Source organism: Pseudoalteromonas sp. MMG010, from assembly GCF_018100905.1.
Taxonomy (GTDB): domain Bacteria; phylum Pseudomonadota; class Gammaproteobacteria; order Enterobacterales; family Alteromonadaceae; genus Pseudoalteromonas.
In genome coordinates this window covers 57,672-113,685 of the sequence record NZ_JAGJEG010000010.1, presented here as the reverse complement: position 1 = coordinate 113,685, position 56,014 = coordinate 57,672, and the positions used below count along the sequence as shown (strand labels likewise).

General features: G+C 38.7%; 46 protein-coding genes (1 of these 46 running past the window's edge). 14 read left to right on the top strand and 32 right to left on the bottom strand.

The features are described from left to right. Positions 1–117 precede the first annotated feature (117 nt). Entirely contained in the window at positions 118–975 is an 858-nt protein-coding gene (locus tag J8L70_RS11830; protein WP_211055793.1) for a tetratricopeptide repeat protein, read from the bottom strand. Positions 976–1,100: 125 nt separating this feature from the next. Here J8L70_RS11830 and J8L70_RS11825 point away from each other — a divergent pair, with 125 nt between their 5' ends. The 4 genes from J8L70_RS11825 (at position 1,101) to J8L70_RS11810 (ending at position 6,579) form a co-directional block, all read left to right on the top strand. Further along, a complete protein-coding gene (locus tag J8L70_RS11825; protein WP_247664803.1) occupies positions 1,101–2,381 on the top strand; it encodes an amidohydrolase in 1,281 nt (426 codons plus the stop codon). Between the two features lie 349 nt (positions 2,382–2,730). Then, entirely contained in the window at positions 2,731–3,225 is a 495-nt protein-coding gene (locus tag J8L70_RS11820) for a (2Fe-2S)-binding protein (RefSeq protein WP_211055791.1), read from the top strand. Beyond that, the gene (locus J8L70_RS11815) at positions 3,222–5,477 is read left to right on the top strand and encodes a molybdopterin cofactor-binding domain-containing protein (RefSeq protein WP_211055790.1); all 2,256 of its coding nucleotides are present in this window, start codon (positions 3,222–3,224) and stop codon (positions 5,475–5,477) included. The genes J8L70_RS11820 and J8L70_RS11815 overlap by 4 nt, the downstream gene beginning before the upstream one ends. 154 nt (positions 5,478–5,631) lie before the next feature. Beyond that, entirely contained in the window at positions 5,632–6,579 is a 948-nt protein-coding gene (locus J8L70_RS11810; RefSeq protein WP_211055789.1) for an XdhC/CoxI family protein, read from the top strand. On the opposite strand, the gene J8L70_RS11805 is transcribed toward J8L70_RS11810, so the two are convergent. The 4 genes from J8L70_RS11805 to pomA form a co-directional block, all read right to left on the bottom strand. After that, complete coding sequence (locus tag J8L70_RS11805; RefSeq protein WP_211055788.1) at positions 6,563–7,177, bottom strand: nucleotidyltransferase family protein; 615 nt, start codon at positions 7,175–7,177, stop codon at positions 6,563–6,565. The two genes, J8L70_RS11810 and J8L70_RS11805, sit on opposite strands and share 17 nt — an antisense overlap. 58 nt (positions 7,178–7,235) lie before the next feature. After that, a complete protein-coding gene (locus J8L70_RS11800) occupies positions 7,236–9,152 on the bottom strand; it encodes a DNA topoisomerase III (RefSeq protein WP_211055787.1) in 1,917 nt (638 codons plus the stop codon). An 83-nt stretch (positions 9,153–9,235) separates the two neighbouring features. After that, positions 9,236–10,156, bottom strand: coding sequence for a flagellar motor protein MotB (locus J8L70_RS11795; RefSeq protein ID WP_211055797.1), 921 nt, complete (start codon positions 10,154–10,156; stop codon positions 9,236–9,238). Beyond that, positions 10,156–10,923, bottom strand: a complete 768-nt coding sequence (gene pomA, locus J8L70_RS11790) for a flagellar motor protein PomA (protein ID WP_211055786.1) — start codon at positions 10,921–10,923, stop codon at positions 10,156–10,158. Before pomA ends, J8L70_RS11795 begins: the two co-directional genes overlap by 1 nt. 322 nt (positions 10,924–11,245) lie before the next feature. On the opposite strand from pomA, the gene xseB reads away from it, so the two are divergent. From xseB to dxs, 3 genes are all read left to right on the top strand, one after another. Continuing rightward, positions 11,246–11,488 carry an exodeoxyribonuclease VII small subunit gene (xseB, locus tag J8L70_RS11785; RefSeq protein ID WP_211055785.1) on the top strand — a complete coding sequence of 81 codons (243 nt, stop codon included), beginning with the start codon at positions 11,246–11,248 and terminating at the stop codon, positions 11,486–11,488. 2 nt (positions 11,489–11,490) lie between these two features. Then, positions 11,491–12,378 (top strand): (2E,6E)-farnesyl diphosphate synthase, encoded by an 888-nt coding sequence (gene ispA / locus J8L70_RS11780; protein ID WP_211055784.1) that lies wholly within the window; start codon positions 11,491–11,493, stop codon positions 12,376–12,378. Between the two features lie 96 nt (positions 12,379–12,474). After that, on the top strand, positions 12,475–14,340 hold the full coding sequence (dxs, locus tag J8L70_RS11775; protein WP_211055783.1) for a 1-deoxy-D-xylulose-5-phosphate synthase: 1,866 nt from the start codon (positions 12,475–12,477) through the stop codon (positions 14,338–14,340). 67 nt (positions 14,341–14,407) lie between these two features. On the opposite strand, the gene J8L70_RS11770 is transcribed toward dxs, so the two are convergent. The 13 genes from J8L70_RS11770 to thrA all read right to left on the bottom strand — a co-directional run bounded on the left by J8L70_RS11770 (position 14,408) and on the right by thrA (position 29,700). Beyond that, complete coding sequence (locus J8L70_RS11770) at positions 14,408–17,494, bottom strand: ligand-binding sensor domain-containing diguanylate cyclase (RefSeq protein WP_211055782.1); 3,087 nt, start codon at positions 17,492–17,494, stop codon at positions 14,408–14,410. A 27-nt stretch (positions 17,495–17,521) separates the two neighbouring features. After that, positions 17,522–18,007: a phosphatidylglycerophosphatase A gene (locus tag J8L70_RS11765; protein WP_211055781.1), complete on the bottom strand. Its 486-nt coding sequence runs from the start codon at positions 18,005–18,007 to the stop codon at positions 17,522–17,524. Continuing rightward, complete coding sequence (thiL, locus tag J8L70_RS11760; RefSeq protein WP_211055780.1) at positions 18,004–18,978, bottom strand: thiamine-phosphate kinase; 975 nt, start codon at positions 18,976–18,978, stop codon at positions 18,004–18,006. The genes J8L70_RS11765 and thiL overlap by 4 nt, the downstream gene beginning before the upstream one ends. 45 nt (positions 18,979–19,023) lie before the next feature. Next, positions 19,024–19,434, bottom strand: coding sequence for a transcription antitermination factor NusB (gene nusB, locus J8L70_RS11755; RefSeq protein ID WP_211055779.1), 411 nt, complete (start codon positions 19,432–19,434; stop codon positions 19,024–19,026). A gap of 15 nt (positions 19,435–19,449) precedes the next feature. Beyond that, positions 19,450–19,914, bottom strand: a complete 465-nt coding sequence (ribE, locus tag J8L70_RS11750) for a 6,7-dimethyl-8-ribityllumazine synthase (protein ID WP_058548010.1) — start codon at positions 19,912–19,914, stop codon at positions 19,450–19,452. Positions 19,915–19,998: 84 nt separating this feature from the next. Further along, on the bottom strand, positions 19,999–21,111 hold the full coding sequence (ribBA, locus tag J8L70_RS11745; RefSeq protein ID WP_211055778.1) for a bifunctional 3,4-dihydroxy-2-butanone-4-phosphate synthase/GTP cyclohydrolase II: 1,113 nt from the start codon (positions 21,109–21,111) through the stop codon (positions 19,999–20,001). A 28-nt stretch (positions 21,112–21,139) separates the two neighbouring features. After that, positions 21,140–21,796 carry a riboflavin synthase gene (locus J8L70_RS11740; protein ID WP_211055777.1) on the bottom strand — a complete coding sequence of 219 codons (657 nt, stop codon included), beginning with the start codon at positions 21,794–21,796 and terminating at the stop codon, positions 21,140–21,142. Between the two features lie 30 nt (positions 21,797–21,826). Continuing rightward, positions 21,827–22,945 carry a bifunctional diaminohydroxyphosphoribosylaminopyrimidine deaminase/5-amino-6-(5-phosphoribosylamino)uracil reductase RibD gene (gene ribD, locus J8L70_RS11735; RefSeq protein WP_211055776.1) on the bottom strand — a complete coding sequence of 373 codons (1,119 nt, stop codon included), beginning with the start codon at positions 22,943–22,945 and terminating at the stop codon, positions 21,827–21,829. Positions 22,946–22,952: 7 nt separating this feature from the next. Continuing rightward, on the bottom strand, positions 22,953–23,402 hold the full coding sequence (nrdR, locus tag J8L70_RS11730) for a transcriptional regulator NrdR (RefSeq protein WP_211055775.1): 450 nt from the start codon (positions 23,400–23,402) through the stop codon (positions 22,953–22,955). 102 nt (positions 23,403–23,504) lie between these two features. Beyond that, the gene (glyA, locus tag J8L70_RS11725; protein ID WP_211055774.1) at positions 23,505–24,761 is read right to left on the bottom strand and encodes a serine hydroxymethyltransferase; all 1,257 of its coding nucleotides are present in this window, start codon (positions 24,759–24,761) and stop codon (positions 23,505–23,507) included. A gap of 281 nt (positions 24,762–25,042) precedes the next feature. Continuing rightward, positions 25,043–26,326 (bottom strand): threonine synthase, encoded by a 1,284-nt coding sequence (gene thrC, locus J8L70_RS11720; RefSeq protein WP_211055773.1) that lies wholly within the window; start codon positions 26,324–26,326, stop codon positions 25,043–25,045. Between the two features lie 14 nt (positions 26,327–26,340). Next, positions 26,341–27,273 carry a homoserine kinase gene (thrB, locus tag J8L70_RS11715; protein ID WP_211055772.1) on the bottom strand — a complete coding sequence of 311 codons (933 nt, stop codon included), beginning with the start codon at positions 27,271–27,273 and terminating at the stop codon, positions 26,341–26,343. 9 nt (positions 27,274–27,282) lie between these two features. Then, positions 27,283–29,700 (bottom strand): bifunctional aspartate kinase/homoserine dehydrogenase I, encoded by a 2,418-nt coding sequence (gene thrA / locus J8L70_RS11710; protein ID WP_211055771.1) that lies wholly within the window; start codon positions 29,698–29,700, stop codon positions 27,283–27,285. Positions 29,701–30,148: 448 nt separating this feature from the next. On the opposite strand from thrA, the gene J8L70_RS11705 reads away from it, so the two are divergent. Both J8L70_RS11705 and rdgC read left to right on the top strand, forming a co-directional pair. Further along, the gene (locus J8L70_RS11705) at positions 30,149–31,906 is read left to right on the top strand and encodes a HAMP domain-containing sensor histidine kinase (protein ID WP_211055770.1); all 1,758 of its coding nucleotides are present in this window, start codon (positions 30,149–30,151) and stop codon (positions 31,904–31,906) included. A gap of 114 nt (positions 31,907–32,020) precedes the next feature. After that, entirely contained in the window at positions 32,021–32,932 is a 912-nt protein-coding gene (rdgC, locus tag J8L70_RS11700) for a recombination-associated protein RdgC (RefSeq protein ID WP_211055769.1), read from the top strand. Positions 32,933–32,994: 62 nt separating this feature from the next. Here the strand turns inward: rdgC and J8L70_RS11695 are convergent, their stop codons facing one another. Beyond that, positions 32,995–33,834, bottom strand: coding sequence for an HDOD domain-containing protein (locus tag J8L70_RS11695; protein WP_211055768.1), 840 nt, complete (start codon positions 33,832–33,834; stop codon positions 32,995–32,997). A gap of 336 nt (positions 33,835–34,170) precedes the next feature. Here J8L70_RS11695 and J8L70_RS11690 point away from each other — a divergent pair, with 336 nt between their 5' ends. Next, positions 34,171–35,862 carry a Zn-dependent hydrolase gene (locus tag J8L70_RS11690; RefSeq protein WP_211055767.1) on the top strand — a complete coding sequence of 564 codons (1,692 nt, stop codon included), beginning with the start codon at positions 34,171–34,173 and terminating at the stop codon, positions 35,860–35,862. A gap of 80 nt (positions 35,863–35,942) precedes the next feature. Here J8L70_RS11690 and J8L70_RS11685 read toward each other — a convergent pair whose 3' ends face one another. Beyond that, positions 35,943–36,341, bottom strand: a complete 399-nt coding sequence (locus J8L70_RS11685) for an HIT domain-containing protein (RefSeq protein ID WP_211055766.1) — start codon at positions 36,339–36,341, stop codon at positions 35,943–35,945. A gap of 110 nt (positions 36,342–36,451) precedes the next feature. Between J8L70_RS11685 and J8L70_RS11680 the strand changes: the two genes are divergently transcribed. After that, the gene (locus J8L70_RS11680; protein WP_211055765.1) at positions 36,452–38,677 is read left to right on the top strand and encodes a S9 family peptidase; all 2,226 of its coding nucleotides are present in this window, start codon (positions 36,452–36,454) and stop codon (positions 38,675–38,677) included. A 270-nt stretch (positions 38,678–38,947) separates the two neighbouring features. Next, positions 38,948–40,585, top strand: coding sequence for a methyl-accepting chemotaxis protein (locus J8L70_RS11675; protein ID WP_211055764.1), 1,638 nt, complete (start codon positions 38,948–38,950; stop codon positions 40,583–40,585). Positions 40,586–40,632: 47 nt separating this feature from the next. On the opposite strand, the gene J8L70_RS11670 is transcribed toward J8L70_RS11675, so the two are convergent. From J8L70_RS11670 to tyrS, 3 genes are all read right to left on the bottom strand, one after another. Further along, a complete protein-coding gene (locus tag J8L70_RS11670) occupies positions 40,633–42,168 on the bottom strand; it encodes a leucyl aminopeptidase family protein (protein WP_211055763.1) in 1,536 nt (511 codons plus the stop codon). A gap of 79 nt (positions 42,169–42,247) precedes the next feature. Further along, a complete protein-coding gene (gene dinB / locus J8L70_RS11665) occupies positions 42,248–43,300 on the bottom strand; it encodes a DNA polymerase IV (protein ID WP_211055762.1) in 1,053 nt (350 codons plus the stop codon). 111 nt (positions 43,301–43,411) lie between these two features. Next, positions 43,412–44,611: a tyrosine--tRNA ligase gene (gene tyrS / locus J8L70_RS11660; protein WP_211055761.1), complete on the bottom strand. Its 1,200-nt coding sequence runs from the start codon at positions 44,609–44,611 to the stop codon at positions 43,412–43,414. 312 nt (positions 44,612–44,923) lie between these two features. Between tyrS and J8L70_RS11655 the strand changes: the two genes are divergently transcribed. Next, positions 44,924–46,243 carry a peptidoglycan DD-metalloendopeptidase family protein gene (locus tag J8L70_RS11655; RefSeq protein ID WP_211055760.1) on the top strand — a complete coding sequence of 440 codons (1,320 nt, stop codon included), beginning with the start codon at positions 44,924–44,926 and terminating at the stop codon, positions 46,241–46,243. A gap of 81 nt (positions 46,244–46,324) precedes the next feature. On the opposite strand, the gene J8L70_RS11650 is transcribed toward J8L70_RS11655, so the two are convergent. The 5 genes from J8L70_RS11650 to J8L70_RS11630 all read right to left on the bottom strand — a co-directional run bounded on the left by J8L70_RS11650 (position 46,325) and on the right by J8L70_RS11630 (position 50,824). Next, positions 46,325–46,501, bottom strand: coding sequence for a hypothetical protein (locus J8L70_RS11650; protein ID WP_211055759.1), 177 nt, complete (start codon positions 46,499–46,501; stop codon positions 46,325–46,327). A 47-nt stretch (positions 46,502–46,548) separates the two neighbouring features. Beyond that, entirely contained in the window at positions 46,549–47,520 is a 972-nt protein-coding gene (locus J8L70_RS11645) for an aldo/keto reductase (protein WP_211055796.1), read from the bottom strand. Positions 47,521–47,647: 127 nt separating this feature from the next. Further along, the gene (locus tag J8L70_RS11640) at positions 47,648–48,778 is read right to left on the bottom strand and encodes a sodium ion-translocating decarboxylase subunit beta (protein WP_211055758.1); all 1,131 of its coding nucleotides are present in this window, start codon (positions 48,776–48,778) and stop codon (positions 47,648–47,650) included. Positions 48,779–48,788: 10 nt separating this feature from the next. Continuing rightward, the gene (gene oadA / locus J8L70_RS11635) at positions 48,789–50,567 is read right to left on the bottom strand and encodes a sodium-extruding oxaloacetate decarboxylase subunit alpha (RefSeq protein ID WP_211055757.1); all 1,779 of its coding nucleotides are present in this window, start codon (positions 50,565–50,567) and stop codon (positions 48,789–48,791) included. 11 nt (positions 50,568–50,578) lie between these two features. Next, complete coding sequence (locus J8L70_RS11630) at positions 50,579–50,824, bottom strand: OadG family transporter subunit (RefSeq protein ID WP_211055756.1); 246 nt, start codon at positions 50,822–50,824, stop codon at positions 50,579–50,581. Positions 50,825–51,305: 481 nt separating this feature from the next. Here J8L70_RS11630 and J8L70_RS11625 point away from each other — a divergent pair, with 481 nt between their 5' ends. After that, the gene (locus J8L70_RS11625) at positions 51,306–51,773 is read left to right on the top strand and encodes a YcxB family protein (RefSeq protein WP_211055755.1); all 468 of its coding nucleotides are present in this window, start codon (positions 51,306–51,308) and stop codon (positions 51,771–51,773) included. A gap of 40 nt (positions 51,774–51,813) precedes the next feature. Here J8L70_RS11625 and csrA read toward each other — a convergent pair whose 3' ends face one another. The 4 genes from csrA to J8L70_RS11605 all read right to left on the bottom strand — a co-directional run. Beyond that, the gene (gene csrA, locus J8L70_RS11620) at positions 51,814–52,005 is read right to left on the bottom strand and encodes a carbon storage regulator CsrA (protein WP_211055754.1); all 192 of its coding nucleotides are present in this window, start codon (positions 52,003–52,005) and stop codon (positions 51,814–51,816) included. Positions 52,006–52,704: 699 nt separating this feature from the next. Next, positions 52,705–55,305, bottom strand: coding sequence for an alanine--tRNA ligase (alaS, locus tag J8L70_RS11615; protein ID WP_211055753.1), 2,601 nt, complete (start codon positions 55,303–55,305; stop codon positions 52,705–52,707). 19 nt (positions 55,306–55,324) lie between these two features. Continuing rightward, positions 55,325–55,777 (bottom strand): regulatory protein RecX, encoded by a 453-nt coding sequence (locus J8L70_RS11610; protein WP_211055752.1) that lies wholly within the window; start codon positions 55,775–55,777, stop codon positions 55,325–55,327. Next, on the bottom strand, positions 55,777–56,014 hold the end of the coding sequence (locus J8L70_RS11605; RefSeq protein WP_211055751.1) for a BPSS1780 family membrane protein. It continues 551 nt past the right edge of the window; 238 of the gene's 789 nt are visible here — the last part of the coding sequence; the start codon falls outside the window, past its right edge — the gene reads right to left on this strand; its stop codon occupies positions 55,777–55,779. Before J8L70_RS11605 ends, J8L70_RS11610 begins: the two co-directional genes overlap by 1 nt.

The following is a 56,014-nucleotide window of genomic DNA, read 5'->3' as shown; positions in this document are numbered from 1 at the left end:
CTGTTGATAACTTAGTTATTTGGCTTTTAAACCAGGTGTAATATATGTTTATTAAGCCTAAAAACAAAAAGCACCTTATATAAGGTGCTTTATGAGGTCTCGAACTATTAGCTTCGATTAGTACAATATACTATATAGCTTACGGCGATACTTAGCCGCTAGTGCATCTCCATCTGGTAGCGATGCAATCACGGCTAAAAAGCGTGCTTTACTATCACTAAAGTTCAAATCGTTTTTAAGGATAGTAAAAAGCACTTCTAATGCTTCTTCTTTTCGTCCTGCTTCATCTAGCAATTCACTTAACTGCTCTTTAAGTGATAAGTCATTAGGGTTTTGCTCCACCAGCAGTTGCTTCTCTTTTATTTCTGGAGAATCTTTTGCTTCAAGTGCTGCATCGCATTTTGCTTTTATATTGTTAAAGTAAGCATCTTGTGCTGTTTCTTCTATGGTATTTAATAATGCCTGCGCTTCATCGACTTTATGTATTTGAATACAGATATCAGCTAAGACTAATTTTATACGTGCATTCGTATTATCGATCTCGTATGCCTGCTTTGCATAATTAAAGGCTGCATTTAGATCTGTTTTTAATAATGCTTGTTTGGCTTGTTCTAAAAGTATGTCTTGCTGTGCAGGTAAATGCTTTGCTAGTGCTTCATTTATTTGTGACTCTGTTTGTACCCCTGCTAATAAGTCAACTGGTGCAGAGTCTTTTAATAACACTAAGGTTGGTAATGTTTGTAACCCGACTTGTTGTGCTAGCTGACCTGCAAGTGCTTGTTCAGCATCACAGTCTAAGTTGGCAATAACGATATGGTCACTATATTGCGCTGCTAACTTATCTAAAATTGCTGTCTGACCAATACATTCAGGGCTTTGCGGTGAAAAAAAGTTAAGCAGTACTAACTTTTGTTGTGATGTTTCTCCAAGCACTTGTTGTAAGTTTTGCGCGTTCAGATTAACTATATTGCTCATTGAATTGATTGCCATCTTAAATTATTTAGGGTTTTATATGGTGGTAAACTAAATAATAACAAGTCATTACTTAAAACTACAAAATATAAAGGTATAAAATGAAATATAATTTATTCGCGACTGCGATGCTATTTACCAGCTCTTTTTCTAATGCCCAGTCATTACCTTTAGATTTAACAAGCACCATGCCTGAAATTGAAAAGTTCTACCTTGATTTACACCAATCTCCTGAGCTTTCATTACATGAGCAGGTAACAGGAAGGAAAATTGCAGATAGATTAGCTCAGTTAGGCTTTAGTGTTACAAGCAATGTTGGCGGTTATGGTGTGATAGGCATTTACAAAAATGGTGATGGCCCGACTGTAATGATTCGTACAGATACCGATGGTTTACCTATTACTGAACAAACAGGTAAACCCTACGCATCTAAAGTCAGTGTCATAAATGAGCATGGTACTAAGGTAGGCGTAATGCATGGTTGTGGACATGATATTCATATGAGCTCTTTTATTGGCACCGCTGAACAGTTAATTACTCATAAAGATAAATGGCAAGGTACGTTAATGATGGTTGCTCAACCAGCTGAAGAAGTGGGAGCGGGTGCCAAAGCAATGTTAAAAGAGGGATTATTTAGTAAATACGCAAAACCTGATCATATCGTAGCACTTCATGTGAGCGCCAATGTACCTGCTGGTAAAGTGGCCCTAAAAAATGAATACACTATGGCAAGTGTTGATTCAGTTGATATTGCTATAAAAGGAAAAGGTGGTCATGGCGCGTACCCTCATACGACTATTGATCCCGTGGTGCTTGCAGCGCGCTCTGTTTTAGCTATTCAAACAATTACCAGCCGAGAACTTTCTCCTTTAGAGCCTTCTGTTATTACTGTTGGCTCTATACACGGCGGCTCTAAACATAATGTAATTTCTGATGAAGTAAAATTACAATTAACATTACGTAGTTATAACCCGGCAGTACGCACAGCACAAATATCAGCCCTTAAACGTATTACAGCCGGCATTGCACAAAGCGCCGGATTAGAAGAGTCGCTTTACCCAACAGTACACGTACACGAAGAGGAGTCTATCCCCTCTACATATAATGACCCAGCACAAACAAATTTAGTAAGAAATGCCATTGAAGGTGCTATTGGTAAAAACAACGTACTCGATACTCAAGCTGTTATGGCGGGTGAAGATTTTGGTTTATACGGTAGAACCGAAGATAATATTCCTATCACTTTATTTTGGCTTGGTGGCGTTAATCCATCACAATATGCCGACGCAAAGAAAAACAATAGAGTGTTACCTTCATTACATTCAAGTCAGTTTGCTCCTGATTATAAAATAGCGATTCCAACGGGCATAAATGCAATGACTCATGCTGCGGTGGCACTATTTAACTAACCTATTTGAGCCCTGGGCTATTAAGTATCAGGGCTTTTATGTAAAGTACTCTAAACACCCTACATTTTATTATGTTGTAAAACCTATTTTTTATAGTGAATTATTCAGTGTTAGTTAATCTTATCTAGTTTAACAATAAGCTAATTTTGTCATATTTTTCAATAACACATACTTACTTTATTACTCTTTGGCATTTAAAGCTCACTTACAAAATTTGTGGGATAAGCGGCCTATAAATAAAATGTGAGCTTTAGTAGTATATAAATATTAAATTAAATAAATGAGTATGTATTAGGCCGTGTAAGCAAACCTAACCGCAATCATAAACTTTTAACATGGAGATAGAATCATGATTACATTTACCGTCAATGGTCAAGTTCGTGAGTTTTCAGGAGATCCTACAACGCCTGTACTTTGGTATTTACGGGATGAATTACAGTTAACAGGTCCAAAGTTTGGTTGTGGTATGGCGCAATGTGGTGCATGCACTATTCACCTTGATGGCGTGGCACAGCGCTCATGTATATTACCCATTGCAGCAATTGCAGGTCTTAAAATAACAACGATTGAAGGCTTAAGTGATGATGGCGATCATCCTGTGCAAAAAGCATGGCTTGAACATAAAGTACCGCAATGTGGATTTTGCCAATGTGGACAAATGATGCAAGCAGCGAGTTTACTTGCGAGTAATCCAACACCAAGCGATGACGAAATAGTGCAAAATATGTCGGGCAATATTTGTCGATGCGGCACCTACCCTCGAATCCATAAAGCAATTAAATCGGCCTCAAAAGCAATGGCGGGTGTTGAGTATTATGTGCCTGAAGAAGGTGAAACAGTATGAGCCAATATTTTGATTTAACCCGACGTCGTTTTTTAAAATCAACAGCGGCAGTAGGAGCCTTAGTCGTTGGTACCTGTTTTACGGGTGCTGCTCCTAGAGTCATGGCTGGGGTTTTAGCTCAACCTGACGATTCAGCAAAAACGGCAAATTTATTTGTAGCGCTACGTCCCGATGGTATTGTTGAAATTACGTGTCATCGCTCAGAAATGGGCCAACAGATCCGCACAGCGATTGCGCAAATTGTAGCTGACGAAATGGAAGCGGCTTGGGACAAAGTGGTTGTTATCCAAGGTAAGGGCGACCCTAGGTATGGAGATCAAAATACCGATGGTTCGCGAAGTATTCGTTATAATATGCAGCGCTTACGAGAAATGGGAGCGAGTGTTCGTTATCTTATGCGCCAAGCTGCTGCAACACGTTGGGGGGTATCAATAGATTCATGTTCAGCTGAGCAACATACTGTAAGCCATAGCTCGGGTAAATCGTTTACTTATGCACAATTAGTTAATGACGCATTAGCTATTACCCCGCCAGAGACAGATAAAATCCCACTTAAAAATCGCAGTGAATGGCGCTATATCAATACGGCAATGGCGCATATTGATTTAAAAGACTTAGTCACTGGTAAAGCGACGTTTGCTGCCGATGTGCTTGAACCCAAAGCTTTAATTGCTATGGTCGTACGTCCACCCGTTGTTGGGGGCACAGTTAAAAACGTTGATGCCAAAGCAGCAAAAGCGATAGACGGTGTGGTTGATATTTTAGAGATCCCGGCTCCCACAGGTGCACCTTTGTTTCAGCCTAAAGGAGGTGTTGCTATTGTCGCTAAAAACACTTGGGCTGCTATAAAAGCACGTAGAGTATTATCGGTGACTTGGGATGATGGTAAAAACGGTGATTATAATTCAGAAGAATTTAAAGCCAACTTACTTGCCACTGTAGCGGAACCACAAGCATCTGTTAGAGAGCTAGGTGATGCAGTTAACATTTTAGCCAAGGCTAACGACAAATTAGTTGCTGATTATTATGCGCCACATTTAACTCAAGCTCCTATGGAACCACCTTGTGCAACTGCAATGTATTATAAAGACCGTGTAGATGTATGGGCAGCAACACAAAACCCACAAGCCGATATGAGCACAGTTGCTGCAATTGTCGGAATGAAAAAAGAGCAAATTAATGTTCATGTCACGATGCTAGGTGGCGGATTTGGTCGAAAATCAAAACCCGACTTTTCAGCTGAAGCCGCGTATATTTCAATGAAAACTGGACAGCCTATTCGTGTTCAATGGACACGAGAGGACGATATACAACATAGTTTTTACCATGCTGTATCTGCGCAACATATTGAAGCATCATTTGATAAAAACGGCGCTATTGAAGCATACCTTCATCGTACTGCATTTTCGCCTATGGCCTCTACATTCCAAGAGAACGCAACAAAAGCAATGAGTGTAGAGTTACGTTTAGGGTTCACCGACAACCCTATCAATACACCCAACATGAAATTAGAAAACGGTGAAGCACCTGGTAAAGCACGAATCGGCTGGATGCGTTCGGTATCAAATATTTTTCATGCTTTCGCTATCCAATCGTTCATTGCTGAAGCCGCGCATAAAGCAGGACGCGATCAAAAAGATTACTTACTTGAAACCATAGGCCCAGATCGCATCATAGATGTTACAAAGCAACATGCAACATACGATAATTACGGCGGTGATAAAGCCTTATACCCATTAGATATTTCTCGATTACGTCAGGTCATCGAAAAAGTAGCGAAAATGAGTAAATGGGGTAGAAAGCTTCCTAAAGGTCGTGGTTTAGGTATCGCAGCGCATAGAAGCTTTTTAACCTATGTAGCCACCGTCGTTGAAGTAGAAGTATCGGATACAGGCGACCTTAAAATTATTAAATCATGGGCAAGTATTGATGCAGGCACTGTGGTTAATACCGATACTGTCATCAATCAAGTGCAAGGTGGATCTATCTACGGCATTACCGCAGCCATAAGTGAAGGGATCACTTTTGACAAAGGCCGTGTACAACAAAGTAATTTTCATGATTACCGCGTACCTCGTATGAACGATGCTCCACTTGAAATTGACGTAGAAATAATTCAAAGCGATGCACCACCCGCTGGTGTAGGCGAACCGGCAACACCGGTTTACGCGCCCGCTTTGTGTAATGCTATTTTTGCCGCTTGCGGTAAACGTATTCGACAATTACCCATTGGTAATCAGTTAACAGCTTAGTGTTACTACTCTTTTCGCCTATTGGCTAATACTTAGCCTTTAGGCGAAATAGCACTTAAAATGCAAAGTCAGTTATTAATATAATGTAGTTTAAGTCGTACTAAGTATTAAAAAACCATCACTATCTTCTATTATTTACGAGCAACCTTAATACATGCAATCAGCCAATACTCTTGATACCCATGACGTACTTTCTGCTTGGCAAAATCATCACTCAAAAAGTATATGGGCAATGGCGATTATTGTTGATTGCCAAGGACATAGTTATCGTAAACGTGGCGCCTTTACATTGATAAACCAAGAAGGTGAACAATTAGGCGTACTCAGTGGCGGGTGCCTTGAGGCCGATATACGATTAATGGCACGAAAATGCCTATCGTTACAAAAAATAATGACTAAAGAATATGATGGCACAGACGAAAATGATGCCTCATACCAAATGGGCTGCGGTGGCATTGTATGGATTAAATTTATTCCCCTTAACGAGCACAATAATTATTTAAATCTACGTGAAGTACTCCACCAACTAGAACAACGAGAAAACGTGATTTACGGGTTAGATTATAATACTCAAGAAAATAGTATTTGTAGCTACGTTAATAGCCATCATCAAGCACAGCTTAATGTTGAAATAATGCCTAAAGTTCACTTATTAATTTGTGGTGGTGGTAAAGATGCGACTCCGGTTTGTGATTTTGCAAAACAACTAGGTTGGCAAGTATCGGTGTGGGACCCAAGAGCTGCTTATGCCAATAAAAACGACTTTATAAATGCTGATACAATAATAAAGCTGTCACACACAAAATTAGGGCATTATGCAAACACGCAAAAGGTGAATTTTTCTGTACTTATGTCGCACAGTTTAGAGCTAGATGCACTGGCATTAGCTAGTTTGGCTAATAGTGACATTAAACACATCGCACTTTTAGGGCCTAAAAAAAGATTTAACGAAGTGGTTGTTAAATGTGCACTCGAAACATCAGCAATAAAACCAATTATCTCGGGGCCTGCTGGGTTAGATATCGGTGGCGAATTACCCACTAGCATTGCATTATCTATTGTGGCTAAATTTCATGCTATTGCATTTAACAAGCCCTCGTGAGCTGTTTTTCGATATCTAGCTGCTCAAGCGTATCGATATCAATCTCAGCATTAGGGAGCGCAACGGTGCTTACATTAGATGACGATTTAATGATCTGTCTCGCCCCTTTATCTCCTTGTAGATTTAATAACAGTGAAAAATAAGCTCGAGGAAATATAGCGGGTATTCCCTGATGCTGAGCATATTGAGCGCATACAATTTGCGATACATTCTTATGCCATTTATCGATTACAGATTGAATATCGTGTGTCGTAATATGTATTTGATCAACCGTTGCAAACATTATCCCAGCACTATCTTTAGCGCAATGAGCCAAGGCCGCTTTAATAGAACTCGACATCCCTTTTTGCCAGTCGGGATTAAACACCACTGAATACTCTTTTGACTGTGCGTTTAAATGTCGATTAACAGCCTGTTGATGTGCACCAGTAATAACAAGAAGCTCGCAGTTTATTGAATTAAATAGGTCAATACTTCGTTGTAGTAAGGTTTTTTCCTGAAAATAAGCTAATTGCTTAGCAGAGCCAAACCGAGAAGCTTTACCCGCAGCAAGTATTGCAATAGTAAGCTTAGGCTGTTGTTTTACTATCTCATCCACTTTATAGCTTCCTTGGTTTTACAAATAATTAAACCTTATTGTACTGTGTATTAAAATCTTATTTTGATTTTTTATAAGCTGTTTTTTTACCTCGTTTAGCAAAACGTTTTTTAACTGACGTTTTGGGTAACTGAGTAAAAACTTGATTATCGCAATGAGCCGCTTGCTCTACAAATTCATTTAAATCCTGTAAAAGCGGCTGTAAAAACTGCTGATAGCTCATTTTTTTATCCGCAATATCACTTAAACTCGATTCCCATTTTGCCGTTAAATCAGGGCTAGCAAGCCCTTCAGGTAATACACTAATTAAAGCATGTCCGGTTTCAGTTGCTTTAATTAACTTCCCTTCTCGTTTTAAAAATCGGCGTTTAAATAATAATTCGATAATACCAGCCCGTGTTGCTTCGGTGCCTAGGCCGTCGGTATCTTTCAATATTTTTTTTATTTGTGGATTTTTAACATAACGGCTAATCCCCGTCATTGCACTAAGCAACGTCGCATCATTAAAATAAGCAGGCGCAGTCGTTTGTTTCTCAACGACCTCTCCTTTATTGCAGGTCAGCGCCATTCCTTTTGCTAAAGGCGGTAAGCTCATTTCCTGATTAAGTTCAGACTTACCCATTAAGGCTTTAAAACCGAGGCTCACTTCTTGTTTTGCATTCGTTTTAAATAACCCGCCCGCTATTTCAACTTCAACTTTTGTTTCGTTATAAACATATTCAGGATAAAACTGGATTAAATAATGACGGCTTATTAACTGATAAATTTTGGCTTCATCGCTACTTAAACTCACCGTTTTTAATTGTTTGGCTGTTGGAACAATTGCATGGTGAGCAGCCACTTTACTATCGTTAAAACACTTACTGCGCTTTGTGGTATCAGCGGCGTTAATATGCTCTACACTTTGCCCATTGTTCACTGCCATTGCTTTTAAAATCGCTTTAGCATCGTGGTGATGATCTTTAGGAAGATAGCGATTATCTGAGCGTGGATATGTAATTAATTTGTGCCGCTCATAGAGAGCTTGGCAAGTATCCAACACTTTTTGTGCAGGCATTGAAAATGCTTTAGCTGCATCTATTTGCAATGCCGATAAATTATAAGGTAATGGCGGGCTCTGTTTTTTTTGTTTTTGCTCAAGTTCAATTATCTGCCCTGGCTGTTGAGTAATTCGCGATGCTACATTTTGTGCTAACGCTTTATTAATTACCCGACCTTCTTCATCTTGGTGTGGTTCACACGCTTTACTTGGCGACCATTTCGCTTTAAAACTATGTTGTTCAGGGGTCACTAAATGCGCCATCACTTCATAAAATGGTTTCGCTACAAAGTTAGCAATTTCCTTATCTCGATTAACCACTAAACCTAAAATAGGTGTTTGCACCCGGCCAACCGATAAAACATTACCAAACCCTGCTTTTTGACCTGCTAATGTATAAGCTCGTGTTAAGTTCATTCCAAATAACCAATCGGCACGTGAGCGCGCAAGTGCCGATACACTTAGTGGAACAAAATCACGATTGGCTCGCATTTGTGTGAGTGACTTTTTAACGGCTATTAAATTTAAATCACTAATAAGTAAGCGTTCAATCGTATTTTTTTTACTCTGGCTTAGTTTTACTTGTCCGATTACTTCATCGACCAAAAGCTGGCCTTCACGATCAGGGTCACCGGCATGTACTAATGTTGATGCTTGTTTTATCAACTTTTTTAACACGGTAAGCTGTTTGCGGGTTTTCGTTTTCGCTTTTAATTGCCATTCAGTGGGAATAATAGGAAGGTGTTCAAATTGCCATTTTTTAAAACGTTCATCGTAGTCATCGGGTTCTGCTTGCTCTAATAAGTGACCAATACACCAAGAAACACAGTCTCCATTAGCTAGCTCTATATAACCATCATGCTTTTTATGTGGTTTAGGAAGTGCATCTGCAATAGCTCTTCCTAATGATGGTTTTTCTGCAATATATAATTTCATAACATAGCCAATCACTGTTTATATAAACAGTAGTTTAGCATAGCAATTTATTTGCTGCACCTCACATTAAGGTGCAACAAATATTATTTTACAGTGATAGGGTCCGATTCTTTTGCTTTACCTTGCAGTATTGATATTTCAACACGACGGTTTCTGCGTCGATCCTCATCGGTCACATTAGGTACTAGCGGGCGTGTTTCTGCTCGTCCTACAACCATCATTCGTGTTTTATCAAAGCCATTAACCGCTTGAAGCTCTGTTGCAACAGCAACCGCTCGTTTTGACGACAAATCCCAGTTATTAGTATATAACTCGTTCGATACTTGAAAGTCATCAGTATGCCCCGACACGGTAATTTCACCCGGTACATCTTTTAATAGCTCACCGATATCTTGGATAATAGGTTTAAATTTAGGTTGTAAAAATGCACTTCCCGATGGGAATGAGCCATTTTCTCTAATCCTAATAATTATTTGCTGACCAAGTGATTCAAGTTCAATCGCACCATCAATAATCTGCTTTTCTAATTGTTGCGCTATTTTTTTAACTAACTCGTTAGTTTGCTCTTGCTCGGCCGCCGATGTAGCTTGTTCAGCCGATACTTCTTGCGAGGTACTGCGCGATTCGCCGCCTCGTTTATCGCCGCGTTGCTCTTGTCGGCCACCAGCAGAGCTTTCATCACCCGCTTGAAACTCAAGCATTTGTTGGGTCATTTCTACGGTTTGTTGTTGAATCGTTTCTATGGGAGTGGGCTCAGGTTTACCTGGGGTAAATTCCATAGCAATAACCGAGGTCCCTTTTGGAATATCTTTTACTTCAATTTTATTTTGTACACCAAATGCAAATTTCATTGAACCTGCAATTTGTTTAAATTTAAGTACGTCCATTTCCGAAAAAGCGAGTAAGAGTACAAAAAAGCACATTAGCAGTGACATTAAATCTGCAAAAGTTCCCATCCAAGCAGGTAAACCTGGTGGTGGGCATTTACACTCTTCAGACATAATTACTCCTCGGTATCTACTTTGCGTTTAGACTCAGCTAAGTAATTTTTCAAAATACCTTCTATTACTTTAGGGTTTTGACCATCTTGAATACCTAAAATAGCATCTAATATCAAACGCTGATTCATCGCTTCTTCTTCTTTACGAAGCTCAAGTTTTACCTGAATAGGAATAGCAATAACGTTAGCTAAAAACGCACCATATAAAGTGGTTAAAAGTGCAACCGCCATAGCGGGTCCAATCGCTTTTGGATCATCCATGTTTGAAAGCATCGCAACCAAACCAATCAGGGTGCCTATCATGCCCATTGCAGGGGCGATATCAGCAAGTGATTTAAATAATCCGGCACCGAGTTCGTGTCGTGTTGAAGTTAAAGTAATATCTTTTTGTAATGTAGCGCGAACAACATCTGCATCATGCCCATCTACTAACATATCAACCCCTTTTCGCATAAACGGGTTGGGAATTTCAGCTTCTTCTAAGGCTAAAAAACCGCCTTTACGCGCAGAGTCTGCAAGTTCTACTGCTTTTTCAATTAACTCATCGGGGGATTCAATTTTAAACATGAATGCTTTAGCACACACTTTACCTATACCTAAAAATTGAGATAAAGTGAAATTAGATAAAACAATAAATAAAGAGCCGCCAAATACGATAACACTAGAAGGTGCATCAGCAAACATGCCCATTTCGCCACTACTACTCATAAACATGGATACGACGATCAGGCCTACAGCCCCTAATATCCCAATAATGGTTGCTAAATCCACATTCCCTCCAAAGATTTTATACTTTGTTATTTAAATTCTTAATATAGAGTATATATCGGCAAGATATTGAAATACTTAAGCCATTTATAAATAAAAAAGATAATTCATGCACTGTTAATATATTAGACCAAGTTGGATTTATAACCTAGCAGTGACTGATGTAAACTTTATTTTTAATGAAAACAGCTTAAAAAAATCACTTTCTCAGTACAATCTGGCCTGTTTAAGCATGATTATAGCTAAAAACATGCATCTCCCTTTGACCTAGTTTAGCATTCCCCCTAAAATTGCCTCTTAATTTAAAACGAAAGCTGAAATATGTATGGCAACTAAAAAACCTGAAAACTTAAGTTTCGAACAAGCATTATCAGAACTATCTACAATTGTTGCCCAAATGGAGCAAGGTGATTTATCGCTAGAGCAGTCGTTAAAACAATTTGAACGAGGTATCGCATTAGCGAATGCTTCATCAAATAAATTACAGCAAGCAGAACAAAAAGTATCAATATTAATGGGCAATAACGAAAAGTCGGCGCTCACTGATTTTGATAATGACATGGAATAATTGTGAGCATTAAAGTAAAAATAAAAGACGCTCAACAGGCGGTTGAACACACCTTAAATCACTATTTTGAACAGCAGCATAATACTGATAAAAAAATCAAAGAAGCAACGCATTATAGTTTGTTAAATGGTGGAAAAAGACTTCGGCCTTTTTTAGTTTATGCTACAGGTGAAATGCTTGGCGCAAATCGACACGATCTCCATGTACTAGCCGCTGCTATTGAATGCATTCATAGCTACTCATTGGTGCATGATGATCTCCCGGCAATGGATGATGATGATTTACGCAGAGGTCGCCCTACTTGTCACATCGTGTATGGCGAAGCACAAGCTATTTTAGCAGGCGATGCTTTGCAAACATTAGCGTTTGAGCTCATTGCAACGCATTCATTTTCGTGTAGTGCAGCAACCCAGTTAAAAATGATTGCACATTTAGCTCACGCTGCAGGACTTGAAGGCATGGTTGGCGGACAAGGGCTCGATATTGCAGCGACTGATAAAACGATTTGTCTTGAAGAGCTTGAGCGAATTCATAAGCTAAAAACAGGGGCATTAATTAATAGTGCGATCACCTTAGGTGCCTTATGTAGTGAGAATGTCGATCAGCACACCTTAGATAATTTAGCTGTATTTGGCTATGCTATTGGTTTAGCGTTTCAAGTCCAAGATGACATATTAGATGTTGAGGGTGATACGAGCATACTTGGTAAACCACAAGGCTCAGATTTAGCTGCGAATAAAGCGACATACCCCGCATTATTAGGTATGCTAGGCGCTAAAGAAAAAGCGCAGAGCTTAATAGAACAAGCTCATACTGCACTTAATAATATTAATGCCGATACCAGTACACTGGCAGCATTAGCAGATTACTTAATTGAACGCGATCATTAATCGCGGCACACACATAATTAGTACCGACAACATGACTGAGCATTATCACTTTATTTAAACTTTAAGGTAATGCTAGCGAAGGATATATACAAAGCCATGACACTTGATAGTAGCAAGTATCCATTACTTACTTTGGTTGACGAACCAAAACAATTGCGTGAATTAGCGCAAAATAAACTCCCTGCATTTAGCAATGAGTTACGCGATTACTTACTAAACTCTGTCTCTCAAAGTAGTGGTCATTTAGCGTCTGGTTTAGGAACAGTTGAGCTCACAGTAGCTTTGCATTATGTTTATAATACCCCAGAAGATCGCATCGTATGGGATGTAGGCCACCAAGCTTATCCACATAAGATACTCACTGGACGTCGTGATTTAATGCACTCAATTCGTCAAAAAGATGGATTGCACCCTTTCCCATTTCGTGAAGAAAGTGAATACGATACATTTAGTGTTGGTCATTCAAGTACCTCTATATCAGCTGCTTTAGGTATGTCTATTGCGGCTCAAAAAGAAGGTAAAAACCGTAAAGCGGTCGCTGTTATTGGTGATGGTGCGATTACCGCAGGTATGGCCTTTGAAGCAATGAACCACCTCGGTGATGTAAAATCAGATATGTTGATTATTCTGAACGACAACGAAATGTCAATTTCGGAAAATGTTGGTGCATTAACCAATCATTTTGCGCGTATATTATCTGGTAGCTTCTATACAAACATTCGTGAAGGTAGCAAAAAGTTACTTTCAGGTGTCCCCCCAGTCAAAGAACTCGCAAGTAAAGTCGAAGAGCACCTTAAAGGTATGGTCATACCTGGCACATTTTTCGAAGAGCTTGGCCTTAATTATATTGGCCCCATCGATGGCCATGACGTTAACATGTTAGTTGATACATTGCGTAATATGCGAAACCTAAAAGGGCCGCAACTATTGCATATAAAAACGCAAAAAGGAAAAGGCTATAAACCAGCTGAAGCGGATCCTATTGGTTATCATGGGGTACCGAAGTTTGACCCTAGTATAGCAAGTTTACCTAAATCAAAACCCGGCGCTGCTACATTTTCAAAAGTATTTGGTCAGTGGCTATGCGATACCGCCAAGCAAGATAGTAAACTAATGGCCATTACCCCAGCGATGCGAGAAGGCTCTGGCATGGTTGAGTTTTCAAAACACTACCCCGAACAATACTTTGACGTTGCAATTGCAGAGCAACATGCCGTTACACTTGCTGCGGGTTTTGCTTGTGAAGGACTAAAGCCTGTTGTAGCCATATACTCTAGCTTTTTACAACGCGCTTACGATCAACTTATCCACGATGTCGCATTACAAAATCTGCCGGTATTATTTGCTATTGACCGCGCAGGCATTGTTGGTGCCGATGGTGAAACTCATCAAGGAGCTTATGATTTAAGCTTTATGCGCTGTATCCCTAATATGGTCATTATGGCACCTAGCAGTACCAACGAATGCCGTCATATGCTTCATACAGGTTACAACGCAAATTGCCCTGTTGCCGTACGCTACCCAAGAGGAAGTGCAGGCAATGATGAAATTCAAAGTGAAATGAAAAACCTTGAAATAGGTAAAGCACAAGTAGTAAAAACAGGTAATCACGTTGCAATCCTTTCATTTGGTACATTACTTGAAAATGCCCAACTGGCTGCTAACGAGCTTAATGCGACTTTAGTCAATATGCGCTTTATTAAACCACTTGATTTGAGCTTGCTCGATGAATTAATACAAAGCCATGATGCTATTATCACATTAGAAGATAATGCCATTGCCGGTGGTGCAGGCTCTGCTGTAAACGAATACTTAGCGACTAAAAAAGCCCAACTATCTATTTTAAACTTAGGGATACCAGATGAGTTCATCAAACACGGTACCCAAGATCAAATGCACGATGAAATGGGGTTAAGTGAACAAGGAATTTTAGCCGCTATTAAGTCATTTATTAACGATTAAAAGTTTATTTATTAAAAAAGGAGCATATTGCTCCTTTTTTAAGGTCCTTCGATTAATACCTACAGCGTTAACGCATTGATACTTTAAATTTGGCTAAACCATTACTTTGTAAAATACCTAACTGTTGGTCAACGTTAGAGTTTTGTTCAAACTCAAATGCATCAAGTTTATCATCAAAGGTAATTGTAGCTACGCCATCCCCCCCACGTTTTTTAACTTGATGTAACGAGATATCGGCTAAGTTAATCGATGTTTCCCAGCCAATAACTTGTCCTCCTAATAAAGGAAGCGGATAAAAAGACCAGCCTAATGAAGCCGTAATATTTGTACTTTTTCCATTTGGAAGCTGAAATGAATGAAGCCCGATTGCCTGACAAAGTTCAGCTGCATAATCGTTAATAAGATTACATTTAAAATCGCGTAGCAATAATAAAAACTCATCGCCACTCCAACGCGCAACATAATCAGAGCCTTGCGTACGAGAGTTCAATAACGCAGCCATTTGTTGCAAACAACTATCACCCGCAATGGGGCCATATGCATCATTAATGCGACTAAAGTTATCTAAATTAATTATCATAAGCACTAACGATTTACCCTGCGCTTGCAACGATTGCGAATTACGTTGAAAGTGCTCAATATCTTTAGGTAATTGATCAAACAAAAAGCGTCGGCTACGAAGCCCTGTTAGCTCATCTGAGTGACTCACTAATTTAAGCTGAGAGTTAACCTGATTAAGCTTATCGTTAGCTTGTCTTAGCTCTAAGGTACGCTCTGTAATAAGCCCCTCTAAAGCCTCTTGTTTACGACGCTCTTGTGCTCTAAACACCCAAAAAATCAAATAAATTAGTACAATAATACTGCTAGTAATGAGCAACCTAAAATAAATCGTTTCATCAAAGCGCTCTGGAAGCTCAAAAGCGAATTCTTCTTGTTGCGCACTATCCCAATCTTCACCTTGACGCTTTGCCTCTAATTGAAACAAGAATGCACCCGGTGGCAAATTAGTATAAATAGCTTCTCGTCGCGTATTTGCATAACGCCACTCGCTATCCAAGCCACTTAATTTATAACGAAACTCAATACTCGAAGGAGCGTAATAATCAATAGCCGTATATTTTAAAGTAATATCTCGCTCATTAGTTTGTAACTGAGGGTCAGAGTCATAGCCAACAATAGGTAAGTTACGTGTAGGCGTGGTGATCATTTCGACTTGAGGTTTTAAGGCCGTCGATCCAAATAATGCGATATCCGTTGGTATTTCAACTAAGCCTTGTAAACTGGGATACCACATTGATCCCTCTATATTTACAACTGAATCATGGCCTAAGCCACTACAACACTGGCTAGCTTTACCATCTAATTGACGATCGAACGATGAAATAACTTCTTCTACACGTAAACTTTCAATCTCAGTGTTAAATTGCTCCACAGGCATCCGATAAACGCCTTTCATGGTGCTTACCCATACCTGCTTTTGCTTTTTATCGTACTCTAAACTAAATATCGAACCATAAGGTAAGCCATTTGCTGCATCGAGTTGACGCCACTGCCCCTCGTTACTTCGATAGAATAAACCATCGTTTAATGAACCAATTAAAATTCCTACGCCATCAATATGTAATACGCTGGTGACATAGGCTGTATCTAACGAGGTTTGATCACCGACCTTCTCAATACCTCTATCGGTAAAATAATATGCCCCTTTACTGGTACCTATTACGCCGAAATTTATTTCATCTAAAACATAGGTAATAAACTTACTACCCAAAAAAGCATTGTAAGCAAAAGGCGTTAACCCAGCATAACTCAAACGATATAAACCACGCCCGGTTCCAATCCAAAACCCGCCTTTACTTGAGCGACTGATCGCAAAAACAGGATTGTCTCGAAGTGCTCTACCTGGGACTGTATACAAAGTTTCATTTTCATAAAAAAACAGCCCTCGTCCGGTTGCAATATATAACCGTGTTCCATCCCATTGTAAGTCATGCACCGAAGCTCGATTATATTGCTGGCTCGGTATTTTATTAATAAACTTTTCGTTTTCATCGAAATAACCAATACCACTGGTATTAGCAACCCACAGTTTTTTATCTGGAGCTTGATTAATTACCATCACGACTTCACGCTTTTGAGATTCATCAGTATGGCGTTTAATGTGGCCTTCATGTGCAAGCCATAACCCTTCACTAAAGCTGGCAAGCCACACATTCTCTTGATTATCTCTATATATATCGGCAAACCAAATACTTTGATCTAATTGGCTTGGTTCAACCCACTGCCACTGTCCTGTTTTATCGCGAAATAATAAACGCCCATACGTCGATACCCACAACCCCCCATCGGTATCACTCATAAACTTATAAACAGCTGAATTATTGGTATTAGGCAAAGGGAATGGGCGTAGCTCATCATCTAGATCTAAAAAGTATGCACCTAACTCAGACGCGATATATAATTTTCCGTTTAGAAATGATAAGTCATGCACAATAGTCTGCGCCAAACGTTCTGGTAACGTTACTTTAGCAGTTAGTTCTAAACGTAATTTAGAAAAGTCTGAAGAGCTTTGCGTTAAGCGAAGTAAATGGCGGTCGTTAACAAGCCAAATTCCTTCGGGTGATAATGCAACCTGACTGACCGACCCTACAATTTGTGTGATCACTGTTGCATTAGTAATACCTATGGGCTGGTCATTGTATTGTTTTAAATTTATTTGCCCAGAATCAACATAATACAGACCGTTTGCCGCTATCCAAATCCCTCCTTTAGCATCTTCTAAAATATCTCGAATAGGGCCTTTTATATTAAATTTTTGAGCGCTGAAGGTGGCAGGGTTAATAACCGAAATTCCATTTTTAGTACCAATCCATAACAAGCCATTATCTGAAATAAGTAGCTTGTTTATGCCGTTACTGGGAATGAAATGGCTATTTTGGGTATTAAAATTAGTAAAGGTTGTACCATCAAAACGACTTAACCCAAATTGGGTTGCGAGCCACATATAGCCTTGTTTATCTTGCACTACACTTTTAAGTGATTGAGAAGGTAAGCCGTTTTGAATATTCCATTGCTTAACTACATAATCGGTAATCGACGCACTACTTGGTGTACTGCACATTAACAGTATACAAACCAAAATAAATCGCATCATATTATCGCCACCTAGTAATTAAAAAATTTAAACAGGTATATAACCTGCTTTGATTAATGCTTGCAAACAAATCAATGAAAAAAAGCCCGCTAAAATATCATCAGCCATAATGCCTAAACCACCATGCACCCGCTTATCAAGCATACGGATTGGTCCCGGTTTAGCAATATCAAAAAAGCGAAATAATATAAAACCAACAACTAATGCCTGCCAACTCAGTGCTGCACCAATCATTGTGATGTAATAACCAGCCACTTCATCCCATACAATAGCAGGATGATCGTGAACGCCTAAATCATCAGCCGTTTTTCCACATGCCCAAATACCAAACACACTAATCACAACGGCAAACACAAGTTGTAACCATAAAGGATAATGTTGGGTAATAAAAATAAAAGGCAATGCAGCAAAAGTACCAAAGGTACCTGGAGCAAATGGGGCAAGGCCCGTACCAAAACCTAAACCAAAAAATTGGTGAGGTTTTTTTAAGTTAAACTTCTTCGCCTGGCTCAAACTGGCTCCTTGGTAAAATGCTCAAAACCTTGTGGCTGGAAATCAAATTTTTCACCTTGATTAAACAACTCAATATCACCATTTCCACTTTTTATTTGACCGATACATGTAGCAGTCACACCGTATTGACTCAATTTAATATCAACCATACCTTTTTTACTATCAGGTACGGTAAAAATTAACTCATAATCATCGCCATAATTTAATATGAAAGGTAATTGCTGTTCAAAGTTCAATGTATCTTGTATTGCGTCAGAGGTTGGGATTTGATCTATATGAATCTCAGCCGATACGCCCGATAGTGCTAAAATATGCGATAAATCGGCAAGCAACCCATCAGACACATCAATAGCAGAAGATGCAATTCCCCTGAGCACCTGTCCGGCAGCAACCCGAGGAGTAGGAAAATCAAATCGTTGATTTAAATAGCTTTGATGTTTTTGATCAACCGCAATACCTTGTTTACGAGATTCGATTGCAAGCCCGGCATCTCCCAATGGACCCGTAACATATATCCAATCACCAACCTTTGCACCACCGCGACGAAGCGCCATATTATTAGGCACAATACCTTTGGCACAGATAGTAATCGTTAATGGACCTTGTGTGGTGTCACCACCAATAATTTGAACATTAAAGTACTCTGCAATTTCATGCATCCCCTCAGCAAACTCTTCAAGCCAGTAAGGGTCTGTACTTGGTAATGTTAACGCCACAGAAATCCAGGTTGGTTCAGCGCCCATAGCCGCTAAATCACTTAAATTTACAGCAACCACTCTGTGACCCAAAGCTCTAGGAGCAATATCATCAAAAAAGTGTACACCGGCAACTAACGTGTCTGTTGTTACCGCTAATTGACAATGTTCCGGTACCGTCACCAAAGCACAATCATCACCAATACCTAAATTAACATCACGACGAATAATGCCGCGACCTTTAAAGTATCGATTAATTAATTCAAATTCCTTCATACACAAAAAAGCCGGCCTACGCCGGCTCTCCTTATTGCAGTTGTTTTACTTACGTAAAAATTTAACTGCTTTATCAAGTACACCATTAACGAACTTATGGCTATCTTCTGCACCAAAAATCTTGGCCAGTTCAATCCCTTCGTTAATAGCAACTTTATAAGGTACATCTTCACGAAATTTAAGCTCATAGCTGCTTAAACGCAATATTGCACGCTCAACCATATCTAAGTCGTCAAACGGACGTGTTAAGTGTGGAGATACAGCTTCGTCTAATTGCGCGTGATTTACGGCAACGCCTCGTGCTAAATCTTTAAAGTATTCCACATCAATTTTAGTCACATCGTTTTCGATCAACATTTGTTGTTCGATATCGGCAATTGCATTGCCACTTAATTGCCAAGAATAAACGGCCTGAAGTGCTAAGATACGTGCTTTACGTCTTGCTGCTGGTTTCACAAAAATTCCTTAAACTTAAATTTTATCTAACACATTAACCATTTCAAGCGCACCTAAAGCAGCTTCGCCGCCTTTGTTACCCATTTTGGTACCTGCGCGCTCAATTGCTTGCTCTATGCTTTCGGTAGTTAATACGCCAAATGCAACCGGGATATCATACTCTAGCGATACATTGGCAAGGCCTTTGTTAGATTCGCCAGCGACAAGATCAAAGTGTGGAGTACCCCCTCTGATCACAACGCCTAATGCGATGATTGCATCATACTCTTTTTTTGCTGCAACACGCTTAGCTGCTAAAGGTAACTCAACAGCACCAGGTACATAAACAACGGTAATATCGTCATCAGATACACCACCAGTACGTTTTAGCTCATCAACAGCACCTTCTAATAAGCTACTACCAATAAAGTCATTAAAACGAGAAATAACAATGGCAAACTTTTTACCCGGTGCGTATTTATTACCTTCAATAATTTTCATTCGTTAACCCTAAAAATATGTTCAAGCGATTGCGCAAAAAATTGCTGCGCAGTATACCATAAAAATAAAAAAATAGCCTAGCGCTTACTCTGGCTCAACATAATCAACAACTTCTAAATGGAAACCTGATAAAGCATGGTATTTTATCGGGCGACTCATTAAGCGCATTTTTTCAATCCCTAAATCAGCCAAAATTTGTGAGCCAACACCAACAGTACGTGATGTTCCCTTAAATTTACGTGGCGTGACACTTTCACCAGCATCAGCGGCGGCAAATGCTTTAACTGTTGCCTCTAATTCTTCTGTGCTTTCTTGTTTACCTAAAATAACTAAAACACCATCATTTTTGGCGATATAAGCCATAGCTTCAGAAAGGCCCCAACTACGATCGGCATTTCTATCCGACAATAAAATATCATTAAACGTACTTTGTAAATGTACTCTTACCAGCGTCGCTTGCTCTGCTTTAATATCACCTTTGAGTAATACGTAATGAAGTTGGCCATCAATGGTATCTTTATAAGTAACTAAATCAAATTCGCCATGCTCTGTAGGTAGTTTACACTTTGCTACTTTCTCAATTGTGGTTTCGTTAAGATTACGATATTCGATTAAATCAGCAATAGTGCCAATTTTAATGTCGTGTTCTTTAGCAAACACCTCTAAATCAGGTCGGCGCGCCATCGTGCCATCTGCATTGAGTATCTCAACAATAACCGACGATGCTTCAAGTCCAGCTAAACGAGCCAAATCACAACCGGCTTCGGTATGTCCTGCACGGGTTAATACTCCCCCTGGTTGCGCCATGATTGGAAATATATGACCTGGTTGAACAATATCTTCTGGTTGCGCGCCTTTGGCTATGGCTGCTTGCACTGTACGTGCTCTATCGGCAGCAGAGATCCCGGTTGTTACGCCTTTTGCCGCTTCAATCGACATAGTGAAATTAGTTGAAAAAGCAGCACCATTGTTTTTTACCATTAAAGGTAAATCAAGTTGCTCACAACGCGCTTGCGTCATGGTTAAACAAATTAACCCTCGACCGTGAGTTGCCATAAAATTGATTGCATCAGCGCTAATGTGCTCTGCTGCAATAATCAAATCGCCTTCATTTTCTCTGTCTTCGTCATCCATTAAAATAACCATTTTACCGGCTTTAATGTCATCTATAATTTCTTGTGCGCTGTGTAAATTCATACTCTACTCATGTAATTTTGCAGTGTTGTTATTTAGATAAAAAACCTGCTTTAGCAAGTAAGTCCATCGAAATATCTGATCCAGTTGGTTGTTCAGCGCCTTTAATTAAACGCTCTAAGTAACGGGCAATTTGGTCAACCTCTAGGTTAACTTGAGTCCCAACTTTAAAATCGGCAATCGTTGTTTGCTCACTGGTGTGCGGCACAATTGTTAATTTAAATTTATTCTCTTGTACGGCATTTACGGTTAGGCTAATACCATCAATACAAACTGACCCTTTATAAGGGATATACTTCATTAAGTTATTATCGGTTGATAACCAATACTCAGTGGCTCGTGCATTATTTTCAATGGCTGTAATTGTTGCGATACCATCGACATGCCCCGATACTAAATGACCGCCCAAACGAGAGACTGGTTGCATTGCTTTTTCAAGATTAACGGTTTGCCCCACACTATAATGAGCAAAACCAGTTAAGCTAATCGTCTCATTAGATAAATCAGCACTAAAGCCATCGTCATGTTTAGTAACAACCGTTAAACAAACTCCGTTGGTTGCTATACTGTCGCCTAACTTTACATCGTGCATATTAAGATTGGCGCTTTGAATTCGTATCGTTAAGTCGCCTTGTTTTTTTTGTAATAAAGCAATTTTGCCTGTGGCTTCAATTATTCCAGTAAACATCGCGCTACTCTTTATAAAATAAATAAAATATTAATGAGCTTTACTTGCTCGAATACGTAAATCACTACCAACACGTATACACTCATTAAATGTTAAGTTAACAGTGTCATCCATACTCGTTAACTCAGGAAAATTCAGTAAACTACGACCATCATAACCCATTAATTTAGGTGCTAAGTAAATTATATACTCATCGACTAAATTTAACTCGGTCATCTTTCCGGCAAGTGTTGCACCCGCTTCTAACCACACCGTATTAAATTGTAATTGCGCTAATGTTTTTAATACTTCTGTTAAATCAATTTTACTATCAACAGACTTTACTTCGATATGCTTTACAAAATGAGGCCAGTTTAAAGATTTATCAAGTTGCGTCGTAAAAATTATTACCTGCGATTCACAGCTAAATAAAGCAAGCTCGGGGGTCAGTCTATTTTGTGAGTCAATAATAACACGCGCAGGTTGGCGTAAAGGTAACTCAGTGGGCAGTTGTAATGGTAACTCTTCAGCTCGTACATTAAGTTTAGCATTATCAACTAATACAGTATCAGCCCCCGTTAAAATAGCGCAACTTTGAGCTCTAAATAATTGCACATCTTGACGCGCTGCTGAGCCGGTGATCCATTTGCTTTGGCCATTTTTGAGCGCCGTTTTAGCATCAAGGCTTGCCGCCATTTTACACATAACATACGGTAAGCCATATTCCATACGCTTAAAAAAGCCTAAGTTAAGTTCGCGGGCTTTTTCTTCCATTAAGCCATAAGCTACTTCAATTCCAGCATCGGCTAAAATTTTTAAACCTTTCCCTGCAACTTGTGGGTTAGGGTCAACCATTGCAGCTATTACCTTACTAACTCCCGCAGCTTTTAACCCCTCAGCACAGGGCGGTGTACGGCCATAATGACTACATGGTTCTAAGGTGACATAAGCGGTTGCGCCTTGTGCCTTTGAGCCAGCTTGAGCTAATGCATTTACTTCAGCGTGACCTTGTCCTGCTAATTGATGAAACCCTTCGCCAACAATTGTTTCATTTTTAACTAAAACGCACCCAACATTAGGATTTGGGGTTGTAGTAAAACGCCCTTTTTTAGCAAGCTCTATGGCACGGGCCATATACTGATGATCTTGCTCGGTAAAGTGACCTGCCATCGATATCCTACTCCCCTAAACGGGCTATTTCTTCGCCAAACTCACGAATATCTTCAAATGAGCGATACACCGATGCAAAGCGAACATAAGCAACTTTATCGAGTTTTTTTAGCGCTTCCATAATACACTCCCCCACTAAATGACTTGATATTTCCCGCTCACCCGTTGCGCGTAATTGTGATTTAATAATATTTACCACTTCATCAACTTGCTCAGTGCTAACTGGGCGTTTTTCTAGTGCCCGATTTAAACCGTTAAGTAACTTGTCTTCGTTGAAAGGCTCTCGGCTTCCATCTTGTTTAATTACTTTTGGCATCACTAACTCGGCGCCTTCAAAGGTAGTAAAGCGTTCATGACAATCATTACATTCGCGACGACGACGAACTTGATGACCACCACCAACAAGGCGAGAATCAATCACTTTCGTATCTTTTGCTGTACAAAATGGGCAATGCATAACTAGATATTTCCGTTTTAAGAACAAAAAAGGCCGCTTAAAGCGGCCTTTATGATAGCAAAATAGTTCACTATTGTGATCTAAATTACACCAGATATATAATTAAGCGTATACCGGTAATTTTGCACAAATCGATTTTACTTTCTCTTTAACCTGCGCTTGTACCGATGCATCTTCAATATTATCTAATACATCACATATCCATCCAGCTAGCTCTTTAGATTCTGCTTCTTTAAAACCACGACGAGTGATAGCAGGAGAACCGATACGTAAGCCAGAGGTTACAAACGGAGAGCGAGGATCGTTTGGAACCGAGTTTTTGTTAACCGTAATATTTGCATTACCTAATGCCGCATCAGCATCTTTACCTGTGATATCTTTATCGATTAAATCAAGTAAAAACAGGTGATTTTCTGTTTTATCAGAAACGATTTTGTAACCACGTTGCTGCATAACTTCAACCATTGCTTGTGCATTTTTTACAACTTGTGCTTGGTATGTTTTAAACTCAGGTTGTAGTGCTTCTTTAAATGCTACTGCTTTAGCTGCGATGATATGACATAAAGGACCGCCTTGACCACCAGGGAAAACAGCACTGTTAAGCTTTTTATAAATAGCTTCATCGCCACATGCAGAAATAATTAAGCCACCACGTGGACCTGCTAATGTTTTATGCGTCGTCGTTGTAACAACATGTGCATGAGGCACTGGGCTTGGGTAAACACCAGCAGCAATTAAGCCTGCAACGTGTGCCATATCAACAAATAAGTAAGCACCTACTTTGTCGGCAATTTCACGAAATTTAGCCCAATCAACAATACCTGAATAGGCAGAGAAACCGCCGATAATCATTTTTGGTTTATGCTCAAGTGCTAGCGCTTCAACTTGTGCGTAATCTATTTCGCCAGTTGCTTCATCTAAGCCATATTGAATGGCATTATAAAGCTTACCAGAGAAGCTTACATGCGAGCCATGAGTTAAATGACCACCATGAGCTAAGCTCATACCAAGTACAGTGTCGCCTGCTTCTAATAGCGCTAAGAAAACAGCGGCATTAGCTTGCGAACCTGCATGTGGCTGTACGTTTGCATAGTCTGAACCAAATAACTCATTTGCACGATCAATCGCTAATTGCTCAACCACATCAACATGCTCACAACCGCCATAATAACGTTTGCCTGGGTAACCTTCTGCGTATTTGTTTGTTAGCTGAGAGCCTTGAGCTTCTAGTACTCGAGGGCTACAGTAGTTTTCAGATGCGATTAACTCAATGTGTTCTTCTTGACGTGCAGTCTCTTTATTAATTGCGTCAAATAACTCTGGATCGAAATCCGAAATATTCATGCTACGTTCTAACATTGGGGTCTCCTAGGGCAACGTGTATGGTATTGTTTTGAGGTTTTATTGTACTCGTAAATCAGCGCTTTGCCTATACGGTAAAGTTGAGGATATTTAAACAGGGAATGAATTTATTTCACAGTATTTTAATGATGATATTTTTTTATAAATTCATTAAAATTTTAAATGCATTAAATTACCTACATTAAATATTATAATATTTATATCGCGACTTTACCTTTATTAACAAGCAAAAACAGCGGCCATAGCCGCTGTTTTTAGTTAATAACCTAAGTCGTTAATTAACCTAATTTTGCAAGTATTTCAGTACGTAACGCATCATAGTCAGCATTAATATCACTAGCTAAACAAGGCTTAGCTAATGCATCAGCCAGTGGCTTTGGCATTGCTAATTCAATATCTAGTATTTCTTCAACACTGTCTTTAAATTTCGCTGGATGAGCGGTTGCCAAGAAGATCCCCGTTGCACCAGGAGCACGGTTTTTCACAAGACCTTGATATGCAATAGCAGTATGGGGCTCTGCAACATACCCTGTTTGATGAATATTTTTCATCACTGTTTGTGTATCTTGCTCGTTCACACTGCTCGAAAAGAAATTGTCATAACTAAACCAATCGTTATCAAGCATAGTTTGTACACGCGGCCAGTTATTTGGCTTGCTCACATCCATTGCATTTGATAGCGATTCAAGAGTTTCATTGGGTGCCCAATTTTTATCAGCAATAAAACGAGGGACTGTATCATTTTGGTTAGTTGTTGCACTTAGTTTCGCAACCGGTAAGCCAATTACCGCACCAATCATTGCAGCGCATACATTACCAAAATTACCACTTGGTACTGATACATGAGCCGTAGCACGCTTTTCTTTGGGTAATTGTGCGATTGCTTCAAAGTAATAACATACTTGAGCAACTAGACGGCTAATATTAATTGAATTAGCTGAATTAAGTCCTAACGTTGATTTAACTTCATCATCTAAAAATGCATTTTTAACCATAGCCTGACAATCATCAAAACTGCCTTCTACTGCGTAACAATGGATGTTGTTACCTAAAGTAGTAAATAGCTTTTGCTGAGCTAATGAAATTTTGCCTTTAGGGTAAAGTATAACTACATCAATATTAGGCTTGTTATAAAATGCATGCGCAACAGCTGCACCAGTATCACCTGAAGTGGCTGTTAAAATAGTGGTTTTTTCACCTTGGCTAAATTGTGCTAAGCACTCAGCCATAAAACGCCCACCAAAGTCTTTAAATGCAAGTGTAGGACCATGAAACAATTCTAAACAATACGTATTTTCTTCAACTTCCACCAGCTTTACAGGAAAGTTAAACGCATTTTTTACCATCTCTGCGACGGTGTCACTAGGTAGCTCATCGCCAATTAAGTGCGATAATATTTTACTACTACGCGTAACAAAATCCATATCTAGTAAAGCATCAATATCGCTCATAGGCGCTAATGACTCAGGGAAAAATACACCCTGATTACGCCCTAAGCCTGTTTTTACCGCTTCAACAAACGACACTTTTTGTGAATACTCTTTTAAATTATGTAATTGCATGATTAGCTTTTCCTTTATGCTGTTAATTGACGTGTGCCGTCGTTATCTAATTTACACACATGGCAAAAGCCCTGCTCGTTAATGTAATTTTCTTTAAGCCAATCAGCACACTTTTGTGCTGATTCTAATGTTTTACACAGGCTAAATAATGTGGGACCAGCACCAGAAATACTCACTATTTCAGCGCCTAACTCCGGCAGACTCGCTTTAGCCTCGCTAAACCCTTTAATAAGCGGCGCACGATACGGCTCTGCAATAGCATCTTGCATAATGCTTAATGCATCATCAAAACGCTGAGTCAGTAATAAACTGCTAAACGCAGATAAGCGCTGTGCAAACTCAACACTATCGTGCATGCTCAGTTGCTTTGGCAATACCGAACGTGCTTTAGCGGTATTAAGCGAAAAACCAGGAAAAGCAGCAACATAATACCAATTTTCATCGACAGGCAACGTTAATGATTTATTTGGAATTAAATCACCTGTTAGCTGCAATCCACCTAAATAACAGGGCGTAATATTGTCATAGTGACGACCACCGCTAACAATCGCTTCAAAGTCAGCCATCAGTTCAATTAACTCAACTTGACTTAATTGTGTGTCAGCGAACTTATCTAATGCTGCAAACGTAGCAACGACCGAGCACGCACTCGAACCCAGCCCCGATCCGACAGGAAGATTCTTTTTAAGCTCTAACTTAACAGGTGTCATATTAGGGGCTACATGCTGTTTAAAATGCATTAAGCATTGATACGCTAGGTTTTCGCTTGCATCACTTGGTAACTTATGTGCGTATTCACCCGTACAAATAAATTCATCTTTTTCAGCGTCGCTAACAACCACTACATCGCCAAGTAACGTGCCATCAATCGGCGCAAGCGCTGCGCCAAGGGCATCAAAACCGACTGTAAAGTTACCTATAGACGCCGGCGCATAGACTTCAATCATTACTCACTCCTAACGCGATAAGGTTTTTAAAATATCTGCAAACACGCCTGCTGCGGTAACCGCAGAACCGGCACCATAACCACGGATAACAAACGGGCGAGGTTGATAATATTGACTTAAAATAGCTAAGGCGTTTTCGCCATCACGAATTACATTTAACGCGTGGCTACTATCTACAGCCTCAATACCGACTTTACAATGTCCATTAACAATAGTCCCGACATAACGAAGTACTTTGTTTTCGGCTGCAGCTGCTTTAATACGTTGTTCGAAATCAGCATCAAGGCTTGGTAATTTAGCCATAAATTCATCAATGCTATCACCTTCGGCAAACCCTTTTGGCAGCACTGACTCAACTTCAATATCACTGAGTTCTAATTGCATACCCGCTTCACGCGCAATAATTAATAGCTTACGTGCTACATCAGTACCCGATAAATCATCACGTGGATCAGGTTCAGTAAAGCCGCTTTCTTTTGCTTTTATCGTAGCCTGAGATAATGATAAACCATCTTCTAAGGCACCAAACATATAAGATAGTGAACCCGATAAAATACCGCTAAATTCAAGTAGTTCATCACCTGCGCCAAATAATGACTGTAAATTATCAATGACAGGTAAACCTGCACCTACATTAGTTTCGTATAGAAACTTACGATTATTCTTTTGTGTCGCGGCAATTAAATCGCGGTAATAAGCATATGAACTGGTATTTGCTTTTTTATTGGCGGCAACAACATGGAAACCCGCATTTAAAAAATCTAAATATTGGGCAGCAAGTGCATCAGAAGAAGTACAATCAACTAATACCGGATTAACTAAGTGGTTTTGTTTAACAAACTGCTCTACTAACGATAAATCAAACTTTTGCTCAGATGCCGTTAGCTTTTGTTGCCAGTCATCAAAGCTGATACCTTCGCTATCTAAATGAAGTTGACGTGAGTTTGCAACACCGTAAAGGTTAAGCTTAATGTTACGCTTTTCTAACCATGCTTGTTGGCGTTGTAATTGAGAAATAAGTTCTTGGCCTACTAATCCACAGCCAAGTAAAAACACATCAATTGACGGCACATGGGTAAAGAAGTTTTCATGACAAATTTTCACTGCATCATTACATAACTCACCATCAATAACAGCTGAGATTGCACTTTCAGTAGAATCTTGTGCTATTGCAACAATATTGACTTGCGCTTGCGATAATGATGCAAAAAACTTAGCCGCTAACCCTTTATGAGCACGCATATTATCACCCACCAAAGTCACAATAGCTAAATTGCGCTGTACATGAACAGGCTCAATAAGCCCGGCCTTTGACTCCAATTCAAATGCGCTTTGTAATGCATCAAGTGCTAAAGCTAAATCACTTTCGTGTACACAAAAGCTAATACTAAATTCACATGAAGACTGTGTAATTAATACAATTGATACATTGTCGTGTGCAAGCGCATTAAATACCTTCGACGCCATACCAACTTTGCCTTTCATACCTGGGCCTGAAACCGTAAGCATTGCTAAATCTTGTAAACTTGAAAGCGCTTTTACTGGTTCATTCGATGGATAATCGTTACCGATTAATGTTCCTTGAGCATCGGCATTATGCGTATTTTTTATTTCGCAAGGTACAGAGGCCTTTGCACAAGGCAAGATTGTTTTTGGATGAAGAACTTTAGCACCAAAATAAGAAAGTTCCATCGCTTCCTTATATGATAAAAAATCGACCTTTGTCGCTTTTTTAATGTAACGAGGGTCAGCGCTGTAAACACCATCTACATCGGTCCAAATTTGGCAAATCTCAGCCTCTAAACACCCTGCAGCAATGGCAGCAGAATAATCAGAACCATTTCGCCCAAGTGTCGTTAGTTCACCTTGTTCATTACTAGCAGTAAAGCCAGGCATGATATAAATTTTAGCGGGCTGTGCTTTTAATACCGATTGAAAACGCGCTTTACTTGCCACTAAATCAGCTTCAGCATCAATATAGCCACCGGTAGAAGCAATACAAGCTGTGGCTTCAAGATATCGAGCATCGTGAGAGCTCAATAACGACTGCATTAGCGACACGCTAACACGCTCACCAAAACTAATAACAAAAGCTCGCACTTGATCAGGGCAACATTGAATTAGCGATACACCGTCTAATTTATTTTTTAATTCGGCAAAGTTAGGCCAATTTTCTACACTTGGATGGTCTTTTTCAACGCTTGCTTTAAGTGCATCACAACGTGTTACTAAAGCCTGCCATAAATCGCTGATATCTTTCCCTTGCTCTGCTGTACTGGCTAAAGCAACTAAAGAGTCAGTCATTCCGCCAGGAGCTGAAAGCACTAATAGCATTTCATCTTTTAACTGCGCTTTCGCTAATTGAGCTACTTGCTGTAAACATGTGAAATCAGCAAGTGATGACCCACCAAACTTTAATACTCTCATTATTATGCTTCCTCATCCCATAAAACGAAAAAAGGCCTGTGCTTCTTATGAACACAGGCCTTTAAATTTGTTGCACCGACCTATGCCACTATCCAGAAAGAATGATGGTTGTAATAATAATGGTCAGAACACGATTAAATATTTTCATGGCGTAAGATTGCCTCAATAATAGCTATGCTGTCAACCCTATGTGAAAAGATAAAACATCCTTTTTAAATAAAAAACAGACAGCAGATTGATAAAATTATGCAAGTTTCATTAAATTTATACATAAATAATTATAATACTATTTAGCTATTCTTATATTTTTTAGATTTAGATAGTATTCAATAGTTAATCAAAATATTTATTTTTAAGTGTTTATTGACTAACTTTATAGGACAAAATTAAGTAAAGAAGCCAATTTTATAAATTACTTTACTTCGCAGCTAAGGGATCTGAATTTATTATGTTACAAAAAAGCCTTTCTAAGAAGTTGCTCACTCGCGTTTTGTCAGCTTATTTTTTGCTAACATTTGTAGTGACATGCGGGCAAGTAATAGCAGAGTACGTAAATACAAAAGATAATATTCGCAGTGAACTAACCACCCTACAAAAAACCTTTAGCCGTAGTTTAACTCGTGCTATTTGGGAGTTAAATACCAAACAGACCATTACTACAGCAGAAGGATTATTAGCGATCCCAATGATAGAAGGAATAATTGTACGTGATGACAGTGGAGAAATACTCTCGCAATTTGGTAAAACCTTAGATATTGAAGAGCTGTACAGCCAACAACTGGTACTAGAGGAAGTATTAGTAGAGGACACCCAAACCGGCTTATTTGGGTATACTTTCCCTTTAATATTTGAGTTTTCTGGACGAGCAACACAAGTCGGTGATGTCACGTTATTCTCAAGTCGCGAAGTTGTTCTAAGCCGTATTATGGTATCAATTTACTTTTTAATTGGTAATGCCATGATAAAAACTGCATTTTTGATCATGTTATTTTTATTAGCATTTAGAAAGCTACTAACAGACCCTTTGGCACAATTAACTGAACAAATAGAGGACTTAGAGCTAGAAAAGCTAGAAGGCTGCCAAATAGCAATAGAAACCGAAGAGCACAACGAATTAAAAGTAATGGAACAAGCATTTAATAACTTAATAAATAAAGTTATTCAATCAAGGGAAGAGCTAGAGCTGGCGCAAAAAGCTCTCATTATAAGTAATGAAAAACTAGATCAACATAATTTACAGCTTGAGCAAGATGTTGCACGAAAAACCTCTAATTTAAGTCAAGCTATGATGGACTTGCAGCAACAAAAGTATGAATTAGAAAAGCAAAAACTTGCACTTACAGAAGAAGTCGATTTACGCCGTCAAACAGAACAAGAGCTTCTCACTAAGCAAACCGAATTACAAGGCTACCTTGATGAACTTAATCTTGCCCATGAGCGCTTAGTTGGTTCAGAGAAAATGGCAGCTTTAGGCGGCCTTGTTGCAGGGATCACTCATGACATTAATACCCCTATTGGGATTGGTGTTACTGCCACCTCCTTCTTAGAAGAGCGCTTAACACAAATTGATACAGCTTATAAGACAAAAACACTTTCCCCAAAAGCACTTGAAGATTTTATAAATGATGCGAAACAAAGCACCACACTACTTACCAACAATCTAGATAGAGCCTCAGAGTTAATTGCTAGCTTTAAGCAAATTGCAGTTGATCAAGCCAGTGAAGCCATTCGCACAATTAATTTTAAAGATTACGTCAATGAAATTATTCATTCTTTGCATCCAAAAATTAAAAAAACATCACATGAAATCACTCTACAATGTGAAGATGATCTTATTTTAAACTTACCAGCAGGCGCTATTAGTCAAATATTTACTAATTTAATTATGAATTCATTAATTCATGGCTTTGAGTCTATACAACATGGAGTGATTACTATCGACGTTAAACAAAGCGACGAAGACTTAATCATTGATTATAAAGATAATGGCCATGGTGTAACAGCAGAGCAATTAGCTAAATTATTTGACCCATTTTTTACCACTAAACGTGATCAAGGCGGGAGTGGCCTAGGTACGCACATAACATTTAATTTAGTAAAACAAACACTAAGTGGTTCAATCGAGGCCAGTAGTAAAGAAAATGAAGGACTTCATTACCATATTAAATTTCCAAAAAACATGCAAAAACCACTTCCCATTTTTTAATAATAAAAGTGGGTATTTAAATATCACCACATGCATTAAAAGCATCTAACTTACGTTCCAGTGAGCTTATTTTATTGCTATGATTGGACAAATTTTTTATATGGATAATTCTGCATGTGGTTTAGTAACCTTATTTGTTATCGCTTTAAACAAGACGTTTCTTATACTCAAGAAGACTTTGATAAAGCACTAGAGCAAGATTTATTTCGTTCATGTACAGGCCAAGAATTATCAACGTTCGGCTGGACTAAAGCATTTGGTAAACATGGACAAACCCTCTCACACTTTTCTCAAGATAGCATTTTAGTGTGCGCTAAGCGCGAAGAAAAAGTACTCCCTGCTTCTGTGATTAATGAATTAGTTGCCGAAAAAGTTGATTTAATTGAAGCCGAAGAAAACCGCCCAGTTAAAAAGAAAGAAAAAGATGAGTTAAAAGAGAATATTTTACACTCGCTTTTACCTCAGGCATTTAAAAAATCGAGCTTACAATTTGCATTTATCGATCAAAAAAATGGCTGGGTTGTGGTTAATAGCGGTAGTTTTAATAAAGCAGAAGACTTACTGGCATTACTTCGCAAATCACTAGGTACTTTACCCGTCGTTCCAGCCTTTGCTAATTACGACCTAGATGTATTTTTAACTGATTGGCTCACTAATTTTAGCACTCCAGAAGGGTTTGCTATTGGGTCAGATGCAGAACTTGAAGAAGCTGATGACAGTGGCGCTCAAGTTAAGCTTAAAGGGCATGATCTAGCCTGTGAAGAAGTTAAATCTCATTTAGAAAGTGGTAAACGCGTAACTAAACTTGCACTTGACTGGCAAGAGCGTGTTAAATTTATGCTGCAAAACGATGGCTCAATAAAACGCTTAAGTTACAGTGAAACGTTAAAAGAAGAAAATGCCGATATTCCAAAAGAAGATATGGCCGTAAAACTTGACGCAGATTTTATCCTTGCTTCAGAAGAAATAAAACAGCTACTAGAAGAGTTAACCGCGGGTTTAGGTGATGCAGACGATTTAGCTTAATTATTTTAACAGCAATAAAAAAGCACGTTTACTACGTGCTTTTTTTAAAACAAAGGCGTGACCTAGCTAAACATATCTTTAACATCGTCAAGCATGTCATTGTATTCATCGCTTGAAAACAGCTTCATTGAAGGAATAATGCCCTTATCAATATACACTTGAAGCGCAGCTGATTTATCAGATACTTGTAAAATACCCTCTAATATTGCTCCCATTCGAATAAAATCGATATAACTAACTTGCTCTGTATTAAATTTAGGATCAGACCAGTTTTGCGCTACATTAATAAATTCTTCTGGAAAATCCCAAGCCCCCATAATAGAACCCCCTATTTTACCACTTAGCTTTTGTATTGCATGTGCTAAAAAGCTAGGATTAGCAAACACTTCTGGGTGCCTTTCAGCTTCTGTTAGAATAGGTAAAACACCAATATTATAAACTAATGAAGCGAGTGTAATTGCATCGCGGTTAAGGGATGTATGGGTGTTATTTTTTAAATAAAATTCCATTAAACTAATCGCATGGCATGCAACCGTTAAGGTTTTTTGCCATGCTTTTCCCATGTAACCTTTAATAATATCGTTGTTTGAAACAAATAATTGCTCCATCGCCATAGCGGTTGCAATATTTTTTATTTGACGTAAACCAATGCGAGTAACCGCTTGGTGTAAATTAGATACTTTTACAGAGCGCCCCATAAAAGCACTGTTTGCCACTTTAATCATTCTTGCAGATAAAGCTGGGTCAAGAGAAATAACTTCAGCCATCTGCATTAAATTAACATTTGGGTCGTCGGCTGCTTGGCGAACTTTGATGGCCACCTCAGGAAGAGTAGGAAGCACCAATGTGTCGTTATTTATTCTATCGACCAAAATTGTCAATAATGCATTTTCTGTTGACATAGATTTCTTATCCTTTTGTTTTAATCAGCATTTTACAACACCAAGCACCGCAGTAATATTTATTATTACTTAGTATTATCTAACTTAACGCTAAAGTTAAGAAATTTACAGAAATAATTTATTATTAGTAATTTAAGAACAATTTATACATGTTTACTCAGCCTTATCTAAACACGGTAAACCGAGTTAATATAGCCTTAGTTCGCGTAGTTCCGTCGTCTTTCACTTGCTATTTTGTGACGAGATTTGGTTTAATGTAATAACGTTATACAGCCTTTAAATTCGTTTTATACGAACGTGTATACATTTCTCAATTAATTCTTTACAGGCAATAAAATGATCTTAAATAAAATAAGCCATGCAATTATGCTTTCAGGTATGGTGCTGCTAAGTGCATGCTCAGAAAAAGCCCCCGATTCAAACGTAGAAGCGAAAAAGCTATCAGAAAATAAAGCGACGACATCACAACTTATAAATGCCCAACCACAACGATTAAACATTTATACCGATTTTACTCTTACTTCTGATTTATCACACTTAAGTGATAACCAAAAGGCAATGTTAGTAAAGCTAATTGATGCTTCAAAAATTATGGATGACTTATTTTGGCAGCAAGCTTTTGGTAAAAATAAAGCGGCGTTTTTAGCAAAAATAAGTGATGAAAAAGTTAAAAAATTTGCTGATATAAACTACGGCCCTTGGGATCGTTTAAAAGGCGACACCGTATTTTTAAGCGGCTACCCAGAAAAAGCGCTGGGTGCACAATTTTATCCTGCAGACATCACCAAAGAAGAATTAAATAGTGCTGATGTTGCAGATAAAACAGGCCTCTACTCGGTTATAAAACGTGATGAGCAAGGAAATTTATATAGTGTTCCTTATTCGGTTGAATACGCTGAAGAGCTATCAACTGCAGCAAATTTATTACGTGAGGCAAGTAAGCTTGCCGATGATACAGAATTTGCTAATTACTTAAGCATGCGCGCAGATGCTTTACAAAAAGATGACTTTCAAGCATCTGATTTTGCGTGGATGGATATGAAAAACAATCCAATCGATATTGTTATTGGTCCAATTGAAACCTATGAAGATCAGTTATTTGGCTATCGTGCAGCGTATGAATCGTATGTATTAATTAAAGATTTAGCATGGAGTGAACGCTTAGCCAAATTTGCTGCCTTTTTACCTCAATTACAAAAAGATTTACCTGTTGCAGATAAATACAAACAAGAAGTACCTGGTTCTGATGCTGACTTAAACGCCTATGATGTTGTTTACTATGCGGGCCACTCTAATGCGGGTAGTAAAACAATTGCAATCAATCTTCCTAATGATGAGCAAGTTCAACTAGAAAAAGGTACTCGTAGATTACAACTTAAAAACGCAATGCGAGCCAAGTTTGACAAGATTTTGGTCCCTATTGCAGAGCAATTAATCGTACCAGAACAACGAAAACACATTACCTTTAATGCCTTTTTTGCTAACACGATGTTTCATGAAGTTGCGCATGGCTTGGGCATTAAAAACACACTAACAGGCAAAGGGACTGTGCGCCAATCTCTACAAGAGCACGCCAGTGCTTTAGAAGAAGGTAAAGCCGATATTCTTGGCCTTTATATGGTTGAGCAGTTGTTGAAAAAAGGCGAAATAACTCAAGGAACACTAGAAGATTACTACACCACATTTATGGCTGGTATTTTCCGTTCGGTACGCTTTGGAGCAAGCTCTGCACATGGTAAAGCAAATATGATTCGCTTTAACTTTTTTGCACAAGAAGGGGCTTTTTCTAAGAATGAGCAAGGCTTGTATAGCATCAATATGGAAAAAATGAGTAAAGCGATGGCAAAACTTTCCGAACTGATCTTAACTCTCCAAGGCGATGGCGATTATGAAAAAGTAGATCAACTAATTCAAAATTTAGGTGACATCAAGCCTGAACTAGCTCAAGATTTAGAAAAGTTAAGCAAAGCAAATATCCCTGTTGATGTGACGTTTAAACAAGGAGTATCGGAACTTGGCTTACAATAAGTAAACAGTAAAAGTATTTCATAACAAAGCCTTCCTAAATGGAAGGCTTTTTAAATTAACAAGCAATAATATAGTAATTGCTAAAAATGGGCCTTTAACTTTGCTACTTGTTCATCACTATAAGGAATTGCTGGGAATTTACCCCATATAGGTTCTGGCCACGCAATATCTGTTTTATAACGTGCTATATGGTGGATATGTAACTGCGGGACTACATTTCCTAAAGCAGCAATATTAAGTTTATCGGGCTCAAAAACCTGCATGATTAAACGACTAAGTTTGGCTGATTCTTGTAAATAAACAATCTGATCCTCTGCTGATAAATCTATAATCTCGGTTAAATTAGCTTGCCTTGGGACTAACACAAACCAAGGATATTGACTGTCATTTAACAGCAATACTTTACATAAAGGCCAATCGGCAAGTTCAATACAATCACGTGCTAAAGGCGCAGCTAAAATAAAGTCAGGTGTACTCATAAATATTCCCATTTATCTTCGTTAATAATGACTCTATAGCATTTAGTTGCAGTTGCACATGCTTGTGCTTTAACATCTAGCTAATTTTTTATTCGAGCAAAGGCTATTTTGTGCTAAAAACAATAAAACACCTCACTCTTTCATTGCCTCTAATATTTGCAACCGCAAATGCAGTCGCAACCCCATTAACACTTGAACGAATTTTTGATGATCCCAGCCTTGCAGGAAAATCACCTGTACAACTTAAGTTTTCTCCTGATGGCAGCCGTGTTACCTATTTACAAGGCAAAGCCGATGATTATAACCGTTACGACTTATGGGAATATAACTTAAAAGACAAGAGCAACCGTATTTTGGTTGACTCAGCTAAGTTATTTTCAGGCCCCGAAAACCTGTCCGATGAAGAAAAAGCACGCCGCGAACGTCAACGCATTTTTGGTAAAGGGATTTTAGAATATAAATGGTCTAAAGATGGCCAAGCACTTCTATTCCCACTTAATGGTGATCTTTACTATTACGCACTCAGTAGTGGTAAAAGTAAAAAACTAACCAATACTGAAGCTTTTGAAACTGATGCTCGATTTTCTCCTAAGGGCAACTTTGTTTCTTTTATCAGAGAGCAAAACTTATACGCTTTAAATTTAGCTAGCGGCGAAGAAATTCAGCTTAGCAAAGACGGCGGTGGTGTAATTAAAAACGGCATGGCTGAATTTGTAGCTCAAGAAGAAATGAGCCGTATGACCGGTTACTGGTGGGCTAATGATGAATCAAAAATCGCATTTACCCGTGTAGATGAAAGTCCTGTTAAAGAAGCTATCCGTAATGAAATATATGCTGATGAAGTAAAGTTATTTAACCAACGCTATCCTTTTACAGGTACTGATAATGTAAAAATAAAGCTGGGTGTCGTAACGTTAAATAATCAACACATAGATTGGGTAGACTTAGGCGCTAACGAAGATATCTATATTGCGCGTGCTAAATGGTTAAACGACAGTAAAACGCTTTCTTATCAATGGCAAAATCGTTCTCAACAAAAGCTTGAATTACGCTTTTATGATAGTGCTAAAAAATCACAAAAAGTGGCTTTAACCGAAACAAGTAAAACGTGGATAAACTTGCACTTCGATCTTAAATTTTTAACCGACAATAAACATTTTGTATGGGCATCAGAACGAGATGGTTTTAAGCATTTATATTTATATCGTAATAACGGTGAGTTAGTTCGCCAAATTACGGCGGGAGATTGGGTCGTTGATAGTTTAAAAGGTGTTGATGAAAATAAAGGCCTTATTTACTTTTCGGGACGTAAAGACACCCCATTAGAAAGCCACCTTTATACCACCACATTATTTAAAAAAGGCGATATAAAACGCATTACCGAGCAAGGTCAATATCACAATATTGTATTGGCAAAAGATAATAAAACCTTTATTGATACAAGCTCTTCGGTAAATAAACCTAATTCAGCAGCTCTGCGTAAGGTGAATGGCGAGTTTATAACTTGGTTAGAAGAAAACAAGTTAGATAGTAAGCACCCTTTATCGCCTTTTCTTGCTGATTTAGCCGAACCTGAATACGGCACCATAAAAGCCGATGATGGACAAATAATGCATTACCGACTGTTTAAACCAACAAATGTTAACGATGGTAAAAAACACCCCGTGTTAGTAAATGTATATGGCGGACCGCATGCACAACGAGTTACTAATTCATGGCGCAGTAAAAACTTATACTTCCAATATATGGCGCAACAGGGCTATGTTATTTTTCAGCTAGATAATAGAGGCTCTTATAACCGAGGCAAAAAATTTGAAGATGCTATTTATAAACACCTAGGTGTTGTAGAAGTAGCAGATCAAATTAAAGGCGTAGAGTTTTTACGCACCTTAGATTATGTTGATCCACAACGTATTGGCATTTACGGACATAGCTATGGTGGGTACATGGCATTAATGACCATGTTTAAAGCAGGTGATTACTTTCAAGCGGGAGTGTCTGGTGCGCCAGTAACAGATTGGGCGCTGTACGACACTCATTATACCGAACGTTACTTATCACATCCTAAAACCAATGCAAAAGGCTACCAAGACAGCGCTGTTTTCCCTTATGCAAAAGGCTTAAAAGGTCCGCTTATGATTTACCATGGTATGGCCGATGACAATGTATTGTTTACTCATGCAACCAAGCTATTTAAACAATTACAAGATAACGAACAGCAGTTTGAAATGATGACCTACCCGGGTTCAAAACATAGTTTACGAGGTAAGCGAGTACAAACTCATTTACATAAAACCATTACTAACTTTTTTAACCGCCACTTTAACGAGGGTTAGAAATAGAAAATACAAAGTAGACCAAAGGCTGATTGATATATCAGCCTTTTTTTTGGTACAAATAAAAGAATAAGACGAATAAAATTAAATCCCTGCTAGATTTTATAGTTACATTTACTAAACTTATACAATTGAATTATAGCCATAAGTGTTATTGGCTGCTAAATACGAGTTCGGCTAGAGCGTGTGTTTATTACCCATAAAAATACAACTGCTATTTAACCGACGCACTACATAGGTTCTTTTTAGTGTGACTTCTGAGGAAATATAATGTCCTATTTACGCCGTTTTTCTATTGCTCAACGCTTTATTATGTTGGTATGTATTGTAATTATTGGACTTATTGCTTTAAGCGCTTCGAGTTTAAACAACCAATTTAACGCACTTAAAAATGAGCAATATATTAAAACGAAAAACTTGGTCGAAACCGCCTACACAATCATTACTCACAAATATAGCTTGCAGATAAATAAAGAGTTAACCGAGCAGCAAGCAAAAAGCCAAGCTTTAGCGGCAATCAAAGCACTGCGTTATGATAATAATAATTACTTTTGGGTGAATGATTACAGCCCATCAATGGTGATGCACCCAATTAAGCCTGAGCTTGTAGGTAAAGATTTATCTAACAATACAGACCCTGATGGAAAAGCACTTTTTGTCGAAATGGTAAGCGTAGTAGAAAAATCAGGTGAAGGTTATGTACCTTATAAATGGCCAAAACCAGGCTTTAAAAACCCCATAGGCAAAGTCGCTTATGTAAAAGGTTTTTCACAATGGCAATGGATTATTGGCTCAGGTGTATATTTAGATTCTATAGATGCAGCTTTTGCTGAACAACGAAATTTAATCATTATAAATGCTCTTATCATGATAATAGCAGTCATTGCCTTTAGTTTTATGATTGGAAAAAGCATTTTAGCCCCAACACGTTTAACCGCAGATATGATGCAAGACATATCGCAAGGAGAAGGCGACTTAACCCGAAGACTTGATGAAAACGGCAATGATGAAATATCGGAGCTAGCTCGATCATTCAACTTATTTGTTACTAAAATAAGAGAATCATTAACGCATGTTTCACAAAGTGCAAATGACGTCAATGCCCATGCCCATACTGTCGATGACTCAAGTAAAACAAGCCATGCATTTATTGAATTACAAAACGATAGCTCAACACAAGTTGCCGCAGCAATGGAGCAAATGACGCATCAAATTCATGATGTGAGTCGTAATGCCGAAGCTGCTGAAACTGCGGCAAGCGAAACAGCTGCAAATGCATCTACAGGTAAAGACATTGTCTCGCATACAATTTCGGCAATTAAAACACTCTCGCAAGATATTGAAACCGTGAGTCAAGTTACATCAGACCTCGCTCAAGAAAGTAATAACATCGGTTCAGTACTCGATGTGATACGTGAAATAGCCGATCAAACTAACTTACTTGCGCTAAATGCAGCCATTGAAGCTGCTAGAGCTGGTGAACACGGTAGAGGCTTTGCCGTTGTCGCTGATGAAGTAAGAACCCTAGCAAGTCGTACCGGCAAAAGTACTGACGAAATTCAGGTCATGATTGAGAAGCTGCAAAGTGGTGCTAAAGCAGCGGTGAACGCTGTAACCTCTAGCCAAGAACTATCTAGTGCCACTGTACAACAAGCTTCTGAAGCCAATGATTCACTTAACGAAATAGAGCGATTAGCAACAGTTATTACAGATATGAACGGACAAATTGCCAGAGCAACTGAACAGCAAACACAAGCCGCAGACGAGGTTAACTTAAGAATAAATGAGTTATCACAATCAACCGAACAATCTCTCAATAATACATCACAGCTTAGTGATGCGAGTAACAACTTAAAACAAAGTAGTCATCAACTTAGCGAAATTGTTGAGCGTTTTAAACTAAAATAAAAAAAGCCCTATTTGGGCTTTTTAATGTTTAAACACATAAGTTAGGTTTATAAGCAGTAACGAGCAAACAAACTTGCAATTGAAGCCGCTGTTGGCTTACCGTGTTGCCAATCGCCATTTTCAACTCCACTGCCAGCAATATCCATATGCACATAAGGTAGTGGCTGTGTTGAGTCATTTCCATGCTTATCTAGGCCGCCTACTTTAGCTAAAAATGCCATTGGAAATTGATGACCACGAGCAGTAACCGCAGAAGCTGCATTATTACTTGAAAGTACATCATCGGCTAAAGTGCGAGGCTTAACAAAGTCATAATCTTCGCGACGAGAGCGTGACACTTCTGCACCATCAGCCCACAAATCACCGCAATCAGCGATAGAACGAGAAACCTGAGCACTGCGAGCAGGGCCATTTTCGACATAAGCACCATACGGACCGACAGCGCGTGCAGCATGGCCTGTAAGGGTCGCAACAGTAAACAAGGTGGGATTAACTTGTGATTTTGCTAAATCTTTTATTTCGCTTAATAAATCGCCCATAGCTAATCGCCCTTCAGCATCGGTATTACCTATACGTACGCGTACACCCTCTCTGCTTGTAATAATTTCGTCAGGAACAAAACAATCAGAGCCAATTGAGTTACGTACTACAGCTAAATAAGCCACCACTTTAACGCCCGTCGGTTTAAAATCAGCAACCGACTTCATAAAGCCAGCAACCGACGCTGCGCCGCCTTTGTCACGACTCATTCCCGCCATATAACCGCCAACTTTTAAATCAGCGCCGCCGGTATCATATACCAAACCTTTACCGACAAACATTAAAGTGCGGGTGATCTCCCCCTGTGGTACATACTCAAGTTTTACCACTCGAGGATGATGACGCTCAACAGCATAAGAAGCTCGAGCAACCGTGCTAAGCATAGGATAATCTTTATCAATCGCATTAATATCATCTATAACATCAACAGCAACACTTGAGTCTTTAAATAAGTCGATACAATATTGAGCAAAACGAGGTGGTGCCATACGCTCAGGCTCTGTACCACATAAATCACGTGCAGCATATTGCCCTGCGGCAATCGCATTTACAGCGTTAAGGGTATCGGGGTTAGCATCAACTAGACCAATTTGCGTAATGGGTTCAATAGCATCACCATGAAATTCTCGCGCTTCTAGAGGTTGCCACAATGCTTGGCATGCACCTAAATATGCTACTTCTAAAGCATATTGATAACGACTGTCATTCGTTTTGTTGGCGATATATATAACAGGATTAACACTGCCAGATGCTTTTGCTTCAGTTATAGCTAGCTTAGCGACATCAAAGTAACGACGAACATCATCGTAATCTCTAGTAAGTGGCCCTGTAGGGGCTATTATCACTCTTTTATTATCAATAACTAACAAGGTTACTTGCTTAAATATGCGTGAATCTACAGCTGCTTGCTCAGCAATGGCCTGTTGCAAAGGACTATTTGAAAGTGTTGAAAAATCATCTGCGATGATAATTAGTGCATCATGCTCACTGCATTGTGTAGAAACATGCTCATTGCTTGCTAAAACAGCATTTGGGTATGCCATGGGCAAACTCCTATTATAATAAAATCAGTTATTATCCCGCATTTTAGTATTGAAAACCAGTGCCTGAAAATGACCTAAATTAATCTAAAATACTCAACTGTTTTGTTAACAAGTCATCATTTTTAATTCCAACACCAATACCTAGCAATCTAACCGGTTGATGTGTTCCGCGCTCATAGGCTCGCGTTAATAACTCAATAAATATTGCGCTATCAAGTTGTTGATATGCTTGGTCGGCACTGGTAACAACAAAATTAGCAAATTTAACCTTTACGCTGAGCTTATTTACTCTATTTATTAAGTTTTGTTTCGTGAGCCGTATGTTTAGTTCTTCCATTAAAGATGGGAGTTGATCTAAGCAGGCTTGCAAACTGGTTTTGTTATATTCATAGGTATGTTCAACGCTTAATGATTTACGCACTCGTTTATTCGATACTTGACCAATATATTCACCTGCACACTTTTGATACAAAGAAACACCAAAGTTACCTACATGCTGCTGCATCCAATTAATACCTTGCTGACGAACATCGCCACCGGTATAAAGCCCTTTTAAATTAAGCTTCTCTAGCGTTACTTTTCCCACGCCTGGGATTTTGCCAAGTGGAAGCTGGATTAAAAAATCATCTACTTGCTCAGGTAATATAACGCATTGCCCGTTAGGTTTATTTTCATCGCTCGCTATTTTGGCAATAAACTTTACAGGAGCAATGCCTGCAGAAGCTGTAAGTCCAGTTTGTGCAAATATTTGATCACGAATTTGCTGAGCAATTAAAGTCGCACTCCCGTGGCAATGTGTACTTTGGGTCACATCTAAATAAGCTTCATCTAAAGATAAAGGCTCTATCAAATCGGTATATTGAGAAAATATGGCACGTATTTGTTGCGATACCTCTTTATATACAGCCATTCTACCGGGGACGATAACTAAATGAGGGCACAGTTGTTTTGCTCGATAATTAGACATAGCCGAACGCACACCGTATTCACGTGCAATATAATTGGCAGTACTTAAGACACCACGACGGCTTCGCCCACCTATTGCTAATGGAACATTGGCTAATGCAGGATTATCACGCATTTCGACGGCTGCATAAAAGCAGTCCATATCAATATGAATAAACTTTTTCACACACAACAACAACTGTTTATTTATACAGCCATTGTATAGTAAAAACCTTTTTTTATGCAAAAAAAAGCTCCTGATAAATCAGAAGCTTTATTTAATAAAATAAAGAAGCGGTTAAGCGACTGTAATTTTAGCAAATTTTCGTTTACCCACTTGGTAAATAGCCGTACTGTCTTTTGCTATTTCTAGTTTGGTATCAGTAATTTTGTCTTCGCCATTTAGTTTTACTGCGCCTTGTTTAATCATACGCATTGCTTCTGACGTACTGGCAACTAAATTAGCTTCTTTTAATAAGTTAGCAATTAAAATGGTATCGCCATCAATTGTTAATGTTAACTCTGGGATTTCATCTGGTAGCGCTTTCTTTTGAAAACGTTTAATGAAATCATCATGAGCGGCCTGTGCATCAGCCTCACTATGAAAACGAGCAATTAACTCTTTTGCTAACTCAATTTTGATATCTCGTGGGTTTGTACCTTGCTCAACACGCTGTTTTTGTGCTGCAATTTGCTCGATAGATAAACTACTTAATAAATCGTAATAACGCCACATTAGTACATCACTAATCGACATTACTTTACCAAACATGTCATTTGGCGCATCTGTAATACCAATATAATTGCCTAATGATTTAGACATTTTTTGTACGCCATCGGTACCTTCAAGTAGTGGCATCATCAGGACTGTTTGTGGCTTTTGCCCTTCTACTTTTTGCAGCTCCCTACCCATTAATAAATTAAAGCGCTGGTCAGTACCACCAAGCTCAACATCAGACTCAAGTGCAACAGAGTCCCACCCTTGTACTAATGGATATAAAAACTCATGAATAGCAATTGGTTGGCCACCTGCATAGCGCTTTTTAAAGTCATCTCGTTCAAGCATACGCGCAACTGTTTGGTTTGCGGCTAGCTTGATCATACCCGCAGCCCCTAAGTTTTCCATCCAAGTAGAGTTAAATGCAACAGTGGTTTTCGCCGGATCGAGTATTTTAAATACCTGCTCTTTGTACGTTTCTGCATTCGCTAATACATCTTCACGAGTAAGTGGCTTACGCGTCACATTTTTACCTGTTGGATCACCAATCATTCCGGTAAAGTCGCCAATTAAGAAAATAACCTCATGACCTAAATCCTGAAAGGTTTTCATTTTATTAATTAGTACTGTGTGGCCTAAATGTAAATCAGGTGCGGTGGGATCAAACCCGGCTTTTATTTTTAACTTTTTACCTGATTTTAATTTTTCGACTAATTCGTCTTCAATTAAAATTTCTTCTGCACCGCGTTTTATCTCTGCTAGAGCGGTTTGTAAATCCACTGTGTTTTACTCCAAAATTCGGCCACCAAACGGACGATTAGTTACTTGCTTAAATTCGACACTTGTCGAAATTGATATATACGCTAAACATAACAAATTTTTACCTAATTAAAACGCATTTTTCAGTGATTTAAAAAACTTTGTAAAATGTGAGAGTTTTAAACTCAAAAAGCAGTCAAAAAGGCTATGTAAAAGGGGATTCTAACGCAATTTAGCGCTAGTTTAAATCTACAAAATACTGGTATTCGCAGATTATTAAGTATATCCTGCAATATTATCTATTTATTTTTCTTGACAGCAAAAAGGCGCGTTATGGTTCACGTGGTTCGCACGCTCCCCAAAAAGCACAAATTATTTATTCTTTGTTTTGCGATCTTTCTTATCGGCTTAATGTTTTTACCTTCTGAAAAAGCCACTGCCTCTAAAGACAATAGTGCTGATGCATTAGAAATTGGCAAGCGTTACGAGCTACAAGTTAAAGTCGAAGATAACGAAAAACTGACTGAACTTAATGCATTACCAGCTGAGCCAGTTACAAGCACACCCGAATACAACTTTATCGATCACAAAGTAAAAAATGGCGATAACCTTGCAATCATTTTTCAGCGCGCCGGTTTTTCTGCCAAAACTCTTTATAATTTAATAAATACCAATGCCGAAACCCGTAAGCTAAAAAAAATCCACCCAGGTGAAACATTAAGTTTTGCCACAGCCCAAGATGGCTCATTAGCGCAGCTAAAATACGTTATTTCTAAAACCGATACATTATTTGTTACTTTAAATGATGAAGGCAAATACGATACTAAAATTGAAAGCAAAGAAATAGAAACCTTGACTAAAACAGCGGTAGGCGAAATAGCCAATAGTTTTTGGACTTCAGCAATTTCGGCTGGTTTAAGTGAACGTCAAATAATGAACTTTGCTGATATTTTTGGTTGGGATGTCGATTTTGCCAATGATATTCGAAAAGGTGATTCATTTGGTTTAATTTACGAGTCTCATTATGTTGACGGCGAGTTTATTGGCACGGGCAAAATTATTGCCGCTGAATTTATAAACCAAGGCCAACGCTATGCTGCAATCCGCCATACCGATGGTAACTTTTATACGCCTGAAGGGCGCAGTATGAAAAAAGCCTTCCTACGTGCTCCGGTTAACTTTAAATATATTAGCTCTAGCTTTAATCCCAGACGTTTACACCCTGTTACGGGGAAAATTAAAGCGCACCGAGGTATAGACTACGCAGCTCGTACAGGTACCCCTGTCGTTGCAGCTGGTAATGGTAAGGTTATTAAATCAGGCTATAGTAAATACAATGGTAACTATGTATTTATTAGCCATGGCACGCAATACGTAACTAAATACCTGCACCTTAATAAACGTCTTGTTAAAACGGGACAAAAGGTAAAACAAGGTAAAAAAATAGGTACTGTCGGTTCTACAGGACGAGTGACTGGCGCGCACTTACACTACGAATTTTTAGTTAATGGCGTACACCGTAATCCAAAAACAGTGAAATTACCAAAATCAGAGCCGCTGCCACGCGCAGAGCTTGCTAAATTTAAACCGATAGCCGATAACTTCGTCGCGCAACTAGAGCATAGCCGCAAGTTGCAACTCGCACTGAACTAAAATCAATACGATAAAAAAGCCTTGGTATGTTATTTACCAAGGCTTTTTTGTATCTGTTAAATGCACTTCAAAATATAAAAGTTAATTAAATATAATATAAAGCAATTGTATAACTAAAGAGAGCATCACTAATGGCCAAATATACTTACTGTATTTAGTTGCGCCCTGTAATCCCACTTTACTTTGATACTTCTCTAATAGTGGAATAATAATCACCAATGCCACAACCAAGCTAATTAAAATCAATACTATATTCATCGTACCTCCTGAAAATCATACACTTAGCGCTTAACTTTATATGCTACTTAGGGTAACTCCTGCCCTTTAGCACTGACATATAATGCATACCAGTGCTCTCTTGTAAGCGTTATATTAACCCCTTCACTTGCTGCTATTATACGCTGTGTATTAGTAGTGCCTATAATGGGTTGAATGGCGCTAGGATGGCGCAATAGCCATGCAATCACAATGGTCTCTGCAGAAGTGCCATAAATTGCGGCCAACTTATTAACTAATAAACTGGTGTTTATATCTGCAGTGGTTGCATTAGCGAGGTTTGCGCCACTGTATACTCCTTGACATAAACTACCCCAACTTTGTATTTGGATATTATTATGGCGACAATACTCAACACAACCGGGGGTAAAATTTATATCTTTCCCTGTGCTATTTCCTGCATATATCCCTTCATCAACCCATTGATGTTGCTTTAAACTTGCTTCAATTTGGTTCACTACCAGCGGTAATTCAAGTTCATTTTGTAATGCCGAAATTTGGTACTGCTGCATATTCGACACACCAAAGTGGCGTACCTTGCCACTGTGTTGCAGCGCATTAAGTAATTCGGCAATTTCGCTAACTTGCATGAGCGGATCTGGGCGATGCAGTAAATATATATCTAAATAATCGGTATTTAAGCGCTTTAAAGACCCCTCTAACGAATGTTTAATCCATTGCGCTGATAAATCATACCGTTTAGGTGCATAGCTATCCTCAAATCGAATACCGCATTTTGATTGAATGTATATTTTATCTCTAAGCTCAGGTCTGTGCTCAAGCACTTTACCAAACACTTGTTCAGCTTTGCTATGGCTATATATATCGCTATGATCAAAAAAATTAATGCCACACTCTAATGCTGTATCGATACAAGTATGCGCTTGCTTTATATCTTCGTTGGTAATTGCATTTGTATTCCACCCCCCACCTAGGCCCATGCAACCAAATCCAATACGACTTACATTTTTTAAATAATGATCTAATGGCAGTGCAAACATCATGCTTATCCTTTCATAGCTAAGGCTATCCACTTTAAACAAAAATATCATTAATACCAATGACAAATTTTAGGCAAAAAAAAGCGCAGTAAACACTGCGCTAATAGGTTGGAATTAATCTAGGGAGTTAACCAACCAAAGCTAATAATATCCCTGCAGCAACAGCACTTCCCAGTACCCCAGCTACATTAGGTCCCATTGCATGCATCAATAAGAAATTATGCGGGTTACTTTCAAGCCCTACTTTATTAACAACTCGAGCAGCCATCGGTACCGCCGATACGCCTGCGGCCCCTATTAATGGATTAATTGGCGTTTTCGATATTTTGTTAAGCCCCTTAGCCATAAACACGCCCGATGCTGTGCCAATAGCAAATGCTAATGCACCAAGAACCAAAATACCTAATGTCTCTACTGTTAAAAATTTATCAGCTGCCAACTTAGAGCCGACCGCTAAACCTAAAAAGATAGTCGTAATATTAATGATCTCGTTTTGTGCACTGTTACTTAATCTGTCAACAACGCCCGACTCTTTCATTAAGTTACCTAAACAAAACATGCCCACCAATGGAATTGCAGCCGGTAAAAAGATAGCCGTTAACGTTAATACCATTAATGGAAATACAATTTTTTCCTTTTTAGATACCTTACGTAACTGCGGCATTTCTATTTTACGTTCTTCAACTGTCGTAAAAGCGCGCATAATAGGAGGCTGAATAATGGGTACTAATGCCATATAAGAATAGGCCGCAACCGCAATTGCACCTAACAAGTCAGGAGCCAATTTGGATGCTAAAAAGATAGCTGTTGGCCCATCTGCCCCCCCGATAATCGCAATCGCAGAAGCATCTTGTAAACTAAACTCAAACCCTGGTACAAAGTTAAGTAAAATTGCACCAAATAAAGTGGCAAAAATACCAAACTGAGCAGCTGCACCCAGTAATAACATACGCGGATTGGCAATCAATGCACTAAAGTCTGTGAGTGCACCGACCCCCATAAAAATTAAAAGAGGAAAAATTCCCGTATCAATACCGACATGATAAACGGCATATAATAACCCGCCAGGATCTGACATGCCTGCCACAGGAATATTCGTTAAAATAGCACCAAAACCTATGGGTAATAACAGCAGTGGTTCAAAGTTTTTAGCAATAGCTAAAAACAATAATAAGCACCCTACAGCAATCATAATAAGCGCAGGGATAGAAAAATTAGCAATACCAGTAGCATGCCAAAGGTTTAATAGACCTTCCATTATACTCCCCTTATGCCAGCGCTATCATGGCTTCACCGGTTGTCACCGAATCGCCTTCACTTACTAACACATCAGCGACGGTGCCAGTATGCATCGCACGTACTTCTGTTTCCATTTTCATCGCTTCCATAATGATCACAACATCGCCTTCATTCACAACTTGCCCTGGTTTTACCTTCACTTTAAAGATATTACCGGCAAGAGGAGCATTAAGTGTTTCGCCCGAAGCAACCGAAGCTGACTGGGGTAAATGCTCAGAATCTTTTAATGATACTTCTTTTAATTCACCACCTTGAGCAACAACAACATCGTAAACTTTACCATCAACTTTGACACTGTACTGCTGTGCCTCAACACCGCTATTAGCAGCCGGTTTTGCTGATTCAGCCGGCGCTTCACTTGCAGCACTAGGTAAAGCTTCAAATGCATCTGGGTTGTGACGATTTTTAAGGAATTTCAAGCCAATTTGAGGAAATAACGCATAGGTGAGTACATCATCAATTTGCTCATCGGCTAATGTAATGCCTTGCTCTTTTGCTGCATTAACTAATTCATCTTCAAGTACTGCTAATTCAGGTTCAATAATATCAGCAGGGCGACATGTAATAACCTCTTTGCCATCAAGCACTCGTTCTTGTAATTCTTTATTCATCGGCGCAGGTGTTGCACCGTATTCGCCTTTTAACACGCCAGCAGTTTCTTTGGTAATCGTTTTATAACGTTCACCCGTTAACACGTTAAGTACCGCTTGTGTGCCTACAATTTGCGATGTGGGTGTCACCAATGGAATAAACCCTAAATCTTCACGTACTCGTGGAATTTCTAGTAGTACATCATTTAACTTATCCGCAGCACCTTGTTCTTTTAATTGGTTTTCCATATTAGTTAACATGCCACCAGGCACTTGTGCTAATAAAATACGACCATCGACCCCTTTAAGGCTACCTTCAAAAGCGGAGTACTTTTTACGAACATCTCTAAAATAAGCGGCTATTTCTTCTAGTTGATTTAAATCAAGACCAGTATCTCGCTCAGTACCTTCAACGATTGATACAATCGTTTCGGTAGCAGAGTGCCCATAAGTCATACTCATTGACGAAATAGCGGTATCAAGCATATCAATACCGGCATCAATCGCTTTTTGATACGTAGCGGTACTTAAACCGGTTGTTGCATGACATTGCATCGCAATTGGAATAGATACGGTTTCTTTAAGCCCTTTAATTAACTTTTCTGCATCGTATGGCTTTAATAAACCGGCCATATCTTTAATACAAATCGAGTGACAGCCAAGCTCTTCAAGTTGCTTTGCAAGTGTTAACCACATATCAAGTGTATGAACAGGGCTCACTGTATATGAAATAGTCCCTTGTGCATGTGCCCCCACCTTTACAGCCGCTTTAATTGCGGTTTCTAAGTTTCGCACATCATTCATGGCATCAAAAATACGAAATACATCAACCCCGTTTTTATGAGCTCGCTCTACAAACTTTTCAACAACATCATCAGCATAATGGCGGTAGCCGAGTAAGTTTTGTCCACGTAATAGCATTTGTTGTGGTGTGTTAGGCATTGCTTTTTTAAGCGCACGGATACGTTCCCAAGGATCTTCGCCTAAATAACGAATACACGAATCAAAGGTCGCGCCCCCCCACGATTCAATAGACCAATACCCGGCGTCATCAAGATTTTTTGCCATTGGTAACATATCGTCTAAGCGCATGCGAGTTGCAAGCAGCGATTGGTGAGCATCGCGAAGTACCAGTTCTGTTAATTTTAATTTAGCCATGTGTGTGCCCCTTAATTATTGTTAGCTTTGTACTGAGCGATAGCAGCACTAATTGCAGCGATGTGGCCTTTTGGCACACCTTGTGTTTGTATTGAAGGTGAATAAGCAGAAGATTCAGACTCAGGTTGCTCAAAACGAGCAACTAAATGAGACATTAATTTAACTGCACCAATTAATATCGAAAGAAATACAAACACACCTATCATGCCTGTCAGCATTAAGTTCCCAGCGGTTGCCAGTACTGCACCAATATCCATGATTTACCCCTCAAACCCAGTATCGTATTAAAAAGTTGTATTTTTAAATATTTGTTTACAGAATAGTATCAAAACACTTCACTTTGTCTACCTTTGTGTAAATTGGTAAAACCAATAAACACAAAAGTAACATAAGCAAAAATAAATTAACACTGTAAAAATAAGGCATTAATGAAAGGATATAGACGATAAAAATAACATGTATAGTTAAAAGTTATAATAACTACCAAAGTGTAAAAATATCAAACACGACTGAACATAAAGTGAAGTAAAAAAACAGAGTAAATAAATACAAATTGTAAATTGGTATTACCATTTATAAGAATTAATATCAGTAAAACTAACAAAAACGTGTATCGCTCATTTATTTACACTTATAACAACGCAATAGTTAGATTTCAGATTATTAAAAACCGCTGCTAGCAAAGATTTTTTGATTATAAATTGCTAGAATACTCAAAATGTTTTAAAAGCGAACACCATGGAATTTACAACCAGTTATATACTTGATAAGCCCTACTATAAAGAATGTTTTGAACAGTCTTTACCTTATAGCAAACAAGCAAAACCAAAGTACTTTTTACTTATGCTACTCGTTACACTGGGTTTATTTGGTATATATGGCTTAAACGATCACTACCTTGGCAGTTTTTTAATTATGCTTGCTGTTTTAGAGTGCGTGTCTTTTTATTATCGCCAGCCATGGTGGGTAACCAGACAAATGCTAAGTAGAGCATCGGGTTCAAAAGTGACACTTATTTTTAATGAGCAAGGTATAAGCAGCGAAAACCATTACAAAAACTACCAATTAAAATGGGATGAAATCAATAGCATTATTGATACCGACCAAGGGATCATCTTAAAAAACAGTAAAACAATGCAGTATATTTCAAAGCAAATACTCACCACTGAAATACTCGATTTTATAAACAAAAAAGCCACTCAATAATGAGTGGCTTTTTTATTAAAGTGAAAACACTTTAATATGATTAAGCATTGCCCTGGCTGGGGTTAGACTTTTCAGCTTGTATACGCATATAAATTTCTTCACGATGCACTGAAACGTCTTTTGGTGCATTTACACCAATACGTACTTGATTTCCCTTAACACCTAAAACAGTCACTGTCACTTCGTCACCGATCATTAGGGTTTCACCCACTCTACGAGTTAGTATTAGCATTCTATTGCTCCCATTTTCCAAAAAATTATAAGATTCCGCGTAAACATACTAATGAAATTTAGGCTAAAAAGTAAGTAAAAATACTCAACTAATGTGTTTTTAATTAAAAACACCAAAACTTTGCCTAAAAGCATTAAAACAGGGCTTTAAATGGTTAAAATACAACCTCTCATTTAAATTTATTAACTAATAGTGAGTAACACATCTATATCACTATTTTAGTTAACACCCCAAATATAACGGCAAAGCTTTACGACTTAAAAGTTGATTGGCTTAGTACTTACATATTTATTATATTCAGTATAAAAAATCATTAAATTACTGTACCAACAAAAATTAAAGCTGATTTAAAAATAAATTTAATCACAATCTTATGATGACCATTCAAATAAAAAGTTTCATATAAATTAAAGATAAAGCACTTTAATAGGTACAATTAATAGAGTAGCTCAAATTTCAAAAATTGATAATCTTACTTCACTTTCAAGTTAATAACTTTGCTGATTAATATTTACGAAGACAGGTTAAAAATCGATCGTTTTATTTATTACCGCTTTTGTGCTTTAGCTAATTAACTCGCATTAAAAAAGCGGTATTAAAAAATACCGCTTTTTATGTTTTTAGCTAATAAGTGTTATATAAATTTAAAACTAATCTAAATAATGTGTTTTAAATAAAAATACTCACTAAAGCTGTAAATTATAACTTTTCACTTAACCATGCTGTCACGCTATCAAGCGCTGTGGTTAAGTTTTCGGGTTGTGAACCACCGGCTTGTGCCATATCAGGACGACCACCGCCTTTACCGCCGACTTGCCCCGCCATGTGATTAACCAACTCTCCCGCTTTTACTTTAGCCGTTAAGTCTTTTGTAACACCTGCAATAAGGCTAACTTTATCGCCACTGGCTACACCTAATGCAATAACACCTGAGTCAATTTTGTTTTTAAGATCATCTACCATGCCACGTAATGCTTTTGATTCAGTCCCTTCAACATTGGCGACTAACAATTTCACACCATTAATCTCAACAACAGAATCAAGTAACGAGGCACCTGCAGCACTTGCCAGTTTATCGTTTAACTGAGCAATTTGTTTTTCAAGCCCTTTAGATTTTTCAAGTAACGCTGTTACTTTTTCAAGTACTGACGCACTATCACCTTTAACTAAAGCAGCAACATCATTAAGCTGTTGCTCTTGTTGCGCAACATACGCAATCGCGTGTGCACCGGTCACCGCTTCAATTCGACGAATACCCGCGGCAATACCACTTTCAGATACGATTTTGAACAAACCAATATCTCCAGCACGTTCAACATGGGTACCACCACAAAGCTCTATAGAATAATCACCGATAGTAACAACACGCACTTCGTCATCGTATTTTTCACCAAATAGCGCCATTGCACCTTTAGCTTTAGCATCATCAATAGCCATTAACTCAGTATTAAGTGCAAAGTTACGACGAATTTCATCATTAACGACACGTTCAATATCTTGTAGCTCGTCTTTTGTCATCCCCTCAAAGTGAGAGAAATCAAAACGTAAACGCTCAGCTTGAACTAAAGAGCCTTTTTGATTTACATGCTCACCTAAACGCTGGCGTAATGCTTCGTGTAAGATGTGAGTCGCAGTATGATTCTTTTTAATGCTGTCACGGCGAGCATCATCAATGCTTGCTTCAACTTTATCATTCACACCAATACGCCCTTGAATACGGCCATGATGAGCAAATGCATTACCCAGCTTTGTAGTGTTGCTTACATTAAATTCGCCACCAGCGACGGTGATAACACCAGTATCGCCAGCCTGACCACCCGATTCGGCATAAAATGGTGTACGGTCAAGAACGACAATGCCTTCTTGTCCATCTTCAAGTATTGACACAGCTTGACCTTGTGCAAATACCTCAACCACGGTTGCACTATATTCAATGCTATCGTAGCCTTTAAAATCTGTGTGCTTTTCTGACTTTAACTGTTCGTTATAATCGGCACCAAATTTACCAGCCTGCTGCGCTTTTTTACGCTGCACCGCCATGCACTGCTCAAAACCTTGATGATCAATGGTCATTTGACGCTCACGCGCTACATCGGCGGTTAAATCTGCCGGGAAACCATAAGTATCATAAAGTTTAAAGACTAAATCCCCTGGGATCACATCGCCTTTAAGCTCAGTTAAACTGTCTTCTAAAATAGCTAAACCACGTTCAAGAGTTTTACCAAATTGCTCTTCTTCAATACGAAGTACTTTTTCGATGATTTCTTGTTGCTTAGCAAGCTCTGGATACGCTTGGCCCATTTGCTCAATAAGTGCTGCCACTAATTTATAGAAAAATGCCCCTTTAGCGCCTAACTTATTACCATGACGTACAGCACGGCGTATTATACGACGCAGCACATAACCACGTCCTTCATTTGAAGGCATAACACCATCTGAAATTAAAAACGCACACGAACGAATATGATCGGCAACCACTCGTAACGACTTATCGTCCATATCTTGTGCGTTAGTTACCACAGCAGCTGCGGCAATTAAACCTTGAAATAAATCAATTTCATAGTTTGAATGCACACCTTGTAAAATAGCCGCAATACGCTCAAGGCCCATCCCGGTGTCTACCGATTGTTTTGGTAATGGCTCCATTGTACCGTCGCTTTGACGGTTATATTGCATAAATACCAGGTTCCAAATTTCGATAAAACGATCGCCATCTTCTTCTGGAGAGCCTGGAGGCCCACCCCAAATATCTTCGCCATGGTCATAAAATATTTCTGAACAAGGACCACACGGACCAGTATCACCCATCGACCAAAAGTTATCAGAGGTCGCAATACGAATAATACGATCATCGCTTAAACCAACATCATTAGACCAAAAACCGTATGCTTCTTCGTCATCGTGGTAAATAGTTACCAACAGTTTTTCTTGTGGTAGTTTTACAACCTCGGTTAAAAACTGCCAAGCAAACTTAATCGCATCTTGCTTGAAGTAATCACCAAAACTAAAGTTACCTAACATTTCGAAAAAAGTATGATGACGCGCAGTGTAACCCACGTTTTCTAAATCGTTATGTTTACCACCTGCACGCACACAACGCTGCGAACTGGTCGCACGGGTATACGGGCGTGATTCAGCGCCTAAAAATACATCTTTAAATTGCACCATACCGGCATTATTAAATAACAATGTGGCATCGTTACCAGGTATTAAAGAACTTGAAGGAACAATTTGGTGTTGTTTACTGGCAAAAAAGTCTAAAAACTGTTGCCTAAGTTGTGCGGTAGTCATATGCTGCATTTGAAAATCTCACCCGTATTTACTGTGCTTGCATTGCAAAATCAATTTGTTCATAGCTAAAACCTCTATACATTAAGTAGCGCACGCGCTTAGCTTTTTCTTTGTATTCGAGGTTTGCCGGTGTAGTTGAATACTTTTTGTTGTACGCATCCTGCGCGAGCTCAAACCAATCTATTTCAAGCTCCTCTACTACATTTTGTAATAAAGAACGGTCAATCCCTTTGCCCATGGCTTCGCTTTGAATACGCTTTAAACCATGACATTTAAAAATATGCTTTCTCACAAAGCCTTCGCAGTATCGTTGCGCATTAATAAAATTGTGTTGTTCACACCAATCTAATAAGTCTTCGATAAATTCTTCGCTGGCTTCTCGCTGCTGTAGTTTTTGTGTTAGTTCTTTGCGCGAATACTCTTGGCGACCTAACAACCACAGCACGTAATTTTTATGTTTTTGCTTTAATTTATCGTCCATTAAGCATCAAAACGCCCGCTTTGTTCAGCACTCAACGGTTTCACGTTTTCATCATCGCTCGGTGGCACTATCGGCATAAAAATAGCCTGATAAGATACAAAGAAGCTAATGTAGCAAATTGGCATTAAGATCAACAGAGGCAGCATAGATAACATCAAAGAAATAAACATTAAAATACCGCAAATAACACCAAACACTGATAGCGGTAAAATATTATGATAAAACACCGCCAATGAG

Excerpts from the sequence above, each read along its gene's own strand:
- J8L70_RS11685 (WP_211055766.1), bottom strand. The coding sequence starts at position 36,341 with ATGAGTACACCTGACTTTATTTTAGCTGCGCCTTTAGCACGTGATTGT.
- J8L70_RS11740 (WP_211055777.1), bottom strand. The coding sequence starts at position 21,796 with ATGTTTACTGGAATAATTGAAGCCACAGGCAAAATTGCTTTATTACAA.
- J8L70_RS11640 (WP_211055758.1), bottom strand. The coding sequence starts at position 48,778 with ATGGAAGGTCTATTAAACCTTTGGCATGCTACTGGTATTGCTAATTTT.
- J8L70_RS11830 (WP_211055793.1), bottom strand. The coding sequence starts at position 975 with ATGAGCAATATAGTTAATCTGAACGCGCAAAACTTACAACAAGTGCTT.
- J8L70_RS11670 (WP_211055763.1), bottom strand. The coding sequence starts at position 42,168 with ATGGCATACCCAAATGCTGTTTTAGCAAGCAATGAGCATGTTTCTACA.
- J8L70_RS11825 (WP_247664803.1), top strand. The coding sequence starts at position 1,101 with ATGCTATTTACCAGCTCTTTTTCTAATGCCCAGTCATTACCTTTAGAT.
- ribE (WP_058548010.1), bottom strand. The coding sequence starts at position 19,914 with ATGAAAATTATTGAAGGTAATAAATACGCACCGGGTAAAAAGTTTGCC.
- oadA (WP_211055757.1), bottom strand. The coding sequence starts at position 50,567 with ATGGCTAAATTAAAATTAACAGAACTGGTACTTCGCGATGCTCACCAA.
- J8L70_RS11675 (WP_211055764.1), top strand. The coding sequence starts at position 38,948 with ATGTCCTATTTACGCCGTTTTTCTATTGCTCAACGCTTTATTATGTTG.
- dxs (WP_211055783.1), top strand. The coding sequence starts at position 12,475 with ATGACACTTGATAGTAGCAAGTATCCATTACTTACTTTGGTTGACGAA.
- J8L70_RS11695 (WP_211055768.1), bottom strand. The coding sequence starts at position 33,834 with ATGTCAACAGAAAATGCATTATTGACAATTTTGGTCGATAGAATAAAT.
- thrC (WP_211055773.1), bottom strand. The coding sequence starts at position 26,326 with ATGCAATTACATAATTTAAAAGAGTATTCACAAAAAGTGTCGTTTGTT.
- thiL (WP_211055780.1), bottom strand. The coding sequence starts at position 18,978 with ATGAAGGAATTTGAATTAATTAATCGATACTTTAAAGGTCGCGGCATT.
- J8L70_RS11820 (WP_211055791.1), top strand. The coding sequence starts at position 2,731 with ATGATTACATTTACCGTCAATGGTCAAGTTCGTGAGTTTTCAGGAGAT.
- ribBA (WP_211055778.1), bottom strand. The coding sequence starts at position 21,111 with ATGAATTTACACAGCGCACAAGAAATTATAGATGACATTAAAGCCGGT.
- alaS (WP_211055753.1), bottom strand. The coding sequence starts at position 55,305 with ATGCAGCATATGACTACCGCACAACTTAGGCAACAGTTTTTAGACTTT.
- J8L70_RS11610 (WP_211055752.1), bottom strand. The coding sequence starts at position 55,777 with ATGGACGATAAATTAAAGCAAAAACATAAAAATTACGTGCTGTGGTTG.
- ribD (WP_211055776.1), bottom strand. The coding sequence starts at position 22,945 with ATGGCAGGTCACTTTACCGAGCAAGATCATCAGTATATGGCCCGTGCC.
- thrA (WP_211055771.1), bottom strand. The coding sequence starts at position 29,700 with ATGAGAGTATTAAAGTTTGGTGGGTCATCACTTGCTGATTTCACATGT.
- J8L70_RS11770 (WP_211055782.1), bottom strand. The coding sequence starts at position 17,494 with ATGATGCGATTTATTTTGGTTTGTATACTGTTAATGTGCAGTACACCA.
- J8L70_RS11650 (WP_211055759.1), bottom strand. The coding sequence starts at position 46,501 with ATGAATATAGTATTGATTTTAATTAGCTTGGTTGTGGCATTGGTGATT.
- glyA (WP_211055774.1), bottom strand. The coding sequence starts at position 24,761 with ATGTTAGAACGTAGCATGAATATTTCGGATTTCGATCCAGAGTTATTT.
- J8L70_RS11655 (WP_211055760.1), top strand. The coding sequence starts at position 44,924 with ATGGTTCACGTGGTTCGCACGCTCCCCAAAAAGCACAAATTATTTATT.
- J8L70_RS11705 (WP_211055770.1), top strand. The coding sequence starts at position 30,149 with ATGTTACAAAAAAGCCTTTCTAAGAAGTTGCTCACTCGCGTTTTGTCA.
- nrdR (WP_211055775.1), bottom strand. The coding sequence starts at position 23,402 with ATGCATTGCCCATTTTGTACAGCAAAAGATACGAAAGTGATTGATTCT.
- J8L70_RS11645 (WP_211055796.1), bottom strand. The coding sequence starts at position 47,520 with ATGTTTGCACTGCCATTAGATCATTATTTAAAAAATGTAAGTCGTATT.
- J8L70_RS11630 (WP_211055756.1), bottom strand. The coding sequence starts at position 50,824 with ATGGATATTGGTGCAGTACTGGCAACCGCTGGGAACTTAATGCTGACA.
- thrB (WP_211055772.1), bottom strand. The coding sequence starts at position 27,273 with ATGATTGAAGTCTATGCGCCGGCGTCTATAGGTAACTTTACAGTCGGT.
- J8L70_RS11690 (WP_211055767.1), top strand. The coding sequence starts at position 34,171 with ATGATCTTAAATAAAATAAGCCATGCAATTATGCTTTCAGGTATGGTG.
- csrA (WP_211055754.1), bottom strand. The coding sequence starts at position 52,005 with ATGCTAATACTAACTCGTAGAGTGGGTGAAACCCTAATGATCGGTGAC.
- J8L70_RS11800 (WP_211055787.1), bottom strand. The coding sequence starts at position 9,152 with ATGAAATTATATATTGCAGAAAAACCATCATTAGGAAGAGCTATTGCA.
- J8L70_RS11815 (WP_211055790.1), top strand. The coding sequence starts at position 3,222 with ATGAGCCAATATTTTGATTTAACCCGACGTCGTTTTTTAAAATCAACA.
- xseB (WP_211055785.1), top strand. The coding sequence starts at position 11,246 with ATGGCAACTAAAAAACCTGAAAACTTAAGTTTCGAACAAGCATTATCA.
- J8L70_RS11810 (WP_211055789.1), top strand. The coding sequence starts at position 5,632 with ATGCAATCAGCCAATACTCTTGATACCCATGACGTACTTTCTGCTTGG.
- rdgC (WP_211055769.1), top strand. The coding sequence starts at position 32,021 with ATGTGGTTTAGTAACCTTATTTGTTATCGCTTTAAACAAGACGTTTCT.
- J8L70_RS11625 (WP_211055755.1), top strand. The coding sequence starts at position 51,306 with ATGGAATTTACAACCAGTTATATACTTGATAAGCCCTACTATAAAGAA.